Here is a 53,085-nt window from a genome sequence, read left to right as displayed (position 1 = left end):
ATCGGCGGGTTTTGGAGTCGTCACACACCCAAAACACCGCCGTTTATCCTGCCGATTCGCAACCTGTCACACGTTCAGGGATTTCCCGTCCAGCACAGCCTCAACTCGAAGATGTCCGGTACAGAGCGCACGCTCCATTCAGCTCTTCAGGCGGGTGGTCTGCTTCCATCACCTGCACCCCTGCCGCCTCGAAAGCGGCCCGCGCGCCTGCCGGGGCGTGGTCGGTGACCCAGGCCGCCACGTCCCCCAGCGCGGCGAAGGTGGCGAAACCCGCGTGGCCCCACTTGCGGTGGTCCGCGATCAGCACGCTGCGGCGGGCGCGGCGCATGATCGCCGTCTTCTGCTGGGCCTCGACAAGGTTGCTGTTGGTCAGGCCGCGGTCCGGGTCAATGCTGGTGCAGCCCACCAGAAAGACGTCGTAGGAGTAGCGCTCGGCGGCGGCCAGCGCGTCGGGACCGGTCAGGCTGTAGGTCGAGCCGTACACCTCACCGCCCACCACGTACAGGGGACACTCGCCGTTGAGTTCATAGGCCACGTCCAGCCCGTGCGTCACCACCCGCAGGGTCCGGGTCAGGGCGGGAGTGCGCCGCAGCGCCCGCGCCACCTGCCGGGCGGTGGTCCCGGCGTCGATGTAGACCGTCTGCCCCGGAGACAGAAGCTCCACCGCCGCCGCCGCCAGGCGGGCCTTGCCCCCCTGCTCCAGTTGCTGCCGGTCCTGATAGTGCTGGTCCTGGCTGGCCAGCGCCGCGCCGCCGTGAACCTTACGGATCAGGCCGCGCTGCGCCAGCAGGTCCAGGTCCCGCCGCGCCGTCGCGCCGCTGACGCCCAGCTGCTCGGTCAGGGCCACGGTGCGGACGGTGCCCTGGCGGGCCAGCAGATCGAGAATCCGGGCCAGGCGTTCCTCGGCAAGGGGAGCAGTCATCTGCCGCCAGGGTAACGCAGAATGCAGAATTGCTCAAATTTCTTCAGGTCTAGGCTCGCTGCAGAGCCAGCCTCAACCTGGGCCGTCTCCCGGCCAGACCAGACCGCCATCGGCCCGGAAACGTCGTGGACGCGCAATTCGATCCACCAAACGAGTCTCGGAACAGCTCTCTTCATCAATGAAGCCAGGGCTTGCAACCTCACCCCTTCCCGGATATGATCTTAATTGCTCAAAAGTAATCATAATTCGTCAATACGAAGCAGAAGGCGGCCCGTCCGTGTGGCCGCACAAGGGGGGCAGGGATGATTGATCTTCCGCAGACATTGATCCGTCTGGGCGCGCAGGCCGGCAGCAAGGCCGACGCCATCGCGCAGGTGGCCGCGCTGCTGACGGCGGCGGGCCGCGTCGCGCCGGGGTACGTGGAGGGCATGCTGGCCCGCGAGCAGCAGGCCAACACCTACCTGGGCAGCGGCATCGCCATTCCGCACGGCACGCCCGAAACGCGGCACCTGATCCGCCAGACGGGCATCGCCGTGCTGCAGGTGCCCGGCGGCGTCCAGTGGGGCGAGGGCGGCGAGACGGTGCGCCTGGTGGTGGGCATCGCCGCCGCCAGCGACGAACATCTGGACCTCCTGCGCCGGTTGACCCGCGTGCTGGGCGACGACGCGCTGGTGGACAAGCTCTCGGCCACCACCGACGCGGGCGACGTGCAGGCCGCGCTGACAGGCGAACGGCCCGCCAACACACCAGACACCGGGCCGACCCTCCCCTATTCGGCGCAGGTCACGCTGCCCAATCCCCTGGGGATGCACGCGCGTCCAGCCACCGGGCTGGCGAATCTGGTGCGTTCGCGCGGCGGGCGGGCGCAGCTGACCCGCGACTCGGGCGAGAGCGCGGGTGAGAGTGCCGACGCCACCCGTTTGATGGAGGTGCTGGGCCTGGGCCTGACGCGTGGCACGCCCCTGACCGTGAGCGCGGACAGCCCCGAACTGCTGGCCGCCGTAACCGACGCCATCCGCGCCGGACTGGGCGATGACCTCAGCGCCGCCCCGGCGGGCCAGACCCCCGCGCGCCGGGAACCCGACTGGGCGCCGCAGGCCGTTGGCGCCACCGTGGAGGGCGTGGCCGCCGCCGACGGCCTGGTGGTGGGCGTGACCCGGCAGCACGCCCCCAGGCCGCTGGAGGTGCGCGACGACCCCGGCGATCCGCTGCAGGAGGCCGCCCGCCTGACCGACGCGCTGGCCGCCGCCCACGCCGAGCTGGACGGGGTGGTGAACGACGTGAGCGCGAAGTTCGGCGCCGACAAGGCCGCCATTTTCCGCGCCCACCAGGAACTGCTCGCGGACGAGGGCACCGTGCAGGATACGGTGGGCCGCATTCTGGACGGCCACGGCGCGGCCTGGGCGTATCAGGCCGCCACCGGCACGCGCATCGCCCAGCTTCAGAAGCTCGACGACCCCACGCTGGCCGCCCGCGCCGCCGATCTGGGCGACGTGCAGCGGCGGGTGCTGCGGCAGCTGCTGGGGGTGCACGAACCGGAGGTGCATTCCGGCGGCCCGGTGATTCTGCTGGCCCCGGACCTGACGCCCAGCGACACCGCGCGGCTGGGGCCGGACACCCTGCTCGGCTTCGTGACCGCGCTGGGCGGGCCGACCAGCCACACCGCGATCATCGCGCGTGGCCTGGGGCTGCCCGCCGTGGTGGCGGCCGGCAGCGGCGTGCTGGAGGTGCCCGACGGCACCCCCGCCATCCTGGACGGCGCGGCGGGGCGGCTGTACCTGAACCCTTCCGAGGCGGACGTGCACTCGGCACGCCAGCGCCAGGACGTGCTGACCCGGGGGCGCGAGGCGGCCCGCGCCGCCCGCTTCGAGCCGGGGGCCACCCGCGACGGCGCGAGGGTGGAGGTGGCGGCCAACATCAACCGCGCCGCCGACGCCGGGGCCGCGCTGGAGGCCGGGGCCGAGGGCGTGGGCCTGATGCGCACCGAGTTCCTGTTCCTGGAGCGCGACAGCGTGCCGGGCGAGGAGGAGCAGGAGGCCGAGTACCGCGCGATGGCCCTGGCGCTGGAAGGCCGCCCATTGATCATCCGCACGCTGGACATCGGCGGCGACAAGGAGGTGCCGTACCTGGGCCTGGCCCGCGAGGACAACTCCTTCCTGGGGCTGCGCGGCATCCGGCTGTGCTTCGAGCGCCCGGACCTGTTCCTGCCGCAACTGCGGGCAGTGGCGCGGGCCGCCAAGGATTACCCGAACATCCACCTGATGTTCCCGATGATCTCCACGCTGGAAGATTTCCGCCGCGCCCGCGCCATCTTCGACACGGTGCGCCGCGAACTGGATGCCCCCGAGGTGCCGCTGGGCGTGATGATCGAGGTGCCCTCGGCGGCACTGATCGCAGGCGCCCTGGCCGCCGAGGTGGACTTTTTCAGCGTGGGCACCAACGACCTGACCCAGTACACCCTGGCGATGGACCGGCTGCACCCGCAACTGGCCCGCCAGACCGACGCCATGCACCCCGCCGTGCTGCAACTGATTCACCTGACCGTGCAGGCCGCCGAACGGCACGGCAAATGGGTGGGCGTCTGCGGCGGCGCGGCAGGCGACGAGGTGGGCGCGCTGCTGCTGACAGGGCTGGGCGTCCGGGAACTGTCGGTCAGCACGCCGCAAGTCGCGGGGGTCAAGGCGGCGCTGCGCGGGCGCACCCTGCCTGAACTGCAGGCCCTGGCGCGCGAGGCCCTGAACCAGCCCGCCGCCGAGGCGGTCCGCGCCCTGGTGCGTCCCGTGGTGGACGGGGAGGCGGTGGCGTGAGCGCCCCCAGTTCTCCAGGCTCCCCGTCTCCAGGCCCCAGCGTGGTGACGCTGACCCTCAATCCTGCGCTGGACCTGACCGTGCAGGCCGACGGCTGGCGGCGGGGCCAGGTCAACAGCGCGCAGGCCTATCAGCAGGACGCGGGCGGCAAGGGCGTCAACGTGGCCTCGTTTCTGGCCGACTGGGGCCTATCGGTCACCGTGACCGGGCTGCTGGGCGCCGGGAATCCAGAGGCGTTTGAGGCCCTGTTTCAGGCCAAGCACATGCACGACGCCTTTGTGCGCGTTCCGGGCCTCACCCGCGTGGGCATCAAGCTGGCGGACGGCGCGGCGCAGGAAACCACCGACATCAACCTGCCGGGGCTGGCCGCCACCCGGGGGGCGCTGGCCACGCTGGACGCCCGCCTCACCGCCCTGATGCCCGGGCGCCCCGCCTTTGTGCTGGCGGGCAGCCTGCCGCCCGGCGTGGCGGCCGACTTCTACGCCCGGTTGGCCGCGAAGCTGCGGGCGGCAGGCTGTTTCGTGGCCCTGGACACCAGCGGCCCGGCGCTGACGGCGGCCCTGACGGCCCACACGCTGCCCGATCTGGTCAAGCCGAACATCCACGAGCTGGAGGCGGCGCTGGGCCGTTCCCTGGACCGTGAGGCAGAGGTCCTGGCCGCGGCGCGGGAACTGCTGCGGCGCGGGGCCAGCGTGGTGGCCGTGTCGCAGGGTGAGCGGGGAGCGCTGCTGGTCAGTGGGCAGGACGCCGTTCGGGCCGTGCCCCCCCGCGTGACCGTTCACAGCACCGTCGGCGCCGGCGACGCGATGGTGGCGGGGCTGGTCAGCGCCCACCGAGAGGGGCTGAACCTCGCCGACGCCGCGCGCCGCGCCACCGCCTTCAGCCTGGGGGCCATCACCCGGCTGGGCGCCCATCTGCCCCCCCGCGCGGACCTGGACCGCTTCGCCGCGCAGGTGCAGATTCAGTCTGCGGAACAGGTGGAACCGGCGTGACTCTGACCCTCAGGACCGCAGGACCCGGCCCCTTCCCTTCTCTCTCCTCCCAGGAGGCCCTCACATGGCAAAACTAGTCGCTGTCACCGCCTGCCCCACCGGCATCGCCCAGACCTTGATGGCCGCCGAGACGCTGCGCCGCGCCGCCCAGACCGCCGGACACGCCCTGCGCGCCGAGACGCAGGGCGGCGGGCGCGTGCAAGACCCCCTGAGCGCCGCCGAGATCGCCGCGGCGGACGCGGTGATTCTCGCCTCCACCGCGCAGCTGGACGAAGCGCGCTTTGCCGGAAAACGCATCGTGCGCGTCCGCACGGGCGAGGCCATTCAGGACGCGGCGGGCGTGATCGCGCAGGCCGCCAGCACGGGTGACGCCCCTGCGCCCGTCTCGGCCGCGCCCACCGCCGCCCCGTCCGCCGCCCGGCCGCTGAGCATCGTCGGCATCACCTCGTGCCCCACGGGCATCGCGCACACCTTCATGGCCGCCGAGGGACTGGAAAACGGCGCGAAGGCGCTGGGCCACCGCGTCAAGATCGAGACGCAGGGCAGCGTCGGCGCGGGCAATCCGCTCACGGCGCAGGACATCGCCGACGCCGACGTGGTGATCATCGCGGCGGACACCAACGTGGACCTCGCGCGTTTCGGGGGCAAGCGGGTCTACCAGACCGGCACCAAGCCCGCCATCTCGGGCGGACAGGCGCTGGTGCAGCGGGCGCTGGCCGAGGCTGTCCCCTACGGCGCGGCGGGGGTGAGCGCCGGGGGCGGCGGCGACTTTGTCGCGCAGGCGGGGGCCGCCAAGGCCGCCAAGAACGCGGGCGTGCCCAGCGCCTACAAGCACCTGATGACCGGCGTGTCGCACATGCTGCCGTTCGTGGTGGCGGGCGGGTTGCTGATCGCGCTGTCTTTCGCCTTCGGGGGCATCAACCCGCCGCCCGGCAGCTTCGGCGCGGCGCTGAGCCAGATCGGCGGCGGCACCGGGGCCTTCGGGCTGTTCGTGCCGGTGCTGGCCGGCTACATCGCCTTTTCCATCGCGGACCGCCCCGGCCTCGCTCCCGGCATGATCGGCGGCCTGCTGGCGCTGGGGGGCGGCAGCGGCTTTCTGGGCGGCCTGCTCGCGGGCTTTCTGGCCGGCTACGTGACGCTGTGGCTCAACCGGGGCATCCGGCTGCCGCGCACCCTCGAGGGCCTCAAGCCCACGCTGATCCTGCCGCTGCTGGGCACCGCCATCACGGGGCTGGCGATGGTCTACGTGGTGGGGCGCCCGGTGGCCGCCGCGCTGACCGCCGCCACCACCTGGCTGCAGGGGCTGGGCGACGCCTCGGCCGGTGCGCTGGGCGCGGTGCTGGGCCTGATGATGGCCTTTGACATGGGCGGCCCCATCAACAAGGCGGCCTACACCTTCTCGGTGGGGCTGCTGGGCTCCAACGTCTACGGCCCTATCGCCGCCGCGATGGCCGCGGGCATGACGCCGCCGCTGGCGCTGTTCTTCGGCACCCTGCTGTTCAAAAACCGTTTCACCCGCGACGAACACGAGGCGGGCAAGGCCGCCGGGGTGCTGGGCCTGTCGTTCATCACCGAGGGCGCCATTCCCTTCGCGGCGCGCGATCCACTGCGGGTGATTCCGTCGCTGATGGCCGGTTCGGCAGTCGCGGGCGCGATCAGCATGGCCGCCGGATGCCTGCTGCGCGCGCCGCACGGGGGCATCTTCGTGCTGTTCATTCCCAACGCGGTGGTCAACCTGCCGATGTACGTCGTGGCGATCGTGACCGGCACGGTGGTCAGCACGGTGCTGCTGGGCGTCCTGAAAAAGCCGGTGCTGGAAACGCCCGCCATCGTCAGCACCGAAGTGACGGGCGCGGCGAAGGTGGCGGCGGACTGAAGCGGCAGCCGACGCGCCGCGCCGCGTGAGCCGGCAGAGGTGACCTGAAGGCCGGGTCACCTCTGCCGGCGTTATGGCCACCGCCCTCAGCGGGTCAGCGCGTAGGGAATGAGGTACGGCCGGCCCGTGTCCGGGTCGCTCAGGATGTGGGCCTTGAGGTTGAACACGTCGGCCAGCAGTTCCGGCGTCAGGACGTCCTCGGGGCGGCCCTGGGCGTACACCTCGCCCCCGTGCATGGCGATGATCTCGTCGCTGTAGCGCACCGCCTGGTTCAGCTCGTGCAGCACCATCACCACCGTCTTGCCCTGGTCGCGGTTCAGGCGCTGGGCCAGTTGCAGCACCTCGAGCTGGTGCGACAGGTCGAGGTAGGTGGTGGGCTCGTCCAGCAGCAGGATCTCGGTCTGCTGGGCCAGGCTCATGGCAATCCAGGCGCGCTGGCGCTGCCCGCCGGACAGGGCGTCCAGCGGGCGGCCGGCGAACACCGTCATGCCGGTCTGGGACAGCGCCCAGGCCACCGCCTCGCGGTCTTCGGGGCGGCGCACCGGGAAGTGGCCCTGGTGCGGGTGGCGGCCGAACCACACCAGTTCCTCCACCGACAGGCCCTCGGGCGCAGTCGGCCCCTGTGGCAGGATCGCCAGCCGCCGCGCCACCTCCCGGCTGGGCAGCGCGTGCAACGCCTGACCGTACAGCTCCACGTTGCCGCCGGTCACGGGTCTCAGGCGCGCCAGCGCCCGCAGCAGGGTGCTTTTGCCGCAGCCGTTGGGGCCGATGATGCTGGTGACCTGGCCGCCCTTGAGGCTCAGGTTCAGCCCCGGCACGATGACCGACGTGCCGTAGGCCAGTTTCAGGTCATGGGTGGACAGCGGCGCAGCGGGGATGGGGGAAGAAAGGTTCATGCGCTCCTCTTGAGCAGGTAGAGAAAATACGGCGCGCCCACCAGCGTGGTGAAAATCCCCGCGGGAACTTCCAGCGGGGGCAGCAGCGCGCGCCCCAGCGTGTCGGCGGCCAGCACCAGCAGCGCACCCAGCAGCATGCTGACCGGCAGCAGCCGTCCGTGCCGGGCGCCCACCAGCAGCCGGGCCAGGTGCGGGGCCAGCAGCCCCACGAAGCCCAGGATCCCCGCCCCGGTCACGGCGGCCCCCGCCAGCGCTACGCCCACGCCCAGGCACAGCAGCCGGGCCGGATTCACCCGCGTGCCCAGGCCGGTGGCCAGATCCTCGCCCAGGTTCAGCACGTCCAGCGTGCGCGACAGCAGCAGCGCGGCGGGCAGCAGCGCCAGCGCCCACGGCAGCACCCGCAGCAGCCGCGCCGAATCCGCGCCGTAGACCGTGCCGGTCAGGAAGGTCAGGGCCGCGCCCAGCCCGTCGGGCGCCCGCACCAGCACCAGCTGCTGCGCGGCGCCCAGCGCCGCCGCCACCGCCACGCCCACCAGCGCCAGCCGCACCGGATGCAGGCCGCCCGCGCCGCGCCGCTCGCCCGACAGCAGCAGCACCAGCCCGAAGCCGCCCCACGCGCCGGCCAAGGCCGCCCACGGCAGGCCACTGGGGGGGGCGGCGGGCCACGCCAGCAGGAAGACCGTGGCCGCCAGCCCCGCCCCCGCCCCCACGCCGATGATGTCCGGCGAGGCCAGCGGGTTGCGGATCACGCCCTGCAGCATCGCCCCCGACGCGGCGAACATCGCGCCGCACAGCAGCGAGACGCCCACGCGCGGCAGGCGCAGGTCCAGCACCAGCTGCCGGGTCAGGTCGTCGCCGCCGCCCCACAGCGCGGCCCAGACCCCCGCCGCCGGGGTCGCCACCGCGCCAAGACCCAGCGCCAGCACCGAGAGCAGCGCGGTCAGGACGGCCAGCGCGGCCCCGACGGCCAGGGCGCGGGCGTCGGTGTAACGCGGGGTGGGCAGCGGCACCGTCACCGCATCACCGGTCCCGGAAGGCGGCGGGGGGCGCGGTGTCGGGCAGCAGCGCGAGGGCGGACAGGGCAACGAGCGCCGATTTGGGGGCGAGTGCCGATTGAAGGGGAAGTTTTATTCTCATGGTGAACCTCGAAGCGAAAAGATCAGCGGCCCCGCCCGAGGCGCCGTGCCAGCAGCACGAAAAAAGGCGCCCCGGCGGCGGCCACCAGAATGCCCACCGGGGTCTCGGCGGGTTTGTCGATCAGGCGGGCGGCGATGTCGGCGCAGATCAGCAGGGCCGCGCCCAGCAGCGCCGCGAGCGGCAGGCTCAGGCGGTGATCGGCGCCCATCACGGCGCGGGCGGCGTGCGGCACGACCAGGCCCACGAAGCCGATCGGCCCCACCACGCTGACCGAGGCGGCGGCCAGCAGCACGCCCAGCGCGGTGATCACGGCGCTGTCGCGGGCGGTGCGGGTGCCCAGGCTGCTGGCGATGTCGTCGCCCAGGGCCAGCACGTTGACGCGCGGGGCCAGCAGCAGCGCGGCGATCAGCCCCAGCCCCAGCCACGGCGCCACCTGCCACAGCTGCTCCCAGGTGCGCCCCGCCACCGAGCCGGACAGCGCGAACAGCGCGCCCTGGGCGCGGGTCTCGAACAGGATCTGCACCGCGCGGGTGGCCGCGCCCAGCAGGTAGGCCACCGCCACCCCGGCCAGCGCCAGCCGCAGCGGCGTCAGGCCCACGCTGCGGGCGGCCCCGTAGGCTGCCGCCGCCGCCAGCGCCCCGCCCACGAAGGCGGCCGGCACGAACAGCGCGGCGGGCGCGGTGGGAAAGAACACCACCATCACCAGAATGGCAAAGGCCCCACCCGCCTCCACGCCCAGAATGCCCGGATCGGCCAGCGGGTTGCGGGTCACGCCCTGCAGCAGCAGCCCCGACACCGCCAGCGCCGCCCCGGCCAGCCCGGCCACCAGCGTGCGCGGCAGCCGCAGCGCGTGAACCACCAGACTGTCGGTGCTGTCGTCGGGGGCCAACAGCAGCCGGGCCACGCCCGCCAGCGAAATCTCACTGGCTCCCAGCGCCAACGACGCCAGCAGCGCCAGCAGCAGCAGCAGCGCGGCCAGCACAAACGCCAGCACCCGCCCGGAGAGGCGCGGGCGTGGCGGCTGCAGGGCCTTGGTGGTCAAGCCGTGGCCTGCGCGGGCGCGGAGACCTCCACGCTGACCTCGCCCATCCGCCACTGCTTGACGTCGCCCAGGGCGGGCTTGTGGCTGGAACCGGGCAGTTGCAGGGAGGGGGCGGGCGTGACCTCGGCGTGGGCCGTGCCCCTGACGCCGTCCAGCTCGAAGTGCAGGGTGACAGTCTCTCCAGAGACCTCCGCCCAGCGTCCCGCGCGCAGCCAGTCCCAGCCGGAACGGATCAGCAGTTCGCGGTCGACCACCTGCGCCAGCGGGGGCAACCCGGCGAAGCCGCGCAGATTCGCGGCCACCTCGGCGGGATGCACCTCGCGGCGGGCCACCCGCACGGCCAGCTCGGGACTCAGGTGCGCCCACAGGAGGCCGCCCGGCAGGTCGACGGCGGTGGCGGCAAAGCGGTGGCCGCCGAAATGCCCGGTGCGCCACGAGCGCAGCCCCGCCGCCTGCAGCGCCGCGTACACCGGCACGCCGTAGCGTCCGCAGGCGGCGTCCACCGTGCCGTGGGTGCAGACGTGCAGATCCGGGCCGGAGCTTGGGGCCTCGGCGGGCCGCCAGCCCCTGAGATTCTGGGGTTCCAGCAGCGTGTCGGTCAGGCCGCGCGCCCACTCGGTCTGGGGCAGATCGCTGGCGTAGTCGCGGCGGACGAAGCCCCCGTGCTGGCGGACATAGTGCCGCACCCGCAGCGGTGCCCCCGCCCGCGCCGGGGCGCTCATCAGCAGGCCGAAGCCCGCGCCCGACGCCTCCACCCGGCCGCGCAGGCGCTCGAAGACGCCGCTCTGCTCTGGCGTCCAGTTCGCCACGTCGCGCAGGCGCGCCCACACCGGCACGTCCAGCTCCAGCACGGTGACCTCCTGCCAGTGGGGCGCGGTGCCGATTGGGTCTTCCCCGGCGGCCAGCGAGGCGTCGGCGCACAGCTGCAGGCGGGGGGCACGGGTCTGTACGGTCATCCCTAGCGCCCCAGCAGCCGGTCGCGGATGCCGTTCGCCAGCGTCAGGGCGCTCAGCGGGCCGCCAAACGTCCAGGTGCGCTCGTCCAGGGCGTAGGCGCGGCCGGCCTTCACGAACGGCAGCCCCTGCCACAGCGGTTTGATGCTGGGCGCGGCGAATACGGCGTCTTCCTTCTGGGTCACGTACAGGAAGTTTTTCGTGTTCAGTCCGGCCAGGGCTTCCAGGCTGACCTCGGTGAAGCCGTAGGGCTGCGGCTGGGCCTTCCAGGCGTTGACCAGGCCCAGCCGCTCCAGGATCTGGCTGACCATGCTGTTCTTGGTGAACAGCCGCATGGTGGGCGTGCCGCCGCCCCCGGTGTAGGCCTGCGCGAACACGAAGCCCTCGCCCCCGCGCCCCGCCGCCTTCAGGTCACCCCGCACCCGGTCGAGGCGCGCGTCCAGATTGCTCAGCACCTGCCGCGCCGTGCTGCTTCGCCCCAGCGCCCCGGCGATCACGCTGAAGGTCGAGCGCATCTCGCCGTACTGAGATTCGCCGCCGTAGGTGTCGAAGACCAGGGTGGGGGCGATGGCCGCGAGCTGGGGGTAATTCTGGGCGGCGCGCAACCTGGTGGTGAGGATCAGATCGGGTTTGAGCGCCCGCAATTTCTCCAGGCTGGGCTGCTGGCGGGTGCCGACGTCCTGCACGCCCGCCGCAAGCGTGACCGGAATCCTGACGTACTCGTTGTACCCCTTGATGTCGGCCACCCCGACCGGCTGCACGCCCAGCGCCAGCACGTCCTCGGCGTAGGCCCACTCCAGCGCCACCACGCGTTTGGGGACGCCCGACACACAGGTCTGCCCCATGGCGTGCGTGACCGTCTGCCCCTTGCAGGGCGCCGTCTGGGCCGAGGCCGACAGCCCCAGGCCGCCCAGCAGGGCCAGTGCCAGCCCCATTTGAAGGACCCTCACTTGAGTTTCTCCAGAATCAGGCGCGTGACCTCGGTGCTGTTGCGAACCGAGGTCAGCGGGCCGGAATACGGGCTGAAGGCCTCGGGGGTGTACAGCACGCTCTGGGCCTTGAGGCGCTGGCCCACCGGGGTCTTTAAGAAGGCGTCCGCGCCGTTGTACTGACCGCCGGGGGGAAACAGCACCACCAGCGTCTTCTTGTCGATGCCCAGCAGCGCCTCGTCGCTGATCTGCGCCCCGACGCCCAGCGTGGCCGTGCCGACGTTCAGGCCATCTTTGAAGCCCAGCGCCCGCAGGTCGTCGATCAGGCGCACCCGGCTGTAGGCCCAGGTGTTGCCGCCGCTGAAGGGGGCCAGCACCACCACCTTGTCGAACTTCCTGAACACGCCCGCCGCCTGCAATTTGCGGGCGTTGCTGCGGCTGACGTCCGCCGCGCCCTTGATCACCTGCTCGGCCTGCACCTGCCGGCCGAACACGCGGGCCAGGTCACGCAGGCCCTTTTGCCAGAAGCCCTGGCCGCCCTCCTCGTAGCCCACGGTGGGGGCGATTTTACTGAGTTTGTCGTAGTTCTGGTTGCCGTCCCAGGTCAGGCGGACAATCAGATCGGGCTTCAGCGCCAGGATGGTTTCCAGGCTGGGGGCCGTCCAGCTGCCCACATACGCGGGATTGTTCAGCTGGCCGCGCGCGTAGAAGCCTGCCTTCAGCACGGCCGGCTTGAGCTTGCCGCCGCTGATCTCGGTGGGCGAGAGGTAGCTGCTCGCCAGCCCCACCACGCGGTCACCCAGCCCCAGCGCGAACATCCAGCCCAGGGCCTCCTCGTCCATCACCACGATGCGCTGCGGGTTTTTCTTCACGGTAGTGGTGCCCTCGTCGTGCTTGAGGGTTAGCGTCGTTGCGGTCTGGGTGTTTTGAGGCTGGGTCTGGGCGGCGGCAACGGGCGCCAGCGCCAGGGTCAGCAGGAGGACAGATCGGTTCACGGCCCTAAGCTAAATTAATCCGAGTGGAATAGTCAAGTTTGGCCGAAGTCCCCTGAAGCTGTCGGCTGACGGATCAGTGGGGTGCAGTCGCCCGCTGTGGGTGACACACGGGACCCCCGCGTGGTCGGGACCGCCGCCGCCCGGTGCGGCTGGGCATCCTGGAAAAGCCGGCGCGGGAGACGGGCACAAAGGCAAGAGCCGCGGTTGAGACGGCGCTGAATCGGGAGGGCCTCGGCCCGTCAGCGGCGGCCAAAATATGAAGGCGGGAGCGAAGACCCTGGGCGTGATGCCGTGGCTCCCCATCCCTCTCACCCCCGGGTGGATGGCGCCTGACCACCTCCGCCGCCTCGCGGAAGTTTTTTGCATGTGGTCCGGGACCACCTTACCTGAACGGGTTAGGCGTTACTTCGCCTCCACGCGAGGGGTGAACCACCGCAATCCCGCCCTGGCGTCACTCGCCCCTTCTCTGGACCCAACCTGCGGCCACTTGAGGCCTAATTTTGCGGTTCATAGGCACGTTCCTGAATGACCCTGTGTTGCGGGAGGAGAAGGTTCTGCTCCACGCGGTCAGTGTCACGCCAGCGCGCGGCCAGCAGGCTGAGAGTGAGTGGAAGACCCCGTGAAGGTCAGCTTCTGGCGCGCTCAAGGTCAGACTCACGGTGGGCCTGGGAGACCGCCGTGTAATGACGGTCTACGCTCCATGACAGGTGGTGCGTCTTTTCCTGGGAGGTCACCGATGTTCTATTACGACAACAAGCTGCAGTACACCGTCCGGGTCGATACCCCCGATCCCCGCTTTGCCCGCCTGCTTCAGCAGGCCATCGGCGGCGTGGAAGGCGAGATGCGCGTGTGCCTGCAATACCTGTTCCAGGCCTTCGGCGCGCGTGGTCCGGCCAAGTACCGCAATATGCTGATGTCCACCGGCACCGAGGAAATCGGCCACATCGAGATGCTGGCCACCGCCGTGGCCCTGAACCTGGAGGGCGCCCCCTCCCGGCTCAAGGACCAGATGGCGGCCGACAACCCGGTGGTGGAGGCGCTGATGGGCGGCATGGATCCGCGCCAGTACCTCTCGGCGGGCATGGCCGCCCTGGCCTCGGATGCCAACGGCGTGCCGTTCAATGGTTCGCACGTCTACGCGAGTGGCAATCTGGCCGCCGACATGTACGCCAACGTGACCGCCGAGGCCACGGGCCGCGCGCTGGCCTGCCGGTTGTTCGAGGCCACCGACGATCCGGGCATGAAGGACATGCTGCGTTTCCTGATCGCGCGCGACACCATGCACCAGCAACAGTGGCTGGCCGTGATCGAGGAACTCGGCGGTCACAAAGGCACCCTGCCCATCCCCAATTCCTTCCCGGTGGAAGAGGAACTGCGCAAGGTCAGCTACGACTATTTCTTTACCGGCGTCGACGGGGTGGACCTCCCGACGGGCCGCTGGACGCAGGGCGAGTCGCTGGACGGTCTGGGCGAATTCCGTCTGAATGCGGTCCAGCCGATGGGTGAGGAGCCGAAGCTGGCCCCCCCGATGCCCCAGGCGTATGCCGAAAAGCAGCAGATGGAAGGGGCGGCAGACCACAAATGAAGCTGTCAACCGCAGGAAAAGGCCGCTTTCAAACAGTTTTTTCCTTGACTTAAGCCCACTTTTCAGGAGGACCATCCCTGTTCAAGTGTTCCAGACCCGCCGTCGTACTCACCACCCTCGCCCTGTGCCTGCCCATGGCCGCCGCCGGTGGCGCGGGGCCTGCGGCGATGACTTCAGGCGTGTCCACCGCCCAGACCAGCACCAGCACCGACGTACTGTTTATGGAGGTGGCCGGCATGAGCAACCTGGCCGAGATCGCCACCTCACACCTGGCCCTGCGGAAGAGTGGCAACGCGGCCGTGCGGGCCTACGCCCAGAAGATGATCACCGATCACACCAGGGCCCAGGACCAGCCGAACGCGCTGGCGGCCAGGAAAGGGACCAAGCTGACCGACAGGCCAGGAGCCGATCAGCGCGTGCAGGGCGACAAGCTGTCCACGCTGTCCGGCGCGGCCTTTGACGCCGAGTACAAGAAGGTGCAGGTGGCGGGGCATGACCTGACGTTGACGCTGATCAAGACGTACCGCAGCTTTGGTCAGGATGCTGACGCGCTGGCCTACGCGGCCAAGACGCAGCCCATCGTGGCCGGACACTTGGAGATGGCCCAGGGCTTGCCGGACGAGTAACCTGGCGCTCCATCACAGCCCAGACTGGTCACCAGCCCCCGTGAGGATTGGTGGCCAGTGCCGCGTCAAGGCCTGCGGGGTGAGCGAGAGACGCAGGCTTTGACGGGTCCGCGTTCCCTGTCCTGGCAGGCCCTGCCCTTCAGCGGTGCCAACGGTTGAGCAGCAAGAGGGCGCTCGCAGCGGCGAGCCCGCCCAGCACGAGCCGCTTCAGGACATCCGGACCGGGCTGCGGCAGACCCACAGGCACGGGGTGACTCACGTACCACCCATGTCGGGGGCGGGCCACCTCGTCGAAATGGCGAGCGAGCGTCTGCAACTCGTCCGCCATCTGTTCTTCCGGCATGGGATGTCCATGCCCGGTGGCGACCAGGGCGGGCCGCAGATCCGCGAGCGCCCGCACCGACGCGCGCGCCGCGTCCCAGTTGGGGGTGTAGTACGCGGGAGGACGGTGAACCAGCGTGGGCTGTTGCGTGAAAGCCCCCGTCACCGACTCCTGCCGCGTGGTCACGAACACGTCGCCGACGAGCAGGGTGCGGTCACGCGCACGCCACAACGAGACGTGCCCAGCGGTATGGCCCGGCGTGTGCAACCAGCGCCACTCCGGCAGGACAGGCACCTCGCCCGTCGCGGGCAGCGCCTGCATGTGCGGTCTGAAATCAAAGGGCCCCGGGACAAAAATGGGTGAGAGCGCGCTCATCACGCCGCCGACCGTGGGATCGGGGAACGGGTACGGCACCTGTCCGGTCAGGTGCGGCAGTTCTGCCGGATGAGCGTAGACCGGCACCGGCCAGGTCCTGAGCAAGGCCCGCAGCCCCCCAATATGGTCCAGGTGTCCGTGCGTCAGCACAATAGCGCGGGGAGGGGTGTCTGCGTGGTGTTTTTTCGCCGCCGCACGAATCAGACCGGCGGTGCCCGGGACGCCTGCGTCCAGCAGAACCCAGGGTTCACCGGGCAACCCCATCAGGTAAGCGTTGACCAGCGGCAGGCGCACGCGGACGAGGTCGGGCCGCAGCACCTGGGTGCCACCGAGGGGGGACGGCGGCGGGTCAAAGGGAGTGAGGGGCTGAACAGGGCGTTGGGGCATGGAAAAAATCCTTTCAACGAAGTGAGGCCGTGCGGCTGTGCCTCAGGCTACGAAACCCGGATGAGGGCTGTCCGGCATCTGGCTCCACGAAGACTCATGGGATGTTGAGGTCTGCCTGTGGTCTGCGTCCCGGCGACTGGACAGTGTGAATGGGGCACGTCGGCTCGCCCAGCCAGAAACGCGCCGTGATGGAGAAGCTGACCACCGGTGTCCCCCAGGCCCGAGCGAGCCTGAATTCGGGTGGGCGGCTGGCGGCGCCGGACGTTGCGGCCTCACGCCCAGTCCCGCCTTCACCCATGACGGCGGAACGCGCCGGAACTGACCTGCCTGATGGATAGGAATGGCGGCGGAAGAAGGACGTCCCGGTGTTGTGGCAGGCCCAGGATAGAATTCCCAGGCCTTGCCGCTCCCTCGGGCGAAGGTGCTTCCGACGCCACCGATCGTCTTTTCAGGGGTTCGCCATTCTCGCTCGTGATTCAATTGGAGTTCCTATGAGGCGATGGGAGAAATCGCCCCAACTGCGCGCCGGCCACCTGGCCCTGACCTTCTTGACTACCCTGCCGCTGCCGCACATCCACGAGGTCAGGGACGGCGATTTCGCGCGGGCCAGCGCGTATTACCCGCTGGCCGGCTACGCGGTGGGCGGACTGGTGTCGCTGCTGCTGTGGCTGGGGTTGCCGTTGCCCGGCGGCGTGGTGGCCGCCCTGGCGGTGGGCGCGTGGCTGGGCCTGACCGGCATGCTGCATTTTGACGGCCTGGTGGACAGCGCCGACGCCCTGTTCGCCGTCAAGACCCCGGCGCAGCGCCTGGAGATTCTGAGAGACGTGCATGTCGGGGCCTTCGGACTGGCGGCGGGCGTCCTGGCCCTGCTGACGCTGTGGAGCGTGCTGGCCGCGCCGATTGCGTGGTACGCGCCGCTGGTGGCCGCCGTCGCCGCACGCACGCTGCTGCTGCTGCCCATGAACCTGTATCCGGCGGCCCGCCCCGAATCCCTGGGCGCACGCTCGCGCGAGGGGCGCGTCGGGCTGGCGCTGGTGCTGGCGGCCCCCACGCTGCTGCTGCCGGGAGCGTGGTTGGCGTGGCTCGCGGCGCTGGCGGCCGGCCTGGGGGTGGCGTCCTTCAGTGCGCGGCGGCTGGGGGGCGGCCTCAGCGGGGACATTTACGGCATGATCGTAGTCACGGCGGAACTGGCGGCGCTGGGCGCCTACGCCTGGGGCACGGGTTGACCCTCACGCTGTATCTCGTGCGCCACGCACCCACCGCGCCGAACGCTGAGCGCCGTTACCCGCGCGCCGACGAGGACGCGCCGCTGTCGCCGACCGGCCGCGCGGTGGCCGCCGGGCTGAGGCTGCCTTCCCACGCCCTCGCCCTCACCTCCCCCAGCCTGCGGGCCAGGCAGACGGCGGAACTGGCCGGATTTCCAGACGCTGTCTCCACATCAGCGCTCTGCGAAGCCCAGTTCGGCGTGATGGGCGGGCGGACCTGGGCCGAATTGGAAGCACAATTTGGGGACGCGCCGCGGGGCTGGATCGACGCGCTGGGTGAGCCCACGAGTGAAACCGGCCCGCCGGGGGGCGAGACGGGCCATGAATTTCATGCCCGGATTCAACGCTGGCTGAATGACCTGCCCCAGGAGGGCACCGTGATCGCCTTCACCCACGCCGGACCGCTGCTGGCCGCGCTGCGCCTGTGCGTGGGCCTGCGCGCCGCCGAGGTTGCGCCGGGCGGGGTGGCGGCGCTGAACCGGGCAGAGGACGACTGGTGGCTGCGCGAGTTGCGGCGGCCCGGCGCGTCAATGCCGGGCCACCCTGATCCTCCGGTCTGCTAGGCTGCGCGCACCTGGGGAAGGGGAAGTCCGGTGAGATTCCGGCGCTGTCGCGCAACGGTATGCCACAAGCTGTGGTGAAGCCCGAATGCCTCTCAGGGACGCTGACTCTTTTTGGGTCAGCACCTCTCGCCGTCAGAGGGCCGCAATCTGAGTGCTGAATTTCCCGTGGCCCGCCCACGCCTGTTCCCGCTCTGGCCCCGGCTGGAGCGGGCTTTTTCCTTGCTGCGCCGCCCGCTTCCGCTGCCGCACCCACGCCAGCCGGAGCTTTCCATGCGCCACCTTCTGAGCCTGTCCGCCCTCGCCCTGCTGTCCAGCGCCGCCGCCACCGCCTACCCCCTGACCGTCACCGACGATCTGGGGCGCAAGGTCACGCTGAAGAGTGAGCCGAAACGAATCATCGCCATGCTGCCCAGCCACACCGAGACCCTGATCGCCATCGGCGCGGGCGACAAGCTGATTGCCACCGACGTGTACAGCAACTACCCCAAAGCCGTTACCGACAGATTGCCCAAGGTGGGCAGCGGCTTCCAGCCGGATCTGGAGGCGATTGTGGCCCTCAAACCCGATCTGGTGCTGGCCGACGAGTCCACGGGTTCGCGCCTGACCGAGAAATTGGCGGCGGCGGGCCTGACCGTTTACGGCGGCACCGCGCAAACCTACAACGAGGTCTTTGAGAAGATCGCCGTGCTGGGCAAACTGACCAACCACGAAACCGGCGCACTGAACCTGATCACGAAGATGCGAACCGAGCTGAACACCCTGCAGGCCAGCGTGGCGAAGCTGCCCAAAGTCAGCACGTATTACGAGATCGACCCCACGCCGTACAGCGTCGGCCCCAACTCGTTCATCGGCGCGCTGATCAGCCGGGCAGGCGGGCAGACCATCGTGCCCGCCGCGCTGGGCGACTTTCCCAAGCTTGATCCCGAACTGATCGTCCAGGCCAATCCGCAGGTGATGGTCGGCTTGCCTCTGGCGGAAGCGGCCAAGCGTCCCGGCTGGGCCGGGCTGAAAGCGGTGCAGGGCGGCAAGGTTTTCAAGCCCACCCCGGAGGAGGACGACGCCCTGTCGCGCCCCGGCCCCCGCCTGCCGGCCGCCCTGCGCGCCCTGATCAGATTCATCCACCCCGAAGCGGTGAAATGAGCAGCGTGGACGAGGCCACCGCCGCCCGCCGCGAGGCCGCCATGCGCGAGCTGCAGGCGGACCGCGACAACTACAAAAAGGCTGAGGGCATCAGCAAGGGGCGCCGCGGCCTGCTGATCGTCAACACGGGCAAGGGCAAGGGCAAGACCACCGCTGCGCTGGGCCTGATGATGCGGGCGCACGGGCGCGGGCTAAGCACGCGCATGTTCCAGTTCCTGAAGCACGAGAACGCCAAATTCGGCGAACACCGCACGCTGGACGCGCTGGGCCTGCCCTACGAGGGCCTGGGCGACGGCTTTACCTGGCGCTCGCGCGATCTGGACAACTCGGCGGAGATGGCCGCGCACGGCTGGGCGCTGGCGCGGGCGGCCATCGAGGCGGGGGAATACGATCTGATCGTGCTGGACGAATTCACGTATCCCCTCAAGTACGGCTGGGTGGCCTGGCCGGAGGTGGAGGCGGTTCTCAAAGCCCGCGATCCGAAGATACATGTGGTCATCACCGGGCGCGACGCCCTGCCCGAACTGATCGAACTGGCCGACACCGTGAGCGAGATCAATCCCGTCAAGCACGCCTATGCGGCAGGCATCGGGGCGCAGACGGGGATCGAGTATTGAGGCAAGAGGTTCAGCTCCAGCGCCCCAACTGGCCTAAGCTGGATCCATGCCGGAAGTGGTTGACATCCATGATGCCAGGACCCAGTTCGCGCACCTGGTGGACCGCGCCCACGCCGGCGAGGAAATTATTCTTGCCAAGGCGGGTCAGCCTTACGCGCGGCTGGTGCCCCTGGCCCCGGCCCGCAAGCGTGAGTTTGGTTTTCTGGCCGGGACGGTGGAACTGGGCGACGACTTTGAAGACGAGGCCATGCGGCCCCTCAGCGCCGAGGAACTGGCGGACTGGGAGTGAGGCTGCTGCTGGATACCCATATTCTGCTGTGGATCACGCTCAAGCCCGAACTCATTCCCTCCTCTCTTCAGGTACAGCTCAGCGACTCGCAGAATCAGGTGGTTCTAAGCGCGGTGAACGCCTGGGAAATGTCCATCAAGCATGCGCTGGGACGCCTGCCCGAAGCTGCCCCCTTGCTGGACGACTTTCCCTCTGTTGCCTCCCGGCTGGGGGCCGACGTGCTGGACATCTCGCCCGCACATGCCATCCGCGCGGGGGCGCTGGAGTGGACGCACCGCGATCCCTTCGACCGGATGCTGGTGGCGCAGGCGCTGGAGGACGGGTTACGACTGGTCACACTGGACGGCCATATCAATTCCTACGCTCAGACCCCGCTGCTGAGATAATGCTGGGCAGACCGTGAGCGGTTCGCGCCGCGCCATGCTGCTGGCCCTCGCCTTAGACCTGCTGGGCGAACCCCCGACGCCGCTGCATCCGGTGGTCTGGATGGGGAATTATCTGAAGGGGGCGCGGGGGCGGTGGAGGGCCAAATCGCCTGCTGGGCAACTCTGCGATGGTGCGGCGTGGTGGGCGCTGGGCGCGGGGGCCTCGGCGGGGATCGGAACGCTGGCTCAACGGCTGCCCGGCGGCTGGATCACGCAGGGCATCCTCCTCAAACCTTTGCTGGCCCGTCGCGCATTGTTTTCGGCGGTGGCTGAGGTTCACGCGGCCCTGTCTGCGGCCAACCTGCCCGAAGCGCGGCGGTTGCTGGCCTGGCATCTGGTCAGCCGCGACACCGCCGGATTGACGGCTCCAGAGGTGGCGGGCGCCGCCATCGAAAGCCTGGCGGAAAACCTGTCGGACAGCGTGGTGGCGCCGCTGCTGTGGTTCCGGGTGGGCGGGTTGCCGCTGGCGGCGCTGTACCGCTACGCCAACACCGCCGACGCCCTATGGGGCTACCGCACCCCGGCGCTGGAATACGCCGGCAAGGGGGCCGCCCACGCCGACGACATGCTGAATCTGGCCCCGGCCCGGCTGACTGCGCTGTGTACTGTGCTGGCCTCGGGTGGAAGGGGACTGAGCGTGTGGGCGCGTGACCGCCGCAACACGGCCAGCCCCAATGCCGGACATCCCATGAGCGCCTTCGCCGGGGCGCTGGGCGTGCGCCTGGACAAGCGCGGCGTGTACGTTTTAAACGCCAGTGGCCGCGTGCCGGAGGTGGCAGACCTGCCCCGCGCCCTGACACTGGCCCGCCGCACCTTCGTGCTGTCCACTCTTCTTTTGCTGCTGTCCTGGAAAAACCATGTCTGAGTTGCCGCCCCTCATTGCCCGTGTCCAGCACGGCGGACCCACCGCTGAAGCGTTCTCGGGCCTGGATTTCAGCGTGAATGCCAATCCCTACGGTCCCAATCCTGTGCTGCTGCGGGCGCTGCGGGAAGCCGAACATGCCCACTATCCAGACCCGACGTACCGCGCGGTGCGGGGGCGGCTGGCCGAGTGGCACGGCGTTGCCCCGCGGGAAGTGGCGCTGGCGGTGGGCGCGTCGGATCTGCTTCACCGCATCGTCCGCGCATTTGTGCCGCCCGGCAGCACCTTGCTCAGCGTTCACGCCCCCTTCGGCGAGCTGGCCCGCGCCGCCGCGTTGAACCGGGCGGAGGTGTGCGTGGTCCCACCTGAAAACCTGCTGGATGAGATTCGGCCCGGCGTGGCGCTGGTCTACGTCGGTCATCCGCACAATCCCACCGGACATCGGCACTCGGAGCGGGAACTGGAAGCCCTCGCCGCCGCCTGCCAACGCGCCGGGGCGCTGCTGGTCGTGGACGAGGCGTACGCGCCATTTGTGCCTGCGTGCCGCGTCCCACGTGGCCCGTCCGTGGTCCGCGTGCTGTCGCCCGGCAAGGCGCACGGGCTGGTGGGCGCCCGCCCCGCCTACGCCCTGGCCGCGCCGGAGACCGTGGAGCGGCTGGACAACCTCGCGCCCGCGTGGCATGTGCCGGCGGGAACGGCGGCCGCGCTGGCCGCCTTGCCGGAGGCCGGGGCGTTTCTAACCGAGACCCTGCCCCGCGTGCGGGAGGACGCTGAAGCCCTGGCCGCCGCGCTGCGTCCTCTGGGCCCGGTGCGGCATCACGGCACACCGTACCTGACGCTGGAGGTGGGCAACGCGGTGACGGTGGCGTCGAGGGTGCTGGACTGCGGGGTGAAGGTACGCGACTGCGCCAGCTACGGTCTGCCGGAGCGCGTCCGGGTGTCCACCAGAAGTCCACAGGAGAATGCACGGCTCGTCGAAACATTGGGAGCCGTTCTGGAGGCACGTCATGGCTAGGGCCATCATGATTCAGGGCTGCACCAGCAGCGCGGGCAAAAGCTACCTCACGGCGGCGCTGTGCCGCATCCTGGCCAACGAGGGCCTACGGGTGGCCCCCTTCAAGGCGCAGAACATGAGCAACAACGCCGGGGTCACGCCCGCTGGCCTGGAGATGGGCCGCGCCCAGCTGGTGCAGGCGCAGGCCGCCCGCGTGGTGCCCGACGTGCGGATGAATCCCGTGCTGCTCAAGCCGGAGGCCGACACCCGTTCGCAGGTCGTCCTGCTGGGCCGCGCCCATCCCGACCTGAGCGCGCTGGGCTGGCGGGAGCGCAAACCGCACCTCTGGCCGCACGTTCAGGCGTCCCTGCACAGCCTGCTGGACGACTACGACGTGGTGGTCATCGAGGGCGCGGGCAGCCCCGCCGAGGTCAACCTGCGCCGCAGCGACATCGTGAACATGCGCGTGGCGCAGGAGGCCGGGGCCGCCGTGCTGCTGGCCGCCGACATTGACCGGGGCGGGGCCTTCGCGCACCTGCTGGGCACCTGGCACTGCCTGACGCCGGAGGAACGCGCGCTGCTCAGGGGCTTTATTCTCAACCGCTTCCGGGGCGACGCGCGGCTGCTCTCCCCCGCCCCCGAATGGCTGGAAACGCAGACCGGGGTGCCGACGGTGGGCGTGATTCCCATGCTGGACATTCCGCTGCCAGAGGAGGACGGCTTCTGGACAGAGAAACAGACCGTGAATGAGGACGGCTTCATCGCCCTCCCCCGCCTGCCGCGCGTGTCCAACCTCGACGAGTTCGCGCCGCTGGGGCCGCTGGCCCGCTGGGTCACGACGCCCGCCGAAATGGAGGACGCGCGGGCGGTGATCCTGCCGGGCAGCAAAAGCACCGCCGCCGATCTGAGCTGGCTGCGGGCCTCCGGGCTGGCGGCCGCGGTCACGCGGGCCGCCCACGCGGGCGTGCCCGTCCTGGGCATCTGCGGCGGCCTTCAGATGCTGGGGCAGACCCTGAGCGATCCGCATGGCGTCGAGGGCGGCGGGGAGGTTCCGGGCCTGGGCCTGCTGAATCTGATCACCACCTGGGCCGCCGACAAGACCACCCGCCTGACCACCTGCACCGACGCCGAGACGGGCCTGCGCCTGGGGGGATACGAGATCCACCACGGGCAGACGCGGGCCGGCTCAGGCGTGCAGGAACTCGCTCCGGACGTGCTGTGGCGCTCAGGCAACGTGCGCGGCACCTCCCTGCACGGCCTGCTGGAAAACCCGGCTTATCTGGAGCGTTTTCTGGGCTGGGCTGGACTGACGCCACCGTCCCCCCTGAACAGCCTGGACGCCCGTCTGGACGCCATTGCCGTCCAGGTCAAGGCGGGTCTGGACTGGGATTTTATCGGGGGATTGCTATGATTTTATACGTGACTGGCGGCGCGCGCAGCGGCAAGAGCAGCTTTGCCGAGGCCCGCGCCGCCGCGGCCGGCGGGGCCGTGACCTACCTCGCCACCGCCCAGGCGTTTGATGATGAAATGACCGAACGCATTCGGCGTCACCGCGCGGATCGGCCAGCGGCGTGGACCACGGTGGAAGAACCCATCAAGGTGGTTCAGGCCGTCCAGAACGTCGAAAGCCCCACGCTGCTGCTGGACTGCCTGAGCCTGTGGGTCAGCAACATGCTGCTGGCGGAGTGGACGGACGCGGCCATGCTGGACGCCGTCGGCGGGTTGCTGGCCGCCGCCCGTGCGCGCCCTGGGCTGACCGTGCTGGTGTCCAACGAGGTGGGGCTGGGCATCGTGCCCGACAACGCGCTGGCCCGCCGTTACCGCGACGTGCTGGGCTGGGCCAATCAGCGTTGCGCGGCGGCCAGCGACGAGGCGTTTGTGCTGGTCAGTGGCCTGCCCCTTCGACTCAAACCTTCCCAGGAGTTCCATGCACCCTGAGCTGAGCGCCCTGATCCAGTCCATCCGGACTGCCGACGGCGGCGCCATGACCCGCGCCCGTGCGCGTCAGGCCCAGCTGACCAAACCGGCCGGGGCGCTGGGGGACCTTGAAGACCTGGGGGTGAGGCTGGCGGGCGTGTTCGGCAGCGAGACACCCCATCCGCGCGGCGTGGCCGTGCTGGTGGCAGCCGGGGATCATGGCGTGGCGGCGGGCGGCGTCAGCGCGTATCCGCCCGAGGTCACGCCCGCGATGGTGGCCAACTTTCTGGCCGAGACGCCGGCCGGGCCGGGTGGGGCCGCCGTCAACGCCGTCGCCCGCACGGTGGGCGCGCGGGTGTACGTGATGGACGCCGGGGTGAACGCTGAACTGCCGGATCATCCGGCCCTGATTCGCGCCGCCGTGCGCCGCGGCACGCGCGATCTGCGGCGCACGGCGGCGATGACCGCCCAGGAGACCGAAGCGCTGGTTCTGGCCGGCGCCGCGCTGGCCCGCCGCGCCATTGAGGACGGCGCGGACCTGATCGTGCCCGGCGAAATGGGCATCGGCAACACCACGCCCGCCGCCGCATTGACCGCGCGACTGCTGAACGTGGACGCGGCGGAGGTGACCGGACGCGGCACGGGGGTGGACGACGTGACCCTGGCCCGCAAACTCCTGGCCGTGCGTGAGGCGCTCGCCCGCACGCCTGCCACCGATCCGCTGACCGTGCTGGCCGAGTTCGGCGGCTATGAAATCGCGGCGATGCTGGGCATGATGCTCCAGGCCGCGGCGCTGCGCCGCGCGGTGATTCTGGACGGCTTCGTGGAAGGCTCGGCGGCGCTGGTGGGCGTGGCCCTGGCCCCGGCCCTGCGTGACCATCTGTTCCCGGCGGGCGAGTGCGCCGAAGTCGGGCACGCCGCGCAACTCTCGGCCCTCGGGTTGAAGCCGATGTTCCGGCTGGGCCTCAGGCTGGGCGAGGGGACCGGCGGCGCGCTGGCCGCGCCGCTGCTCCTGGCGGCGGCGGCCACCCTGCGGGAAATGCGGACCTTTGAGGAGGCGGGGGTGCCGGGCAGCCCCTGAGACGGGCCATCAGGCCATCCTCCCCCGGTCAGCGCCGAACAGGTGGAATGTTCCTGACAGCCTGGATCCGTTGGGTTCTGGCAACTTGACGCCGGCAGGCGGTGAGCGGTGAGAGACGGCCAGCCCTCTCGCCACCGCTTCCCGCTGAAACAGCGAAACATGCCGGTCCTGCCCACGCGCGCGACCTTCAGGTCAGGGATGAGGCCCTTCGGCCATGGGACATCAAGTTCGCTCCGCTGCTGCCCGAGGAACTCCACCACCGGGAACGTCGGCGGGGTTCTGAACAGCATCTGGACGGGCTGGGCGGCGGGAGCGCGCCCGGGCTGCGGCGTGCCGCGGACGGGCATGGACCCATGCTCCCCATTCTCCTGCCGGCATACCGCGATCCCGCCGCCGCCACCTTCTTTCTGTCGACGCGATTGAGAGACCTTCGAGGTGGTGCCGGTGGACGATGGGACGTCGCAAGACGTTTCAGCGTTGGGCATTCGCCACGCGTCGCTCGGCCTGCGGGCGATGGACGCCGTGCATCTGGTCGGTGCCCAGCCTGCACCGCTGGGCTTCGACGAAGACGAAATCGAGTTTTTAACCTTTGATGATCGCCGGCGCCAGGCGGCCCAGGCTGAGGGGGTGCCGCTTGACGCTCCACCAGCAGGAGAGGGCTGAAATGCGGACGAAACATCAGATGAATCAGCCTGCCAGACGGGGGGATGCCCCAGCCTGATCTCAGGTTGGTCGACACCGGATACGGTAAACACGGCAAAAACCAGGTGTAGTTTTGGCAGGCTGTAAGGGTCCTGGAGGCTAATCTGACCCCCTGTTCTGCCTTCCTGGACATCGATCGCAACCCCACGGACGTCGCGTCGCCAGCACAAGGCGTCCTCGCGCTTTCGACATCTTCGACAGGGGCTGGGGCAGAACGGCCTATAGTCGCGGCTATGCTGTTCCCCTCCCACTATCTGCTGGTGGACGATAGTCCCCAGGACCGCTTGCTCGCGCAAGAGGCGTTTGAAGCCCTCTGCCCGGACTGCATGTTGACCTGTGTCGGGAGTGGACGCGAGGCCCTGACGTTGTTCGACGACCCGACGTTCGAACCGGAGGTGATCCTGCTGGACCTCAACATGCCAGGCATGAGTGGATTTGAGTTGCTCAAGGTTCTCAAGAACGATCCACACCGAGTCCATATTCCGGTGGTGATCCTGTCCACCTCGGATGCCCGGCAGGACATCAGTCAGGCGTATACCTTGCATGCCAGTTCCTATCTGGTGAAGTCGGCCACCTTTACTGCGTTTCTGCAACAGGTCGAGACCTTTCTGCACTACTGGCAGGTCAACCGCACCACCAGACGGGCGGGTCAGGCTAGCTAACGCCTGGCACCTTCTCCTCACCTTCACCACTCGCGGTCAGAGCGGTGTCACCGCTGGCGCCCGCCCTCCAGGTCCTGCTCGTAACTCTGTTCATGCTGGTAGAAGCGGGCAGCTCCTGCGCGCTGCCACCGTGCTCCTGGGACAGACCCAGCTCCGCTGACGTTCGTAGCTTTCATGGCCCTCCGTCCGCAGGTCCGCCAGTTCGGCCTTCTGGAGGGTCCGGGCCACGACTGCTCGGGGATGGAAGGGATCATGCCGCAGATGGTGAGGTGAGAATTGCGCACGGTGCGCGCAGGGAACCCCGTGAGAATTCGGGAGACCCCGGTCTGTCGTCGGAAGGTGCAGGGCATCAACGCGGCCACACGTCTGACCGGAGCAGACTCTCCCTGTGCGCCGACGCTGTCGTGGCTGTCGTGTTCACGGCTGAGGTCAGTCCAGGCCACTCATGAATGGGGCGGCTTGGATTCGATCCCAGCGGTCAGCCCGTGCCCGATGACCCAGCGGGTGAGCTCCACGCGGTTGTGCACTTCCAGCTTGCCCAGCAGGCTGGCCACGTGCTTCCCGACCGTACTCGGACGGATGCCCAGCGCCTGCGCGATCTTCTTGTCGCTGTGCCCCTCAGCCACGAGGAGGATCACCTCTCGCTCTCGCGGTGTCAGGTGATTCTCCGGCAGCGAGCCCTGGCCCGCAACCACAACGAGCTCGTCCAGCTGGGCGGCGACGGCTTCCGGCCCGGCCTTCATTCCCATGCCCCAGGCCGCCGTGAATTCGGCTGTGGACAGCTCGGCGCGCAGGTCATCGACCAGCGCCCCACGTTCGACTTCGCAGGAAGCTGGCATTCGAACATCGGAGCGCCGCTGGACGGCGACGCTGGCCGCCGACAGCCAGACCGCCAGCGTCAGTTGACCCCGACGTTGGGACAGCAGCGCCGCGATATACAGCAGACTTTCTTCGAAAAAAACGTCATGGAGTGGCCGCCCCAGGGACCAGCTGCGTTGCAGGTGGGCCACGCTGGCGTCGAGGTGGCCTTGCAGGGCACTCAACCGCGCACACACGGCACTGGTGTAGGCTTCGCCGACGGGATTGTTCAGTGCTTTCCAAGTGTCCAGGGCGTGGCCCAGTTGTTCCAGGGCGGCCTCATACTGCCCGGCCTGACCCAGCGTGAAGCCCAGATTGTGCCGCGTCTGCGCCTGAAGCGGCAGGTCGCGCTGCGCTTCTGCCCACCCCAGGGCCTGCTGGAAGCACTCGACGGCCGGCGCAGTCTGGCCCTGACTGGAAAGGATATCGGCGAGGGTGGACAGGGCCGAGGCTTCACCGGCACGGTCTCCGAGGGCCCGCCAGAGATCCAGAGCCTCACGGCCCCACGCCACGGCCTGGCCGTGCTGATGGTTCCGAAGCGCCAGCCAGGCAGATGATTGCAACACGTCCGCCCGCCGGGCACTCAGAGGCTCCCCGGGCAGGTTCAGCACCCGGGTGCACAGGGGCACCGCCCTGGAAAGTCTCCCCTGGCTCGCCCAGTACCCGGTCAGCGCCTGTACGAAGCGCTGCGCTTCCTCGGCCGCTCCAGCAGCGATAAAAAATTCCAGGGCCGCATGCAGATTGGCGTCGTCAGCCCGGAGGAGGGTCATGGCATCAGGCGTCAAGTCACCCCCAGTCGACATGAGGTGTTCGGCCATGGACAAGAAGAAGTGGGCATGACGGTCCGCCAGTCGCCCGGATCGTCCTGAGGCCCGTCCATCTTCGGCCGCGTACTCCCGCACGGGTTCCAGCAATCGCCAGCGGGGTTCCGGGCCGGCCGCGCGCTGCACCAGACTGTGCTCGACCAGAGCGATCAAGACGGCCTGGGTCTCGTCCACGCCCGCCACCGTCTCCAGGGCATTCAGCGTGAACCCGCCGAGAAAGGCACCGCAAGCCAGGAACACTTCGCGCTCGGTGGGGGTGAGCAGATCAACACTCCAGCGGACGGCATTGCGCAGGGACTGACGGCGTGGTGCGTCGTCCAGGGGACCGCCCGTCAGCACCTGGAGGGGTGCGTTCAGCCAGGCCAGCAGGCCATTCAGATCCACAGCACGCAGGCGGGCGGCCGCCAGCTCCAGGGCCAGCGGCAGACCGTCCAGGGCGCGGCAGATGGCCGTCAGCAACGGAGCGTTCTCTGGGGTCAGGGCAAAGTCGGGCTCGACCTCCTGCGCGCGCTGAACGAACAGCTGGACAGCGGGACTGTCTCCGGCTGCTTCCGGGCCCTCCGGCAGCGCCAGGGGCCCCAGGGGCAGTTCCTGCACCCGGCGCAGGTGCAGCACGCGGCGGCTGGTGACCAACAGTCGTGCTCCGGGCAGGCGCTCGGCCAAGGCTGCGAGGTCCGCTTCGGGGTGCGGCAGGTGTTCGAGGTTATCGAGCACCAGGAGAATCGAGCGCGTCCCGATCGCGGCGAGCTGATCCAGAGCCGGCTCCGGCGAGGGCGGCAGGTGCAGCGCCTGGACCAGGGCAGGCAGCAGCTGCCCCTCGCCGCGCCGAGAGGCGAGATCCACGAAGCACCCGCCCAGGTCAAAGGTGGGAAACAGGTCCACCAGCACCGCCTGGGCCAGGCGGGTTTTGCCCACGCCTCCGGGGCCACGGATGTTCACCACCTGGAGATCCGGGCGGGTCAGGAGTTCGCGTGCCACCGCGAGTTCGTGACCTCGGCCCACCAGCTCCGGGAAGGCGAAATCGCCGGGACCCATCGTTGGAAGGACCGTCATGATCCACTGTACGACTCCGGGACCTGAAGCGCACCCGCGTCCCAGGCCAGGTGAATGACTCCAGGCATGGCCCCATCAGCGTGCATCTGGACATCGTGCTGGCGCAGGCGTTCCCTGTTTAATGTCACGTCTGATCTTTGAAGGTGCTCCTTTGCTGACCAAGCCGGGAGTGATTAGGCCCTCGGCGCGATCCTGCATGTAGCTTCATTTTCGCACCGGTTGAGGCGCTTGCGCCCGCCTTCAGCGCGGCAGCGTAAAGCCGAACAGCGCTCCCTCGCCCAGCACGCTGGCGGCGCTGACCGTCCCCCCTGCCGCGCGACGATGCGGCGCACCTTCGCCAGCCCCACCCCCGTGCCTTCAAACTCGCGCTCCAGCTGCGGCCGCTGAAAGACCCTGAACAGTCGGTCCTGATCCTGGGGATTCAAGCCCCCCGTTGTCGCGCACGAACACCGCCCACGCGCGCCTCGGCCCACACCCCGATCACCGCCGCCTCGCGGAACCGGGTGTCCTTCAGGGCATGGCCCAGCAGCTGGTCAGCGGCAGCATCAGTTCCTGCCCACGGTGGATCAGCGTCAGCAGGCCTGGGCACGATGGTCCTGATCGCCCCTTTGAACTCGGTTCACCCCGCACTCACCCCACCTTGCCCGCTCACGTCCCGGACGTCTCCCCTGCCAGCACCCGGCGAAGAAAGCGGGCCAGCGTCGCCTCGTACCATTCCGGGTTCATGTTCCAGATCCGGATGTGTTCGGCCCCCTCCACCCGGTGGTACTCCACGATGTCCGGTCTCGCGTGGGCAAAGCGCTCCACATGCGCCACCGGCACCGTCCGGTCCGCGCTGCCGTGAAACAGCAGCATCGGCGTCTGAAATTGGTCCATCACGCTGTGGTGGTCAATGGCATCGAAGTCCTGGCCGCTCTTGAGGACCGTCAGGTATTCCACCAGACGCGCGAACGGACGCACGTAATAGCGCCGGGCAAAGTGACGGATCAGGGAACGCCACTCCAGCGGAGGGGAATCCAGCACGGCCGCCGTGATCCGAGAGGCCAGCGCGCTGTAGCGCAAAAAGGCCAGCGTGATGCCGCCGCCCATGCTGAAGCCCATCAGCACGATCTGCCGCGCCCCGTGGGCCTGCGCAAACTGCACGGCGGCCTCCAGGTCTTCCCATTCCTCGGCGCTGAGTCTATAGACGCCCTGCGGCGTGCGGGGTGCGCCGTGGGCGTTGCGGTACGTGATGGTCAGGCTGCTCAGGCCCAGTCGGGCGAAGGTGGGCAGGACGCGCAGGGCGTCTTGCCGCAGGCCCCGGTAGCCGTGGGTCACGATCACCCAGTCGGTGTCCACCCCGCCATCAGGGCCGGCCGGCACCAGCCACGCGGGCATGGGGCCATGCGGCGCGGGGACGAGGACGTCCTGATAGGCCAGGCCGCGCGACGCCGGGGTGCCCAGCCCGACGGTGGTGGGGCGCACCGCCTGGCCCACCGTCAGCCCGGCCTCCTGCCACTGCACCGTGCGGGTGACGGTGCGGCGGGTCTGTGTCAGGACCGGACCCAGCTGGGCGAAGCGCGGCACGTCATCTGGATCATCCCATTCCAGGCCCAGCACGCCAGGGTGGATGGTGGCCGCGTTGCGGGTCAGGGTGACCTGGGGGGCGGGTGTGGGCGGTCCAGACCCAGGGGTCAGGGGCTGCTCACCCGAAAGGCCCAGGATGCGGGTGTTGGGAATGCGCCGGCGGACGGGCGAGGCCCACACCAGCGCGTCGGCAAAGTACCAGCCGACGCTCAGAGCAGCCGTGCCGACCAGGCCGAGGATGAGCAAGACCAGCGTCAGGGGTCGTGGCCTGGACAGGCGTCTGGAGGGCTTCACGCTGAAAATCGTGCCACTGCCGGGGTGCCGCAGACCATGACCCGGCCCCCGTTTCCGGCGTCAGTCTGACGGCGCAGGTGGCAGCACGGTGGGCCGATCCCCATTGGCCTGACGTGGCCGATCTTTCCACAGCTCCATCGGATCCCACAGGCCGGCCCGCTTGCACCGCCCGTGTATTCGGTGCGCCACACCTGTGGAGCGAAGAAGGGGAAACCTTCATTTGAATTGACCACCGTCTGGCTTTGGCCCCGACCTCAGGTTCAGGCAGGGAGGAAGGGCGAGGGACGTGCACACAGGGAGCCCTGACCCAGGTGGCAGCCCAACTCCCTCACAAGATCACGTTCCTCCTGGGTTTCTACCCCCTCCGCGACAATCTCCAGTTCCCGGCTGTGCGCCAGCATGGGGATGGCTTTGACGACGGGGGACGCCGAGGCAGTCAGGCTCAACGGCGGTACAAACGATGGGGCGATCTTCAGAACATGTCCGCCCAGCTCAGAAGCGGAGGGGTGGCCCAGTCCTCAAGCTGCTCCTGCGCCCGGTCCACCCTCTGCGCGGCGAACCTGACAGCACCGTCCCCCCGGCCTGACCGTCCGTCTTCCCCACCCGCCGAACGGGTAAACTGAACCATCGTGGCCGCATCCTCCCCGGCTGAAGGCTGGCAGCTCGTGACCCTGGGCAGACCCGCCCTGCTGGCGCCAGACGGTCAGCCGCAGCGCGTGGAGGCCCGCACGCTGGCGCTGCTGGCGTACCTGGCCCTGGAAGGACCGACGCCGCGCTCGGTGCTGGCCGGACGGCTGTGGCCCGCCGTGCCCGAAGCCACCGCCCGCAACAACCTCGTCCACCTGTTGCGCCGTATCGGGAGCGCCCACCACCCGGAGCTGTTCCAGACCGGGACCGAGGTGAGTCTGTCGCCCGCCCTGAAGACGGATCTGGGCTGGCTCGGCGACGAGGGTTGCACCGATTTTGCCTGCGGCCCGCTGCTGGACGGACTGGAACTGGACGGGGCCGCCGATCTGGAGGCCTGGCTGCTGGGCTGGCGCGAGCGTCTGGACGTCCTGCGGAGCGGCCGCCTGAGCGCCCAGGCCGACGCGCTGGAGGCCGCCGCCGACTACGCCGGGGCGCTGCGTCCGGCGGGCCTGGCCCTGGACCTCAATCCACTCTCGGAGGCCGCGTGGCGGCGCGTGATGCGGCTGCACTACCTGTGCGGGGACCGTCCGGCGGCCCTGCTGGCTTACCGCCGCCTGGCGGCGCTGCTGGACCGCGAGCTGGACGTGGAGCCGCTGGCCGAGACGCAGACCCTGGCCCGGCTGATCGAGCGCGGGGCGTTGCCGCCCGCCGCCGTGCCCGCGCCAACAACCGTTCCGCTGTCGCTGCTGCGCCCCCCGGTCCTGATCGGGCGTGAGGCCATCTGGCGGCAGATGGAAGCGGCCTGGGCGGCGGGACAGACCATTCTGCTGCTCGGCCCTGCCGGGGTGGGCAAGACCCGGCTGATGCAGGAGTTCCTGGCGGCCAAGGGCACGTACCTGCCGCTGGAGGCGCGGCCCGGCGACGCCACGGTGCCGTACGCCGCCACCATTCGCATGTTGCGCCGGGTGCTGGCCCCCCCGGACACCCTGGCGTCGCTGCCCGACCCGGTGAGGACGGTATTGGCCGCGTTGCTGCCCGAACTGCGCCGGGACGGGGCCACCGGGCCTTTGCCGGCCAGCACCGACGCGCAGGTGATGGCCGCCGTGCTGCACGTCTACGGCCTGGCGATGCAGGGCGCGGTGGCCGTGGCCTTCGAGAACGTCCACGACACCGACGCCGCCTCGCGGGACCTGGGCTTCGCGCTCCTGTCGGACACCTTTCCGCTGGGCGGGCGCGGCGGCCTGCCCCGGGTGATCTGCACCGCCCGCGAGGACGAGCTGGACGCGGAACACCACGAAGCGTTCCGCCGCTTCGCCGCGCGCGGCCAGGTGGCCTGGATCACGGTGCCGCCGCTGAGCGCCGCGCAGTGCCGCGAGCTGATCGCCTCGCTGGACGGTGTGGACGTGGGTTCACGGGAAGAGGCCCTGTTCGGCGTCACCGGCGGCAACCCGCTGTTCGTGCTGGAGACGGTGCGGACGGTGCTGGAACAGGGCGACGGGGAGGGCGGCCCGCTGCCGCTGCCCCCCCGGGTGTCCGAACTGCTGCGCGCCCGGCTGGGCCGGCTGTCCCCGCCCGCGTTTCAGGCGGCGCGGGCGGCGGCGGTGCTGCGCGGCGACGTGACGGTGGAAGTGGTGTCGGAGATGCTGCGCGCCCCGCTGCTGGACGTGGTTGCCGCGTGGGAGGAACTGGAACGCGCCCAGGTGATGGTGGGCGAACGGTTCAGCCACGAGCTGCTGGCCGAGACCCTGCGGGCGGACCTGCCCGAGAGCCTGCGGCGGCTGCTGAGCCGCGCGGCGGCGCGGGTGCTGGCGGGCGGGGGCACGGAGGACCCCGCCCCCAGCCGCATGGCCGAACTGTGGCTGGCGGGCGGCGACGCCGCGCAGGCCGCGCCGTGGCTGCTGCGCGCGGGCGCGGCGGCCCGCCGCACCGGGCGGCACCGCGAGGCCGCGCAGTTCTATGCCCAGGCCGCCGAAGTGTACACGGCGCTGGACGCCGGACTGGCTTTCGACGCCGCGCTGGAACACACCGAATCGCTGGCCGCCAGCGGGGACCCGGCCCACCCGCAGGCGGTGGAGGCACTGGCGGCGCAGGCCGTCACGCCGCTGCAACGGGCGGCGGTGGCCACCCAACGCTACCGGGCCGAGGAAGGCCAGGCCCAGCCCCCGCGCCTGCGCCAGATCGCCCATGAGGGCTTGCGGGCGCTGGCAAGCGGCACGGCTTCGCCCGACGCAAGCCCCCCCGAAGGTCTGAAATACGAGGCCCCGCTGACCGAGGCCCTCGCGCTGGCCGCCTTCATGTCGGGCGATCCGCAGGGCACGCTGACCCACCTGACCCGCCTCGCGGCCATCGGCCAGCAGACCGGCGATCTGGAATGGCAGGCCAAGGCGCAGGAGGGCCTGGGCCTGGCCTACACCTACCTGGACCCCCGGGCGGCCATCCCGCACCTGGAGCGCGCCGAACCGCTGCACCTGCGGCAGGGCAACCGGATGCGGGCCGGAACCAGCCAGGCCAAACTGGCGCGGCTGCTGGTGGACCTGAACGAGCTGGACGCGGCGGCAGAGGCCATCGCGCGTTCGCAGCGGCATTTCGCGGCGCTGGACAGCCGTCCGCTGGAATGGCTGAGCCTGCTGGTGGCGCGGCAGATGCTGGCGCTGGCGCGGGGCGATCTGGCCGGGGCGGCGGCGCTGTACGGCGAGGCCGAGGCGTTCAGCCCAGGCCCCAGCGCGCTGATCTCGGCCATCCGGCTGGTGCACGCGGCCACGCTGCGGCGGCAGGGCCAGCCGGAAGCCGCCCTGCGCCTGCTGCAAGCCACGCGCACCGAACCGGTCTTCATGAACTCCATGCTGCCCCTGCGCGCCCTGCGGGAAGCCGAGGCACTGGCCGATCTGGGCCGGGTGGCCGAGGCCCTGGCCCGGCTGGACGAGGCCCAGCACGCGCTGACGCAGTTGCCGAACGATCCCTGGCGGCTGGGGGTCTTGCGGCTGCGGGCCAGTCTGGTGGACGGCCCGGCGGCGGCGGAGCTGAGGCGGCAGGCCGGGGCGCTGGCCGACAAACTGGGCATGGCCTGACGGCAACCTCATACGGATTCCGCTTAATTCCTTAACCCATCGGGAAAGCGCCGCTGGGTTAATCCATACGCGAAACCCGTATTCTTTCCTCCTCGCGTCCGCTCGGATTTCATCGTTTTTGCAAACGATTCAATCGGAATCCGTATCAGCCCTCGCGCCAGTACGCCGCCGCCGCCGCCACGCCGAACTCCTGTTCGATCTTGCCCTCCCACAACCCGGTGGCGGCGTCCGGCCCGGCGCCCAGCGAACCCTTGAGTTCCACCCGCATTCCCGCGTCCTGAATGCCGCCCGGGCCGAACTTGATGTAGACGCCCTCCTTCGCGCCCACGCCGCCCGTGACCGGCACCCCTTTCGGCAGCTTCAGCTCGGCCTTGACGCCGGTGAACAGCGTGGCGTTGCCGTTCCAGTCCAGACTGGCAGCGGCGAAGCCGCCCAGCCAGTCGGTGTCCAGCAGCGAGGAGGTAGACAGCTCGATGTCGATCTTCTTGCAGCTCAGCGCGAAGCTCAGGCCCAGGCCCTGCCCTTTGAGGGCCGCCGAGGGCACCTTGGATTTGAGCTTGGCGCTCGACAGCGCGCCGCCGCAGGGATCGGCGTCCAGGGTGGGCAGTTCGGCCAGTTCCAGCGGCACGTCCGGCGTCGCCCCCCCACAGGTCACGTCCAGGTCATTTACGTCGCTGAGCAGGATCGCCCCGAAGACCACCGGGCCGTAGAACGACGACTTGGCCGACGCCTCGATGGCCGCCCGCTTGGCCGCCCGCACCTGCGGATCGGGCAGGTTGGCGGCCAGGGCCGTCTCGAACTTCACCCGCGCGGCCACGAAGCGGGCCATCGCCCCTTCCTGGCCCTTGACGTAGGGCCGGAAGGCGTCCATGTAGATCTGCTCGGCATCGTCGTAGACCTTTTTCTTCATCTCGCAGGTAACGGGTGCGGACAGCGCCTGAATCCCGCGCTCGATGGCCCTGTTGCGGGCGTCGGTGAGCGCCGGACGCGCCTTGAGCATGTCGTAATGGGCGCGGTACGCCGACTGGTACGCGGGCCAGACCTCCGGCTCGAAGACCGAGGTGGTGATGGCCCCGTTCACCAGCCTGAACCAGCGCAGTTCGCCGGGGTCCAGCACCTGCGAGAGGTTGACGGCGGTGGCGCGGGCCTGCAGACCGTTCAGCACCCCACGTCCCTCGCGCTCCAGCGCCTCGTATTTCTTGTGCAAGACGACGGCCTCCTGCCGGTTAAGGGGCAGCTTGAGCTGGGGCAGCGCGAACGTCGCGCCGCGCGTCATGTCCAACAGCGCCTTTGCGGAGCGGCGGGTGGACGCCTGCTCGCGCGGCATCAGGGCGTCGCCGTGTGTGCCGGGCGTGTCCTCGGTCAGAATCAGGTCGCTCCCCTCCGGCGCAACCGTGCGCCGCAGGGCCACCCGCAGCTCGCGCGTCGCGCCCGCCACGTCCCCGCTGCACAGCAGCGCCTTGGAGAGGTTCATGCGGGCTTCGGAGAGGTCGGGGGCCAGCGCGAGGGCCTGTTTGAGCGGGGCCTGCGCCTCGCTCCAGCGGCCCAGCCCCAGGAAGGCGTGGCCCCGGTTGGTCAGGGCGAGGGCCTGTCCCGGCACGCCGCCGGGGTTGGGCAGCTTGCCCAGTTCCCCCGCGTGGTCCAGCACGGCAATCGCCTCGCGCGGCAGCCCCGAAAGCGTCAGCCCGCCCGCCAGATTCACCAGCGTCATGGCGTCCTTGGGTTTGGCGCGCTGCTGGGCCAGCAGCAGGGCCAGTGCCCCGCGCGGACTCTTGGCCGCCAGGGCCGCTGCCACATCGGCGGAACTGCCGCCCGTGGGCTTTTTCCCCGCCGTCCCCACCAGCTTCTGCGCCGCCGCCAGCGCTGTTTCAAAGGTCATCGCGCCCTTCTCGCGGCGCACCGGCAGGGGCAGGACTTTGGTGCCTTCTGCTTTCTGCTTGCGCAGCAATTCCAGGGATCGTTCCAGCCCCGCGCGGGCCGGATCGCCGGGCTTCAGGGCGGCCAGTGCGCCCTCCAGCGCCCGGATCGCCTCGTCGATGTCCAGTCCGGCGGCGGGCGCGAGGCCGGGCGTCTGGTAGTCGCGCACGGCGGGCCGGCACGTTTCGCTGCGCAGCTGGCCCACCTGGGCGCGCATCTGCGTTTCGGGGCCGAGGACAGTCTGGTCACTCAGGCTGATCCAGGAGGACGCGGCCAGGGCGGGCGAGGCGAGCAGGGCGGCGGTGAGGGCCAGTGGACGGTGTAATCGCTTCATGGCCGCAGGGTGACGCAGAGAGGATGATGGAAGGATGACAGGACGCGGGCGACCTAGAGGGTCGCCCGCGTCGGCGGAAGGAAAGTCAGGGCGTTCAGAAGCTCGGCGCAGCGTTCGCCTGCCGGGGGCGGGGGTGGCCGGCGGTGATCAGCGTGACGCCCAGCAGGCCCCACGCCAGGATGGTATGCGCGTCGAACAGGTACGGCACCTCCGCGCCCAGCGCCTGCTGAATCACCATCAGGGGAAGGAAGGCCCCCATGAACAGCGGCACGAAACGCCGCCAGCCGCTCAACTGGCGCGAGACGATGGCGGCGACGCCCACGACGAGCGTGAGAACCATGCTCAGCGGCCAGGCCAGGTCTGTGACCATGTAGAGGGCATTCCCGGTCGGCACCCTCAGCAGGTCCATGGCCGACTGCAAGATCGCCAGGGTCACGGTGACGCTCAGGACGTTCAGGAGCCAGCGGCCCGCCTGGCCCGTCCCGGTGGCCCGCAGCCAGCGCAGGCCGAGGACGCCGCACAGCCAGCCCACCGAGAACAGACCGTAGAGCAGCGCCCCGATGGGGTCAGTGTTCTCGTTGGCGACCTTCTGAAAGCCGTGCCGGGCCGCCTCAATGGTCATCGCGGGCGCGGTGAGCAGGGTGACGAGGCCGAGGGTTCGCAAGGTGGTTGCATTCATAGGTTCTCCTGGTGGGGCAGCACGCCCCTGTGGACTGCGGGCAGTGGAAGAAACGGTGGATGAGCAGCGGATGATGGGCGGGGACAGTGCGGGCAGCGAGCCAGAGGGGCGGCCTCGCCGTCTGTAGACAGAACTGCGCAGGCCGCGCGGCCCTGGACACTCAGGGCAGGCGCACTTCCAGCGACATGTTCAGGTCCGTGGGGCTGTAGTCGCGCAGAAAACCGCCGGTGTACGTGGTCCTGTACGGTTGATCCGAGTCGGGGGTGCGGCGGCGAAGTTCCAGCGGGCGGCCATTCAGGCTGGCCGTGACCGCGTAGGTGCCGTACATCACGTTGGGAATCAGCCAGCCGCTGCCGGTGCGGATGGGGCTGAGCGTCCTGGCCTGACCCGCCGTGCCGTCGGCCAGCCGGCCCACCGGCTTCAGGACCACCTGAACCTTTTTCCAGTCAAACGACTCGTCGTTGTCGTTCACGTCGCGCTCGAACATCACCTTGCCCAGGTTGCCGTAGGGATCGGCGGACGTGACGGGTTTGGGCCGGAACACGAAATCCACCACGCCGCCCACCCGGCCCGGCACCTCGTCGCTTCCCCTGGGGTGCAGCGCCGCGCCCACACTTTCCTCGCCGTAACGCAGGTTCAGTCGGGCGGTCACGCGCCAGGTGGTGGGGGCCACCCGCACGTCGATGCGGTAGCGCCCCTGCGCGTCGGTGGTGGCCGAGAGGTTGCTGTTGGAGACCAGCAGGTTGTCGGCGTTGATGGTGGCCCCGGCCAGCGGCTGCCCCGCTTCGTTGCGGACGGTGCCGACGATAAAACCTTTCTGGGCGGGCGTCGGCGCAGGCGCGGCCAGGGTGAGGGGAGCGCAGGCGACGGCGAGCAGCAGCAGGGGCCTGAACCGTTTTATGGTTGTCCAGCACGCCGCGCCGATCAACGTTCGGGGGTGGCGCAGAGGGACATCGACGACGCTCATCGCGGCTGCACCACGTCCACGTTGAGGGTCATGCCCGTCCCCGCCGTGTATTCCATCGCCACCGTCGCCCTGGGGCCGTAACTGCCGCCCCGCGCCTTGAGCCACAGCGGCCCCTTGCCCGACAGCGAGCGGGCCGTGACCACGTAGGTGCCCTGCGGCACCTCGAAGGGCAACTGCGCCCACCGCAGCGTGACGGGGGTGCCGGCCGTGCCGTCCAGCAGCGGCCCGTCCGGCGTGGCCGTGAACTCCACGTCGTCGAACTCGGGCATGTCGCCCGCTTCCGACAGACCGAGGTTGGCGAACAACCGGGCTCCGTAATACCCGCCGTTTGGGGTTTTGCCGGTGAGCCTGAGCGTGAAGTGACGCACCGCACCGTCCTTGCCGAGAAAGGCAGCTGGATTGTCCACCTCTGGATAGAGCGTGTACTGCTGTCCGTGAGACGTCACGGTCAGGTTGGCCACGGCCGTCCACGAGTTCAGGATGGGCATCGCCGAGAGATCCAGGTCATAGCGGCCCTGGGCATCGGTGGTTGTCCAGACTTCCGAGCCGTCCAGCACGGTGTTGTCGGCCCCCACCCGCACGCCGGCAAGTGGCTTGCCCTGCGAGGTTTTCACCGTGCCGGTGAGATGAAAAGGCCGTGCGGTACTGGTGTTCGGGATGCCCGGCGCAGGTGGCGCCTTGCGGGGCGGCGTCTCGGCGTTGCCCGCCCCGCAGGCGGACAGGGTCGTGAGACTCAGGGCGAGCAGCAGCAGTTTCGCGTATTTCATGGTTGACCTCTTTCGTGTGGATTCTTTTGAGCTACGGGGAGCGTAGACGGCGGGGGATGATGGCCGGATGACGCTTCAGGTGTAGGTCATGCGCCCCGCAGCGAGCGCAGCCACAGCCCCGCCCACGCGGCCAGCAGCAGCGCCGGAAAGACGGGCGGCCAGCCGCTGCCCACGCCGTACAGGGCCGCCAGCAGGCACAGCAGCCCCAGGCCGAAGGCGGAGGCGAAGAGCCAACCCAGCAGCCAGACCGTCAGCGTGATCAGGGCGTCCATCTCAAGTCATCTCCTTTACGTGCGGTTGAGTCGGGGCCTCAGGGGTTCTTGAGGAACAGCTCCAGCGTGGGGCCGTAGCGGTCGCCCGCGTCGTGGAACTCGGCCAGCACTCTGGGCGCAAAGGTTTTCTGATCCGCCGAGCTGAGCAAAAGCTGCTGTCTGGCACCGTTCAGGGTCTGGCTGGCGCTGACCTGATAGCGGCCCAGCGGCACGTTCTGAATGCCGGAGCCGGTCACGAAGGGGCGCGTGAAGGTCTTCGTGCTGCCCAGAATGTTGGGGCCGTCCGGCGTAAAGGTCAGTTGCAGCGTGTCGTAATTCAGCTCCACGTCTGAATGGGCAACGTAAGTGTTGACCGTCCCGGCGGGGGCGTCGCTGGCCCTGAAGGTGAAGTCGCGCACCGCGCCTTTCGAGCCGTCGAAGGGGGTGTCGTTGTTCGGCGAGAGCCGCACCTCGAAGGTCTGCGCGCCCAGCTTCATGCGGTAATACGCGCCCGCTGCCCAGGTGCCGGGCTGGTGGGCCAGCGGAATGCGGTAGCGCCCCTGCGCGTCGGTCTTGCCCACCGCGTTCATGTTGTAGAAGGCGGTGTGGTCGGCGAAGACCTCCACCCCGGCCAGCGGCTCGCCGCCCTCGGTCTTCACGGTGCCGCTCATCGTCCATGCGGCGGCGGTGCCGGGCTGCGGCTGAGCTGGACTGGGTTTCTGGGGCGAGGGTGTGGTGGGCGTGCCGCTGGCGGCGGAGCCTCCAGAGCAGGCGCAGAGGGTGGCGACGGTCAGCAGCAGGGTCAGAGCAATGTCTTTCTTCATGACCAGAGCGTAGAAAGGGCCGGATGATTGGAGGATGATGGGCATTCCCCTGATGCGCCGAAGGAGAGGAGCGTCCCCTCGGCGTCCGTTCTGCCCAGCAAAAATTCCTCTTGGATTGTGGAGCTGGGTACGAGAAAGAGGCCAGCGGACTTTTCCGCCGGCCTCCCGATGGGCCGCGACTTCAGAACACCTGGGTGTCGAACTCGTCCATCTCGCTGAGATAATCGCGCAGCCAGTTCAAGAAATTGGTCTGGGTGTAGCCGCCCGTCAGGAAATAACTGGCGTCCAGATACGGATCGCCGTCCTTGTCGAGGTACGCCTGCGTGTACCAGTTGGCGTTCCAGGTCGAGATCAGATCGACCAGATTCGCCTTCATCTTCGAGCGGTCATAGCGGGTGCTGACCGTGACGCGCTGGCAATCTCCCGCCTTGCAGCCAGAGAGATACAGGTACAGGGCTTCGCCGTTAACCTTGACCGCAATCGAAGGATCGGTCTTGGCATCGCCGAGACGCAGCGACGGCTGATACCCTGCTGCCGTCAGCACCTGCACCAGCGTGGCGGGCCGGGCGTCCAGCACCGGCCCGGAAGCGGCGGCAGCAACGGAGAAAAAGGCGCAAACGAGCGGCACAGGCGTGAGCTTGGTCATGAACCCACTCTAGAAACGCGGCAGTGATGCGGGGATGCCATGACGCCCCTCAGCCGGGAAGGCACGCGGGCTGGGTGGCCCCCGGAATGCGCCGCATGACCTGTCCCGTGTGGGCGTCGATCACCAGCAGCGTGAAGTCCGAGGTGGGGGGCGTGTCGCGGTTCGCCCTGATCAGCTCCCCCGGTTTCGGCTGCGCGACGCTGAGGGCCACCTGCCGCCCGTCCGCGAGCCAGCACGCCCCGCCCAGCAGCGTGGTCCGTCCGGGCGCGGGGGTCAGGGCGTTCAGCCGCAGCCGGGACCGGGCCTTGAGGTCGGCGATATACGCCACCGTCGGCGTCTCGGCGTTGCTGATATGCGTGGTCTGGAGCAGCAACAGCGACTGCCCGTCCGGCGAGGGAAGGACGTTCAGCGCGCTGCCCGCGTAGGTTCCCAGCCAGCCCAGGGCGCGCAGCGTGACATCGGCCACCTGCACCTGAAACACCGCGAAGGTGGTGCTGCCCCCGCTGCCGACGCCCCAGCCCGCGTTCGCGGCGAAATAGACCTGGCGGCCACTCCGGGTGACTTGCGGCGGCGTGACCACCCAGTTGTGATCGTGGGCCTGGGTGCGGGGGTCAAGTTGCGCCGCAAAGGTCTTGAGGAGCGGGTCCCGGCGCAGGGCCGTCATCAGGTTCTGCGGCAGCTTGCGGCTGAATACCTCGGTGCCGGGCCGCGCGCCGGGACCGTACAGCAGCACGCCGGGGTCTTCCGCCGACTGAATGCTGCCCAGGGTGGCCGTGACCTCACCGTCCCGCGAGGTGGTCTGGTACAGCGGCGTCTGGTTGGGGACAAACGCCTGGTGACTGACGAGGTTCCAGCCCACCGTGCCGAGATCGGTTCCGGCGATCAGGGTGCGCCCGTCGCCCTCCCAGGTCAGCCAGCGGGCACGCTGCACGGCGTTCGCTCCAGTCCTGATCACGCTACTCAGCGGGAAAGAGGCCGTGTAGGGTGACTTGCTCAGACGCGGCGTGAGCGGTGGCACGGCGGCGGCGTTCACGTCCGCACCTTTCGGCCCGGTCAGGAAGGCGAGGGTGCCGCTTGTCGGGGACGCCGCCAGCAGCGCGGCGCCGCGCGAACCCGGAACGCGCCTGGGCGGGGTTGCGGCGTTGGTGGTCACCCAGACCTCGCTCCCCTTGAGGTAGGCCAGGGCGGGAGCGGAGGCCGCGTGCTGGAACGGCAGCAGGCCGCCCAGCACCAGGAACAGGTTCAGCACCATTTTCATGCCTGCACGGTGCCTGACCGTGCGTGATCCGGGGATGACAGCGCGCCGCACCATCTTCGGCCTAAACCGCAGATTCCCCCGGTCAGGCTCACGATGCTGTTCAGACGCGCGAGAACGTCCGGTGCGTCCAGACGTTCGGCGAAGCGCTGAACCCCCTGGTCCGTTAAGGGTTCCAGTTCAATGCGGGGGCCGAGCCGCCCTTCGCGCTGGTCTGGAGCAGATGCGCTGCGCCAGGTCGAAGTTCGCCGCTGTGGAACGCCATGAGGTAGAGGCGCAGTCTGGCTCCGGCGACCGCCAGGGGACCAAGACCACCTGTGCCCCCAATCCAGTGACGAGTCTCCTGTGTCGGCCTCGCAGCGACGATTTCATGCCCTGACCCTCCACCCGTGCTGGCGGTCATGTCGGCGCCGTCATTCCCGGATCATCCCGCCCCGCCTAGGGTGCAGCCTGACCGGAGATCCCTGCCGGACTGGAGACGACATGAACAAGATTTCCCGCCCGTGGTTCCTCTGAGGTGGCCCCAAAAGTTGGATGGTTCCAAGTCGAGACTCGGCTCAGGTCAAGGCGAGAACATCATCGTTCCCTGCCCACCCAGGGGACGGGCCAGCGCTGGACAGAGTCTCTGGCACCGCGTCGGCCAACCATACAATCTGGATCAGGTGGACCCCAATAGGCGATGGGCAGACGGCAGCTGCACGGCGCAGCGCTTATGCTACGTGGCAGACGGGCCATTGCGCGGAGCCACGCCCTGACGCCCTCCAGAGAGCCTGCCGACGGGGACCTCCTGTCAATTCAGATGGGACAACCGCCTTCTGCGTCGTGTCCCGCCCAGATCGAGGGCCTTGCCGAACCTGTCCTCTTCTTCACTTGTGTTCACCCTCAACCCTGTTGCCAGGCGTGGCCCGGCGGCCGAAAGGAGTTTTTTGATGGACAGCATGATCTACGCCTCGGTTCGTCAGGTGAGTTCCACCTGGTATTACATCGCCACGGTCCAGCACCAATCGCATTCGGCGGCCCTGAGTCTGGCCATGATGCAAGCGGAGATCTATCTGAGTGACCTGGGCCTCGTGGACGCAGCGGCCCAACCCTATCTGGCAGGCGCACGCACGGCCATCGACGGCGTCCTGCAAGGACGGCTGCAAAATTAGGGGGCGCGGGTGCGCCCTGATTTTCACTCCACCCATGGAGGCGAACCCATGCCGAATTCAACCGTGACCCTGCGCTGGGTCCCTGGCACCACGGACCGGGTGCGTTTCGAGAAAGGGGGCCGCACGTTTACCGTGCTGCTGCGGGACGTCCACCAACACGACGCGCAGAGCGTCGGCGCGCTGTACCTCAAGGGCAAAGTCATCCTCGCGGTGAGCCGCGTGCATCTGTCAGACCTGATGGGGATCTTGCGCCAGCATGTCACGTCCGAAGTTCAGGGAACCCCAGCAGGGGCCTGGGTGGATGCCGGGGGCCTGGCCGCAGATGAACCAGGGGATAGAGGGGATCCCGGTACTCCTTGAGCTGAGCGGCGCCCAAAGAGCAGCGGCAACAGCGTCATCGGACGGTCACCTGACCAGAAGCAGAACTCTGGTCCAGGCAGCAGTTCACCCGGCCTAGAGTCGGGACATGACGGTCTCCCCGGCCCGCATGAGGGCGACCCATGCCACGCCCCACAACCCCACCTGATCTCCAGCTCCCCGCTCAGGCACTCACAGCGAGTGTCCACAGCGTCGTCATCGCCGACGCCCGGCAACCGGACCTGCCCATCATCTACGTCAATCCGGCCTTCGAGCGCCTGAGCAGGTACCTGGCGGGCGAGATTCTCAGGCGCAACTGCCGCTTTCTTCAGAGGCAGGACCCCAACACCGTTTCCAGGCAGGCACTCAGACAGGCCGTGGGGCAGGGGTACAGCACCACGATTTTGCTGCGCAATTTCCGCGGGGACGGCACGCCGTTTGACAACGAGTTGACCCTCAGTCCGATTCGTGACGCCGAAGGGATCGTCAAGCACTTCGTGGCCTTCCAGTCGGGAGAGGCTCGGAAGTCCGGACGCTACAGTGATCTATGGCCCGCCGGCCGGGATCACCACCGCCGGGCGCGCTCGCTCCTCTCTATGGCCGCGAGCACGATCTGCGCCAATTGCTGAAGCTGCTCCAGGGTGGGGTGCGGCTGCTCACCCTGCGCGGGCCCGGTGGGATCGGCAAGACCGCCCTGGCCCACCACCTGGCCTGCGCGGTCAGGCAATAGAGTCAGCCCCAGTTTCATCGCGTGCAGTTCATCGACCTCAGTGCCGTCCACGACCCTGGGCAGGTGCTGGGCGTGATTGCGGCCGCCCTGCCCAACAGTGAACCCAGGGGCGAACCAGAATGGCGAATCCAGAACTTCACGGCCAACCGCCCCACCCTGCTGATCCTGGACAACTTTGACCGACTCCTGCCTGCCGCTCCAAGCCTGGATCACCTGCTGGCCAGCGCAATACATCTGCGGCTGGTGGTGACGAGTAGGGCAGCCCTGCTCCTGCACGGTGAAGTTGAGTACCCGGTGGGGCCGCTCGCACTGCCCCACCGCATGCTCAACGCCGCCTCGAGCGGCGCGGTGCAGTTGTTCGTGTCGCGCGTGCAGGCCCTGACGCCCACGTTCGCGCTGAGCGAACCCAACACCGCCCAGGTCATGCGACTGTGCGAGTTGCTCGAGGGGGTGCCGCTGGCGCTGGAACTGGCGGCCATGCGCACCCGCACGTATGCCCTGGGGGACCTGCTGACCCAGCTGGACCATCCACTGGAGGTGCTCAAGGCGGACTTCCGGGACCGGCCCGAACGCCTGCGGTCCCTGCGGGCGACCGTGCAATGGAGCTACGGGCTGCTCGACGACGTGGACCGGGCGGTGTTCGAATGCTGCGCCGTGTTTAGCGGTCCGTTCAGTCCGCAAGCCTTGGCCGAGGTCTGGGGCTCGTCTGAAGTGCTGGAGCGGGCGGAAACGCTGCTGGAGCAGAGCCTGCTCCAGCGGCTGGACACCTCAGCGACACTGTGGAAGATGCTTCAACCGCTTCGGGAACTGGCGCTGGAACACCTGGAGGGCCACCCGTATGAGGCCGTCTGGCGCGAGCGACACGCGCGGCACTTCTTGGAAATGATCGAGGAGCTCCAGCGCAACTGGCAGCATGAGAGCGTGGACCGCCGGGACGCCTTCCTGCCGCATTACCCGAACATCCGGGCTGGCATGGTCTGGGCCGTGGAGGGGCGGCGCTCGGATTTGGCCTACCGCTATCTCGGCGCGCTCGGTGGCCTGTGGGTGGCTTTCGGCCTGCTGGTGCAGGAATGGCCGCTGGTGGAGCGGGTGCTGGCCCTACCCGCGCCTGAAGACCGCGCCACGCTCCTCCGGGCGCTGCAGGTTAGCCTGGACGGCCTGAAATGGACGGGGCAATTCCAGGCGCTCGAGGCGCGGGCGTCCAAGGTGCTGGCGCTGTGCCGCGAGCTGGGCGATGTGGAGGGAATGGCCCGGTCCAACCTCACTCTGGCCCGCGTGGCGCGTGAGCGCAGTCAGCCGGAACAGGCGTGGGCAATCACGCAGCGGATCATCTGCGACTGGCGCGACCGGGTGGGAGACGGACAGCCCACCCGAAGGCAGCGGATGCTGCACGCCAGTGTTCACCTGAGCGGGGCGCTGGTGCTGCTGGAACTGGGCCGCCACGCGCAGGCCCTGGAGTATGCCCAGCTGTCCTGCGCGGCCTTCCGGGAGGCGGGTGACCGAGTCTTCGAGATGAACGCCAGGATCGCGGTGGGCCACCTGCTGGTGTACCTGAACCGGCGGCCCGAAGCCAGAACCCTGCTGCTGGCCTGCCTTCACGACGCGGTGGAGGGGGGCCTCAGGGGCACGGTGCGTGACGCACTGCGTCTGGGCCTGACCCTTGTGGCGGCGGAGCAGCAAGACTGGATCACGCTGGTGCAGTTCGTCGCCTTCGTGAACGATCCCGTTGGGGAGCGCTCACAAGGCATGCTGCACCGCCGTCTGCAGCGGGCCTTGGCCCATGCCCGTGAGGTGCTGGGCGAGGCGGCGTATCAGCGGGCCTGGACGACTGGGACCCAACTTCAGGTACCCGACATCGTGGAACTGGCTGAGCGGCTGGCCCAGATGCCGATCTCGCCGCCCTGTCCGGGTCTGACGCCCAGGGAGCTCGAGATGCTGGCGCTGGTGGCGCAGGGCCACCCAGACCGCCGGGTGGCGCGGCTGCTGGACATCAGCCCCGGCACCGCCAGCAAGCACGCCGGGAACCTGCTGGGCAAGCTGGGCCTGCACAACCGCGTGGAACTCGCCCGTTGGGCCATCGAGCATGGGCTGGCCGGCGAGACAAGGCCCACGCCGCCCCTGTAACAGCGCGGTCTTGCCCAGGGCTGCACACCAGCACCAACAGAAGAGAGGCGGACACACAAAAGACTGCACGCAAAAGTTGCGTAAAAAATATATGCTGGACGGCTGTCTGACGGCTTTTGATGCCTGAGCCGTCTGCCCAGGGGCCACGGGCATACTTAATTCTACCAAGGTCACCTGCCCGCGCCGTACTTATTTCTGGCGATGTGCTTTGAACTGGCAACGCGCATCCTGGGGACATCAGCCCAGCGCTGAGATCAGGGAGGAGCTCACCCGGCTCCCCAGGTTTCCGGCATTGTCCGCCCGTCTCTCTTCGCGCCGTCCCTGGTTCCGTCTGGAATGAGAGGCGCGCTGGCAGGCCAGCCCTGCCCAGGAGAACGCACCATGCCCACCCTTCATCTGTTGCCCCGCCGCCTGGCCGTCGCGTTGCTCACCCTGGGGCTGCTGGGCGCGCCTGGGGCGCTTGGGAGACTGGCAGTCCCCGCTGAGGAGATTGGCAACCGGTTGACGGAGATGTCCGGAACCGGGCTGAAGTTCGCCGATTGTGAGCAGCGCCTACAGACCCTGGAAACCATGCTGGGCAGGGCGGGGTACGTCTCCAGGCGCTCGCACCTGGGCGCGGACGCCGTCATGACCGCCCTGTGGTACCACCCGCAGCGTCACACATCCGTGGTGGCGTTCTCGGGCTGGCAGGCGGCTGACAACGCCTTCTCGGCGAAGGAACTGGACGGCGAGGTGCGCTGGAACGAACTTCTGGCCACGCCTTGACCTGAGGCTCACCAGGGTCAGCTGAACAACGGTCCGGCTCAGCGGTCTTCGCCCGGACTGGAGGTCTCTGCCCCCGCTGTCTATCTCCACACCATTCCCCGCACGCCTTTCAACTGTCAAGGAGAACCGCCATGAAAAAGAGGTTGTGCGTCCTGCTGACCCTGACCGCCCTAAATGGCATGAATCCCGGCCTCGCGGCGACGATGCCCCTGGCCACGGTGGTGGCCAATTCCAGCACGGGAGACGTGCTGGTCTACGACGGCCTGTACACCGAAAGCGCCTGGCAGGGCGTCGCCCTGCCCCCTGAAGTGATGATGGCGCTGGGGGACCCCCGCAAGATGGGGCTGACGGCAGGAGACCTGCCGAGCAACGTCACCGTCAGTGTGCGCCCCTCGCACGCCGCGGGCGTGGTTGGACTGAAAGTCTCGCGCAAGGACAAGACCCAAGCGGTGCACCAGATGGGCACCCTGACCCTGAGCAATCCCGCCACGGGGTACAGCTACGCCGTGCAGGCGTTGGTCATCGGACAGGAACGGTCTGCAAAGTGATGTTCTGATCACCCACCCCTCTCTTCCCGGCTTCAGGAGAGAGGGTGTTGGTGAATTCTTGAGGGAGTCATGCCTGGGGACCGTGTCACCTGCCGCCATGCTGCCTCATCACGGTCAAGCCATGGACCAGTGGGCGTGCAAACACCACGCCAGCGGCCAGACCACCGACGAACCCACTTTGGGCGCGTGCTGGGACGCCGACCGGCTCGATCTGCCCCGCGTCGGGATTTAACCTCAGGCGAGGTCTCTGAACACCGTGGCGGGTAGAGCGCAGGCGCTGCGGCTGTTCCCCACGGCGCAACCGACCGGAGCCTGTGATCCCGTGACCCACGCACCGGTAAGATGGCAGGACATCACAGTGAAGTGTGAGATTGAGCTCTATCCCGAACCGCTTCATTCTGATGCACAACAGGGGGATCAGTATGACGGCTACCGAGAACCGTGAACGCTCTCAAGCTCTCTACGAAGCCTTCGGCCGTGGGGACATCCCCACCGTTCTGGCGAGCCTTGACCCAGATGTAGAGTGGATCGAGGCCGAAGGCGGCCCTTACCCTGGAACATCTCGAAGCCCGGATGCCGTACTCCAGAACGTATTTATGAGGCTCAGGACGGAATGGGACGGGTTCACCGTCACTCCCCATCAATTCGTGGCAAGTGATGACACTGTGGTCATGATTGGAGAGTACGGCGGAACTTACAAGGCTACTGGAAAGAGCATTCACATTCCTGTCGTTCACGTCTGGACGCTTCGTGATGGGAAGGCAACCCGTTTTGTGCAGCATACGGATACCGTACTGTTCCAGCGCGCGCTTGAACCGTAGGCTCCCAGTGACACACGCTCAGGCCCCGCGCCACGCACTCCTCCTGAGCCCTGAGACACGCCGACAACCGGGGAGTCCACGTGGACCCTGCGTTGTCCCAGGGTCGCGGCAGGAATAGGTTGATTCTTCCAGGCGCAAGGTTCAAACCACCGGCTTTAGTCGGTGAGCTTTCAGCTTTTAGGCTGAGGGTATGGACTATCGGTATGGGAGCCACACCGCCTATAACATCGAGGACCACTTCGTCTGGGTGACCACATCTCGCGACAAGGTGCTGAAGGGGGACGTGGCCGCCCGGCGCCCGGCTGCGGGAGTTGGTGCGCCAAACGTGCGAGGCCTTCGAGATTCGGATTCTCAAGGGCGTTGTCCGTCAGGATCACGTTCATATTCTGGTGCGCGCGCCCCCCACCCTGGCCCCGAGTGAGATCATGCGTCGGATCAAGGGACGGAGTGCAGCCAAACTGTTCGAGGCGTTCCCGATGCTGAAGAAGCGCTCCTGGGGGCGGCACTTCTGGGCACGGGGGGACTTCTGCTCGACGGTGGGGCACGTGACCGAGGAGATGGAGGGGGCGTATCTCGAGCATCACTTCGAGCCGAACCCGAATGACGATTTCAGGACAGAGGATGAACGCTCCTGACGGCGCGTATCCCGACTTTCACTCGCTCTCTTCAACCCACCGGCTTAGCCGGTGGTTGTTTAGTCCATCACCACCGAGAGATCTTCCCGGACAGCAACCGATTTTGCCAGCCACACGAGAAGCTGTTCATGCCCCTTCGCGGTATTCGCAACGGTTTTGACGACACCGATCCGTGTCAGGGACCCAGGCCCATGAACTTGGAGGAGGCAGGCGTACCGTCCACTTTTGCCGACATCGAGACCCAGTACAAACATAAAAACCCCCAAAAAAGGGAAACAGAGGGTCACCACCCGGGTCCGGTCGGCGGGATGTTGTGTGCAGGCTTGAAAGGCCTCAGAGACTGTTGCGCCTGATCGAAGGGGCCTCGAGCAGGCCAGGATTTGTTGGGCGATCTTGGAGGATCAAACTTGCCAGCAGGCTTGTCGGCTCGAGTGGGAGTGACGAGCCGAGCTTCCCACGACTCAGCTCAACACACAAACTTGCCACAACCGGCGAGAGGTGAGGCCGCAGGCCGCTTGAGTTTCAACCGGCCTGCTCAGCCACTCCGGTCCCGCTGGGGTTAAGGTGCCCGAACCGTCAGGCAATGCGGTCATCAAAAGTGCCGGTCTCCAGCGTCTGGTGCCGTTGTACCGGATTCGGCCTCACGCTGCCCCGCTGCGCCTTCCAGACGGCGCAGGTGAACGCGGGTGATCTTGAGGCCTTCGGTGGCCTCGGCGCTGAGGGCGTACCCCTGGGTATGAATCACGGTGCCGGGGGGCGGAACGGTGCCGTGGGCGTTGAGCAGCAGGCCCGCGACGGTGGTGGCCTCGTCGCTGCGCAGGTTCACGCCGTGGTCCTCGCGCAGTTCGCTCAGGGTGACCGCGCCGTTCAGGTGGAAGGTGCCGTCGGCGGCCACCGTGATCCAGCTGTCCAGGGTCTCCGGGCCGGCGTCCATCACGTCCTGAATCAGATCGTCGAGGGTCACAAAACCCAGGGTGCCGCCGAATTCGTCCACCACCAGCGCCGCGTGGCTGCGGCCATGCTTGAACGCGCTGAGCAGGTCCTCGGCCGGGGCGCCCGCCGCCACACCTGGCAGCGGGCGCATCAGGCCGGCCAGGGCCAGCGGGCGGCCCTGCGTGCGGGCCCGGATGAAATCCTTGATGTGCAGCACGCCCACGACGTTGTCCAGGGTGCCGGCAAAAACCGGGTAGCGGCTGCGCGGTGAGTGCTGCAGCCGGCCCAGCACCTCGTCGGCGCTGGCCTCCAGGGCCAGGGCTTCCAGGCTGCGGCGCGGGGTCATCAATTCCTCGGCGGTGCGGTCTTCCAGGGCAAAGATGTTCTGGATCAGGTCACGCTGCCGCAAGCCCAGCTGACCGCCCTCGGCACTTTCCTCGGTCACGATGCTCAGTTCCTTGCTGGTGTACAGCAGCGCGTCGGCGCCGGGTTCACGGATGCGCAGCAGGCGCATGAGGCCCAACGCCAGCGCCGTCAGCAGCGAGATCATGGGCCGGAAGGCCACGCCGAAGACGCGCATTAGCGGATGCACCCGCACGCTGATCGCCTCGGGCATCTGCAACGCCAGCGCCTTGGGAATCATCTCGCCGAAGACCACGTGCATAAACGTGATCAGGCTCAGCGCAACCACGAAGCCCACGCTGTGGGCGGCGGCGTAGGACAGCCCCCAGCCCTCGAAGGGACCGTACAGCCACGCCGCAATCGCCGGTTCGCCGTACATGCCCAGCCCCACCGAGGCCAGCGTGATGCCCAGCTGCGCCACGGCGATGTAGCGGTCCTTGCCGGTGACCTGCGCGGTCAGCTCGTACAGCCAGCGGGCTGGGCCGCTGCCGGCCTCAGCCAGCGCGAGCAGGCGGCTTCGGCGCGAGGCCACCAGCGCGAACTCGGCGGCCACGAACAGCCCGTTGAGCACCACCAGCACCACGATGATGATCACAGGAAGCGCGTAGGTCAGCATCAGCGGTCCGCGCCCTGATCGCGGTCTTCCCCGCCGCGTTCCAGCGTGAATCCCACCCGCTGCACAGTGCGGCGGTGCATGGCCGTGACGCGCAGCAGCGTGTCGCCCGCCGTCAGTTCATCGCCCACTTCAGGCAGGCGGCCCAGCCCCTGCCACAGCAGCCCGCCGATGGTGTCCACTTCGTCGGTGGGCAGGCGCAGCCCGAAACGGCCATTCAAGGCCCTGACCAGCACGTCGCCGCGCACGCTGACGTGCCGGCCCTGCACCGTCACGGGATCGTCTTCCTGATCAAACTCGTCTTGCAGCTCGCCGAAGATTTCCTCGAGCGTGTCTTCCAGCGTCAGGAAACCGGCCACACTGCCGTACTCGTCCACCACCACGGCGCTGTGCCGCCCGGCTTCACGCAGACGCAGCCACAGGCGCGGCACGCTCAGGCCCTCGGCCACGATCAGCGGCGGCACCATGACGCTGGAGACCGGGGCGCCGGGATGGGTTTCGGCGGCCAGAAACAGCCGGCGCAGGTGAACGAGGCCCACCACGTCGTCGGGGTGCTCGCCAGTCACCGGAAAGCGCGAGTAGGAGGTTGGGGCCAGCTGGTCCAGCGCTTCACGCACGCTCACTGCCGCAGGGACGCTGACCATGCGGACGCGCGGCGTCATGATTTCGCGTGCCACGCGGGTCTCGACGCCCAGCACGCCCGAGACCATGTCGCGCTCGCTGGCGTCAATCAGGCCGCCGCGCGCGCTCTGGCGGTACAGGTCCTCAAGCTCCTCAGGCGAGTGGACGTGGGCGTGGGCGTGGTCCGTGTTCAGGCCCCACGCCCGCATCGCCGCGAAGGCCGCGCCGTTGAACATCGCAATCAGCGGCCGGAACAGCAGCAGGCTGAGTTGCAGCGGGCGCAGCACCGCCACGGCCAGCCGTTCGGGATAGCGCAGCGCCACGGTTTTGGGCAGCAGTTCGCCCAGCACCACCTGCAAGATGGTGATCAGGACCAGGACGATCACGGTGGCCGCCACCGGGCCGCCCACGCTGCCCAGTACCGGCGTGAGCAGCGGCGTCAGCCGAGCCTGCCCGAACGATCCGGCCACCAGGCTGCTGAGCGTGATGCCGATCTGGCAGGCGGCCACGTAGGTGTCCAGCTGCTTGGGGTCACTGAGAATGTTCAGCAGGGCGGCGGCCCGGTTGCCGCCCTCGGCGGCGGCCTGCACCCGCGAGCGGCGCGAACCCACCGTGGCAAACTCGGCGGCCACGTACAGGGCGTTGAAGCCCACCATAGTCAGAATGACCGCCAGCGTCAGCGCAACGCTCACGCTCATGCGGCTGCCGTGCAGGGCCGGGCGGTGGGTGCGAGGCAAGCAGGGCCGGTGTGCGGCCTGGTGGGAGGCATATTGCCGGAGAATAACGTGAATTACCCTACGGCTAAAGCCGAGGGCTTCTCGTGGCACGCAGTCTCCGTTGAGACACGTTGAGCCACGAAGCGCAATCCCTGCGCCAGAATGTTCTTCGCCGCGTTCACGTCCGCATTCTCGGAGTGCCCACAGCTTAAACATTTGAAGTGTGCCTGACTGGCCCGATTCCCCCGCTCGCTCTGTACCGGACATCTTAGCTTCAAGCCGCTCCTGATGCGTGAAACGGCGTGCTCAGTAGCCTGACCAACTCAGGTAACTCGGGCAGGTTCCACCGCAGCGCATGGCACAGCTGTTCCGCGCCAT

The 53,085-nt window shown here is 68.9% G+C and carries 49 protein-coding genes and 1 pseudogene; 28 read left to right on the top strand and 22 right to left on the bottom strand.

The genetic code is table 11. The annotated features are described in order from the left end of the window. Positions 1-100 precede the first annotated feature (100 nt). Positions 101-922 carry a DeoR/GlpR family DNA-binding transcription regulator gene (locus FHR04_RS17155; RefSeq protein ID WP_139404456.1) on the bottom strand — a complete coding sequence of 274 codons (822 nt, stop codon included), beginning with the start codon at positions 920-922 and terminating at the stop codon, positions 101-103. 302 nt (positions 923-1,224) lie between these two features. On the opposite strand from FHR04_RS17155, the gene ptsP reads away from it, so the two are divergent. The 3 genes from ptsP to FHR04_RS17140 all read left to right on the top strand — a co-directional run bounded on the left by ptsP (position 1,225) and on the right by FHR04_RS17140 (position 6,597). Next, a complete protein-coding gene (gene ptsP / locus FHR04_RS17150; RefSeq protein ID WP_139404455.1) occupies positions 1,225-3,729 on the top strand; it encodes a phosphoenolpyruvate--protein phosphotransferase in 2,505 nt (834 codons plus the stop codon). After that, positions 3,726-4,721, top strand: coding sequence for a 1-phosphofructokinase (pfkB, locus tag FHR04_RS17145; RefSeq protein WP_249039183.1), 996 nt, complete (start codon positions 3,726-3,728; stop codon positions 4,719-4,721). The genes ptsP and pfkB overlap by 4 nt, the downstream gene beginning before the upstream one ends. Positions 4,722-4,785: 64 nt before the next feature. Continuing rightward, positions 4,786-6,597, top strand: coding sequence for a PTS fructose-like transporter subunit IIB (locus tag FHR04_RS17140; protein ID WP_139404454.1), 1,812 nt, complete (start codon positions 4,786-4,788; stop codon positions 6,595-6,597). An 86-nt stretch (positions 6,598-6,683) separates the two neighbouring features. On the opposite strand, the gene FHR04_RS17135 is transcribed toward FHR04_RS17140, so the two are convergent. The 6 genes from FHR04_RS17135 to FHR04_RS17110 form a co-directional block, all read right to left on the bottom strand. After that, positions 6,684-7,493, bottom strand: a complete 810-nt coding sequence (locus FHR04_RS17135) for an ABC transporter ATP-binding protein (RefSeq protein WP_139404453.1) — start codon at positions 7,491-7,493, stop codon at positions 6,684-6,686. After that, positions 7,490-8,509, bottom strand: a complete 1,020-nt coding sequence (locus FHR04_RS17130) for a FecCD family ABC transporter permease (protein WP_139404452.1) — start codon at positions 8,507-8,509, stop codon at positions 7,490-7,492. The genes FHR04_RS17135 and FHR04_RS17130 overlap by 4 nt, the downstream gene beginning before the upstream one ends. 143 nt (positions 8,510-8,652) lie before the next feature. After that, entirely contained in the window at positions 8,653-9,672 is a 1,020-nt protein-coding gene (locus FHR04_RS17125) for a FecCD family ABC transporter permease (RefSeq protein ID WP_249039182.1), read from the bottom strand. Then, entirely contained in the window at positions 9,669-10,628 is a 960-nt protein-coding gene (locus FHR04_RS17120; protein ID WP_139404451.1) for a sucrase ferredoxin, read from the bottom strand. The genes FHR04_RS17125 and FHR04_RS17120 overlap by 4 nt, the downstream gene beginning before the upstream one ends. Before the next feature lie 2 nt (positions 10,629-10,630). Continuing rightward, positions 10,631-11,575, bottom strand: a complete 945-nt coding sequence (locus FHR04_RS17115; RefSeq protein ID WP_249039181.1) for an ABC transporter substrate-binding protein — start codon at positions 11,573-11,575, stop codon at positions 10,631-10,633. Further along, entirely contained in the window at positions 11,572-12,549 is a 978-nt protein-coding gene (locus FHR04_RS17110; RefSeq protein ID WP_170214000.1) for an ABC transporter substrate-binding protein, read from the bottom strand. Before FHR04_RS17110 ends, FHR04_RS17115 begins: the two co-directional genes overlap by 4 nt. A gap of 736 nt (positions 12,550-13,285) precedes the next feature. On the opposite strand from FHR04_RS17110, the gene FHR04_RS17105 reads away from it, so the two are divergent. Beyond that, a complete protein-coding gene (locus tag FHR04_RS17105) occupies positions 13,286-14,134 on the top strand; it encodes a manganese catalase family protein (RefSeq protein WP_139404450.1) in 849 nt (282 codons plus the stop codon). A gap of 134 nt (positions 14,135-14,268) precedes the next feature. Then, entirely contained in the window at positions 14,269-14,760 is a 492-nt protein-coding gene (locus FHR04_RS17100; protein ID WP_139404449.1) for a DUF4142 domain-containing protein, read from the top strand. A gap of 139 nt (positions 14,761-14,899) precedes the next feature. Here the strand turns inward: FHR04_RS17100 and FHR04_RS17095 are convergent, their stop codons facing one another. Beyond that, positions 14,900-15,844, bottom strand: coding sequence for an MBL fold metallo-hydrolase (locus FHR04_RS17095; RefSeq protein ID WP_139404448.1), 945 nt, complete (start codon positions 15,842-15,844; stop codon positions 14,900-14,902). 491 nt (positions 15,845-16,335) lie between these two features. On the opposite strand from FHR04_RS17095, the gene FHR04_RS17090 reads away from it, so the two are divergent. From FHR04_RS17090 to FHR04_RS17030, 13 genes are all read left to right on the top strand, one after another. Further along, a complete protein-coding gene (locus FHR04_RS17090; RefSeq protein WP_139404447.1) occupies positions 16,336-17,070 on the top strand; it encodes an adenosylcobinamide-GDP ribazoletransferase in 735 nt (244 codons plus the stop codon). After that, entirely contained in the window at positions 17,067-17,672 is a 606-nt protein-coding gene (locus FHR04_RS17085) for a histidine phosphatase family protein (RefSeq protein WP_170213999.1), read from the top strand. The genes FHR04_RS17090 and FHR04_RS17085 overlap by 4 nt, the downstream gene beginning before the upstream one ends. A gap of 270 nt (positions 17,673-17,942) precedes the next feature. Continuing rightward, positions 17,943-18,812, top strand: a complete 870-nt coding sequence (locus FHR04_RS17080) for an ABC transporter substrate-binding protein (RefSeq protein ID WP_139404446.1) — start codon at positions 17,943-17,945, stop codon at positions 18,810-18,812. Continuing rightward, entirely contained in the window at positions 18,809-19,429 is a 621-nt protein-coding gene (gene cobO / locus FHR04_RS17075; RefSeq protein WP_139404445.1) for a cob(I)yrinic acid a,c-diamide adenosyltransferase, read from the top strand. Before FHR04_RS17080 ends, cobO begins: the two co-directional genes overlap by 4 nt. 46 nt (positions 19,430-19,475) lie before the next feature. Beyond that, positions 19,476-19,718, top strand: coding sequence for a type II toxin-antitoxin system Phd/YefM family antitoxin (locus FHR04_RS17070; RefSeq protein ID WP_139404444.1), 243 nt, complete (start codon positions 19,476-19,478; stop codon positions 19,716-19,718). Next, a complete protein-coding gene (locus FHR04_RS17065) occupies positions 19,715-20,104 on the top strand; it encodes a type II toxin-antitoxin system VapC family toxin (protein WP_139404443.1) in 390 nt (129 codons plus the stop codon). The genes FHR04_RS17070 and FHR04_RS17065 overlap by 4 nt, the downstream gene beginning before the upstream one ends. Before the next feature lie 13 nt (positions 20,105-20,117). Further along, positions 20,118-21,008 carry a CobD/CbiB family cobalamin biosynthesis protein gene (locus FHR04_RS17060; protein WP_249039180.1) on the top strand — a complete coding sequence of 297 codons (891 nt, stop codon included), beginning with the start codon at positions 20,118-20,120 and terminating at the stop codon, positions 21,006-21,008. Next, positions 21,001-22,020, top strand: coding sequence for a pyridoxal phosphate-dependent aminotransferase (locus FHR04_RS17055; RefSeq protein ID WP_139404442.1), 1,020 nt, complete (start codon positions 21,001-21,003; stop codon positions 22,018-22,020). The genes FHR04_RS17060 and FHR04_RS17055 overlap by 8 nt, the downstream gene beginning before the upstream one ends. Continuing rightward, positions 22,013-23,410: a cobyric acid synthase gene (locus FHR04_RS17050; protein WP_139404441.1), complete on the top strand. Its 1,398-nt coding sequence runs from the start codon at positions 22,013-22,015 to the stop codon at positions 23,408-23,410. Before FHR04_RS17055 ends, FHR04_RS17050 begins: the two co-directional genes overlap by 8 nt. Beyond that, positions 23,407-23,937 (top strand): bifunctional adenosylcobinamide kinase/adenosylcobinamide-phosphate guanylyltransferase, encoded by a 531-nt coding sequence (gene cobU, locus FHR04_RS17045; protein WP_139404440.1) that lies wholly within the window; start codon positions 23,407-23,409, stop codon positions 23,935-23,937. The genes FHR04_RS17050 and cobU overlap by 4 nt, the downstream gene beginning before the upstream one ends. Further along, positions 23,927-24,997, top strand: a complete 1,071-nt coding sequence (gene cobT, locus FHR04_RS17040; RefSeq protein ID WP_139404439.1) for a nicotinate-nucleotide--dimethylbenzimidazole phosphoribosyltransferase — start codon at positions 23,927-23,929, stop codon at positions 24,995-24,997. The genes cobU and cobT overlap by 11 nt, the downstream gene beginning before the upstream one ends. Positions 24,998-25,441: 444 nt before the next feature. Next, positions 25,442-25,660: a PIN domain-containing protein gene (locus FHR04_RS17035; RefSeq protein WP_139404438.1), complete on the top strand. Its 219-nt coding sequence runs from the start codon at positions 25,442-25,444 to the stop codon at positions 25,658-25,660. Between the two features lie 272 nt (positions 25,661-25,932). Then, the gene (locus FHR04_RS17030) at positions 25,933-26,361 is read left to right on the top strand and encodes a response regulator (RefSeq protein WP_139404437.1); all 429 of its coding nucleotides are present in this window, start codon (positions 25,933-25,935) and stop codon (positions 26,359-26,361) included. A 443-nt stretch (positions 26,362-26,804) separates the two neighbouring features. Here FHR04_RS17030 and FHR04_RS17025 read toward each other — a convergent pair whose 3' ends face one another. The 3 genes from FHR04_RS17025 to FHR04_RS21705 all read right to left on the bottom strand — a co-directional run bounded on the left by FHR04_RS17025 (position 26,805) and on the right by FHR04_RS21705 (position 31,432). Next, positions 26,805-29,096 carry a LuxR C-terminal-related transcriptional regulator gene (locus tag FHR04_RS17025; RefSeq protein WP_139404436.1) on the bottom strand — a complete coding sequence of 764 codons (2,292 nt, stop codon included), beginning with the start codon at positions 29,094-29,096 and terminating at the stop codon, positions 26,805-26,807. Positions 29,097-29,744: 648 nt separating this feature from the next. Beyond that, the gene (locus FHR04_RS17015; protein WP_249039179.1) at positions 29,745-30,956 is read right to left on the bottom strand and encodes an alpha/beta hydrolase; all 1,212 of its coding nucleotides are present in this window, start codon (positions 30,954-30,956) and stop codon (positions 29,745-29,747) included. A 260-nt stretch (positions 30,957-31,216) separates the two neighbouring features. Next, positions 31,217-31,432 carry an EAL domain-containing protein gene (locus FHR04_RS21705; RefSeq protein WP_375782590.1) on the bottom strand — a complete coding sequence of 72 codons (216 nt, stop codon included), beginning with the start codon at positions 31,430-31,432 and terminating at the stop codon, positions 31,217-31,219. Between the two features lie 153 nt (positions 31,433-31,585). Between FHR04_RS21705 and FHR04_RS17005 the strand changes: the two genes are divergently transcribed. Next, on the top strand, positions 31,586-34,651 hold the full coding sequence (locus FHR04_RS17005; protein WP_139404434.1) for an ATP-binding protein: 3,066 nt from the start codon (positions 31,586-31,588) through the stop codon (positions 34,649-34,651). Between the two features lie 145 nt (positions 34,652-34,796). Here FHR04_RS17005 and FHR04_RS17000 read toward each other — a convergent pair whose 3' ends face one another. The 8 genes from FHR04_RS17000 to FHR04_RS16965 all read right to left on the bottom strand — a co-directional run bounded on the left by FHR04_RS17000 (position 34,797) and on the right by FHR04_RS16965 (position 42,294). Then, on the bottom strand, positions 34,797-36,902 hold the full coding sequence (locus tag FHR04_RS17000) for a hypothetical protein (RefSeq protein ID WP_139404433.1): 2,106 nt from the start codon (positions 36,900-36,902) through the stop codon (positions 34,797-34,799). Positions 36,903-36,996: 94 nt separating this feature from the next. Further along, a complete protein-coding gene (locus tag FHR04_RS16995; protein WP_139404432.1) occupies positions 36,997-37,581 on the bottom strand; it encodes a hypothetical protein in 585 nt (194 codons plus the stop codon). Between the two features lie 160 nt (positions 37,582-37,741). Beyond that, complete coding sequence (locus FHR04_RS16990; protein ID WP_139404431.1) at positions 37,742-38,548, bottom strand: carboxypeptidase-like regulatory domain-containing protein; 807 nt, start codon at positions 38,546-38,548, stop codon at positions 37,742-37,744. Beyond that, a complete protein-coding gene (locus tag FHR04_RS16985) occupies positions 38,545-39,315 on the bottom strand; it encodes a carboxypeptidase-like regulatory domain-containing protein (RefSeq protein WP_139404430.1) in 771 nt (256 codons plus the stop codon). Before FHR04_RS16985 ends, FHR04_RS16990 begins: the two co-directional genes overlap by 4 nt. A gap of 86 nt (positions 39,316-39,401) precedes the next feature. Next, complete coding sequence (locus tag FHR04_RS16980) at positions 39,402-39,587, bottom strand: hypothetical protein (RefSeq protein WP_139404429.1); 186 nt, start codon at positions 39,585-39,587, stop codon at positions 39,402-39,404. Between the two features lie 38 nt (positions 39,588-39,625). Beyond that, a complete protein-coding gene (locus tag FHR04_RS16975) occupies positions 39,626-40,390 on the bottom strand; it encodes a carboxypeptidase-like regulatory domain-containing protein (RefSeq protein ID WP_139404428.1) in 765 nt (254 codons plus the stop codon). 181 nt (positions 40,391-40,571) lie between these two features. Then, positions 40,572-41,036 carry a YbjN domain-containing protein gene (locus FHR04_RS16970; RefSeq protein WP_139404427.1) on the bottom strand — a complete coding sequence of 155 codons (465 nt, stop codon included), beginning with the start codon at positions 41,034-41,036 and terminating at the stop codon, positions 40,572-40,574. A 49-nt stretch (positions 41,037-41,085) separates the two neighbouring features. Further along, positions 41,086-42,294 carry a hypothetical protein gene (locus tag FHR04_RS16965; RefSeq protein ID WP_139404426.1) on the bottom strand — a complete coding sequence of 403 codons (1,209 nt, stop codon included), beginning with the start codon at positions 42,292-42,294 and terminating at the stop codon, positions 41,086-41,088. Positions 42,295-43,220: 926 nt separating this feature from the next. Between FHR04_RS16965 and FHR04_RS16960 the strand changes: the two genes are divergently transcribed. The 9 genes and pseudogenes from FHR04_RS16960 to tnpA all read left to right on the top strand — a co-directional run bounded on the left by FHR04_RS16960 (position 43,221) and on the right by tnpA (position 49,422). After that, on the top strand, positions 43,221-43,442 hold the full coding sequence (locus FHR04_RS16960; protein ID WP_139404425.1) for a hypothetical protein: 222 nt from the start codon (positions 43,221-43,223) through the stop codon (positions 43,440-43,442). A gap of 48 nt (positions 43,443-43,490) precedes the next feature. Beyond that, positions 43,491-43,802, top strand: coding sequence for a hypothetical protein (locus FHR04_RS16955; RefSeq protein WP_139404424.1), 312 nt, complete (start codon positions 43,491-43,493; stop codon positions 43,800-43,802). A gap of 140 nt (positions 43,803-43,942) precedes the next feature. Further along, a complete protein-coding gene (locus FHR04_RS16950) occupies positions 43,943-44,428 on the top strand; it encodes a PAS domain-containing protein (RefSeq protein ID WP_139404423.1) in 486 nt (161 codons plus the stop codon). Further along, positions 44,422-44,529, top strand: a complete 108-nt coding sequence (locus tag FHR04_RS21040) for a hypothetical protein (protein ID WP_170213998.1) — start codon at positions 44,422-44,424, stop codon at positions 44,527-44,529. The genes FHR04_RS16950 and FHR04_RS21040 overlap by 7 nt, the downstream gene beginning before the upstream one ends. Before the next feature lie 21 nt (positions 44,530-44,550). Continuing rightward, a complete protein-coding gene (locus FHR04_RS16940) occupies positions 44,551-46,653 on the top strand; it encodes an ATP-binding protein (protein ID WP_139404421.1) in 2,103 nt (700 codons plus the stop codon). A gap of 381 nt (positions 46,654-47,034) precedes the next feature. Further along, complete coding sequence (locus tag FHR04_RS16935) at positions 47,035-47,418, top strand: hypothetical protein (RefSeq protein WP_139404420.1); 384 nt, start codon at positions 47,035-47,037, stop codon at positions 47,416-47,418. Between the two features lie 131 nt (positions 47,419-47,549). Continuing rightward, positions 47,550-47,966, top strand: a complete 417-nt coding sequence (locus tag FHR04_RS16930; RefSeq protein ID WP_139404419.1) for a hypothetical protein — start codon at positions 47,550-47,552, stop codon at positions 47,964-47,966. 422 nt (positions 47,967-48,388) lie between these two features. Then, positions 48,389-48,787, top strand: a complete 399-nt coding sequence (locus FHR04_RS16925; protein ID WP_139404418.1) for a nuclear transport factor 2 family protein — start codon at positions 48,389-48,391, stop codon at positions 48,785-48,787. Positions 48,788-48,977: 190 nt separating this feature from the next. Beyond that, positions 48,978-49,422: pseudogene (gene tnpA / locus FHR04_RS16920) on the top strand (IS200/IS605 family transposase). A 592-nt stretch (positions 49,423-50,014) separates the two neighbouring features. On the opposite strand, the gene FHR04_RS16910 reads toward tnpA, so the two are convergent. Genes FHR04_RS16910 through FHR04_RS16900 form a run of 3 tightly spaced genes read right to left on the bottom strand, consistent with a single transcriptional unit; the run spans position 50,015 to position 52,985 of the window. After that, positions 50,015-51,373 (bottom strand): hemolysin family protein, encoded by a 1,359-nt coding sequence (locus FHR04_RS16910; protein ID WP_139404417.1) that lies wholly within the window; start codon positions 51,371-51,373, stop codon positions 50,015-50,017. Then, positions 51,373-52,728, bottom strand: a complete 1,356-nt coding sequence (locus tag FHR04_RS16905; RefSeq protein WP_311734737.1) for a hemolysin family protein — start codon at positions 52,726-52,728, stop codon at positions 51,373-51,375. The genes FHR04_RS16910 and FHR04_RS16905 overlap by 1 nt, the downstream gene beginning before the upstream one ends. A gap of 53 nt (positions 52,729-52,781) precedes the next feature. Beyond that, positions 52,782-52,985 (bottom strand): zinc ribbon domain-containing protein, encoded by a 204-nt coding sequence (locus FHR04_RS16900; protein WP_249039178.1) that lies wholly within the window; start codon positions 52,983-52,985, stop codon positions 52,782-52,784. Positions 52,986-53,085 lie beyond the last annotated feature (100 nt).

It is taken from the genome of Deinococcus radiopugnans ATCC 19172 (assembly GCF_006335125.1).
GTDB classification, from domain to species: domain Bacteria; phylum Deinococcota; class Deinococci; order Deinococcales; family Deinococcaceae; genus Deinococcus; species Deinococcus radiopugnans.
Note: the sequence above shows the minus strand (reverse complement) of the source record. Positions and strands in the feature narration are given on the sequence as shown.

Bases quoted from the DNA above. Each gene is read 5' to 3' on its own strand.
- FHR04_RS17155 (WP_139404456.1), bottom strand. From the start codon at position 922: ATGACTGCTCCCCTTGCCGAGGAACGCCTGGCCCGGATTCTCGATCTG.
- ptsP (WP_139404455.1), top strand. From the start codon at position 1,225: ATGATTGATCTTCCGCAGACATTGATCCGTCTGGGCGCGCAGGCCGGC.
- FHR04_RS17140 (WP_139404454.1), top strand. From the start codon at position 4,786: ATGGCAAAACTAGTCGCTGTCACCGCCTGCCCCACCGGCATCGCCCAG.
- FHR04_RS17135 (WP_139404453.1), bottom strand. From the start codon at position 7,493: ATGAACCTTTCTTCCCCCATCCCCGCTGCGCCGCTGTCCACCCATGAC.
- FHR04_RS17120 (WP_139404451.1), bottom strand. From the start codon at position 10,628: ATGACCGTACAGACCCGTGCCCCCCGCCTGCAGCTGTGCGCCGACGCC.
- FHR04_RS17105 (WP_139404450.1), top strand. From the start codon at position 13,286: ATGTTCTATTACGACAACAAGCTGCAGTACACCGTCCGGGTCGATACC.
- FHR04_RS17100 (WP_139404449.1), top strand. From the start codon at position 14,269: ATGGCCGCCGCCGGTGGCGCGGGGCCTGCGGCGATGACTTCAGGCGTG.
- FHR04_RS17095 (WP_139404448.1), bottom strand. From the start codon at position 15,844: ATGCCCCAACGCCCTGTTCAGCCCCTCACTCCCTTTGACCCGCCGCCG.
- FHR04_RS17090 (WP_139404447.1), top strand. From the start codon at position 16,336: ATGAGGCGATGGGAGAAATCGCCCCAACTGCGCGCCGGCCACCTGGCC.
- FHR04_RS17080 (WP_139404446.1), top strand. From the start codon at position 17,943: ATGCGCCACCTTCTGAGCCTGTCCGCCCTCGCCCTGCTGTCCAGCGCC.
- cobO (WP_139404445.1), top strand. From the start codon at position 18,809: ATGAGCAGCGTGGACGAGGCCACCGCCGCCCGCCGCGAGGCCGCCATG.
- FHR04_RS17070 (WP_139404444.1), top strand. From the start codon at position 19,476: ATGCCGGAAGTGGTTGACATCCATGATGCCAGGACCCAGTTCGCGCAC.
- FHR04_RS17055 (WP_139404442.1), top strand. From the start codon at position 21,001: ATGTCTGAGTTGCCGCCCCTCATTGCCCGTGTCCAGCACGGCGGACCC.
- FHR04_RS17050 (WP_139404441.1), top strand. From the start codon at position 22,013: ATGGCTAGGGCCATCATGATTCAGGGCTGCACCAGCAGCGCGGGCAAA.
- cobU (WP_139404440.1), top strand. From the start codon at position 23,407: ATGATTTTATACGTGACTGGCGGCGCGCGCAGCGGCAAGAGCAGCTTT.
- cobT (WP_139404439.1), top strand. From the start codon at position 23,927: ATGCACCCTGAGCTGAGCGCCCTGATCCAGTCCATCCGGACTGCCGAC.
- FHR04_RS17030 (WP_139404437.1), top strand. From the start codon at position 25,933: ATGCTGTTCCCCTCCCACTATCTGCTGGTGGACGATAGTCCCCAGGAC.
- FHR04_RS17025 (WP_139404436.1), bottom strand. From the start codon at position 29,096: ATGACGGTCCTTCCAACGATGGGTCCCGGCGATTTCGCCTTCCCGGAG.
- FHR04_RS17000 (WP_139404433.1), bottom strand. From the start codon at position 36,902: ATGAAGCGATTACACCGTCCACTGGCCCTCACCGCCGCCCTGCTCGCC.
- FHR04_RS16995 (WP_139404432.1), bottom strand. From the start codon at position 37,581: ATGAATGCAACCACCTTGCGAACCCTCGGCCTCGTCACCCTGCTCACC.
- FHR04_RS16990 (WP_139404431.1), bottom strand. From the start codon at position 38,548: ATGAGCGTCGTCGATGTCCCTCTGCGCCACCCCCGAACGTTGATCGGC.
- FHR04_RS16985 (WP_139404430.1), bottom strand. From the start codon at position 39,315: ATGAAATACGCGAAACTGCTGCTGCTCGCCCTGAGTCTCACGACCCTG.
- FHR04_RS16980 (WP_139404429.1), bottom strand. From the start codon at position 39,587: ATGGACGCCCTGATCACGCTGACGGTCTGGCTGCTGGGTTGGCTCTTC.
- FHR04_RS16975 (WP_139404428.1), bottom strand. From the start codon at position 40,390: ATGAAGAAAGACATTGCTCTGACCCTGCTGCTGACCGTCGCCACCCTC.
- FHR04_RS16970 (WP_139404427.1), bottom strand. From the start codon at position 41,036: ATGACCAAGCTCACGCCTGTGCCGCTCGTTTGCGCCTTTTTCTCCGTT.
- FHR04_RS16965 (WP_139404426.1), bottom strand. From the start codon at position 42,294: ATGAAAATGGTGCTGAACCTGTTCCTGGTGCTGGGCGGCCTGCTGCCG.
- FHR04_RS16960 (WP_139404425.1), top strand. From the start codon at position 43,221: ATGGACAGCATGATCTACGCCTCGGTTCGTCAGGTGAGTTCCACCTGG.
- FHR04_RS16955 (WP_139404424.1), top strand. From the start codon at position 43,491: ATGCCGAATTCAACCGTGACCCTGCGCTGGGTCCCTGGCACCACGGAC.
- FHR04_RS16950 (WP_139404423.1), top strand. From the start codon at position 43,943: ATGCCACGCCCCACAACCCCACCTGATCTCCAGCTCCCCGCTCAGGCA.
- FHR04_RS16935 (WP_139404420.1), top strand. From the start codon at position 47,035: ATGCCCACCCTTCATCTGTTGCCCCGCCGCCTGGCCGTCGCGTTGCTC.
- FHR04_RS16930 (WP_139404419.1), top strand. From the start codon at position 47,550: ATGAAAAAGAGGTTGTGCGTCCTGCTGACCCTGACCGCCCTAAATGGC.
- FHR04_RS16925 (WP_139404418.1), top strand. From the start codon at position 48,389: ATGACGGCTACCGAGAACCGTGAACGCTCTCAAGCTCTCTACGAAGCC.
- FHR04_RS16910 (WP_139404417.1), bottom strand. From the start codon at position 51,373: ATGCTGACCTACGCGCTTCCTGTGATCATCATCGTGGTGCTGGTGGTG.